This window comes from Phyllobacterium sophorae (assembly GCF_003010965.1).
GTDB classification, from domain to species: Bacteria; Pseudomonadota; Alphaproteobacteria; order Rhizobiales; family Rhizobiaceae; genus Phyllobacterium; species Phyllobacterium sophorae.
This window is the reverse complement of sequence record NZ_PGGM01000015.1, coordinates 112,204-169,874: the sequence shown is the minus strand read 5'-3', so window position 1 is coordinate 169,874 and position 57,671 is coordinate 112,204. Positions and strand designations below refer to the sequence as shown.

57 protein-coding genes, 1 pseudogene and 1 other annotated feature (1 of these 59 running past the window's edge) are annotated in these 57,671 nt (G+C 55.9%); of the genes and pseudogenes, 33 read left to right on the top strand and 25 right to left on the bottom strand.

Annotation, left to right across the window (positions count from 1 at the left end):
- Window positions 1–51: 51 nt before the first annotated feature.
- A complete protein-coding gene (locus tag CU103_RS25645; RefSeq protein ID WP_106666886.1) occupies window positions 52–993 on the bottom strand; it encodes a LysR family transcriptional regulator in 942 nt (313 codons plus the stop codon).
- 241 nt (window positions 994–1,234) lie between these two features.
- Between CU103_RS25645 and CU103_RS25640 the strand changes: the two genes are divergently transcribed.
- Both CU103_RS25640 and CU103_RS25635 read left to right on the top strand, forming a co-directional pair.
- The gene (locus CU103_RS25640; protein ID WP_106666857.1) at window positions 1,235–2,518 is read left to right on the top strand and encodes a methylaspartate ammonia-lyase; all 1,284 of its coding nucleotides are present in this window, start codon (window positions 1,235–1,237) and stop codon (window positions 2,516–2,518) included.
- Window positions 2,515–3,666 (top strand): CaiB/BaiF CoA transferase family protein, encoded by a 1,152-nt coding sequence (locus CU103_RS25635; RefSeq protein ID WP_106666856.1) that lies wholly within the window; start codon window positions 2,515–2,517, stop codon window positions 3,664–3,666. Before CU103_RS25640 ends, CU103_RS25635 begins: the two co-directional genes overlap by 4 nt.
- A gap of 185 nt (window positions 3,667–3,851) precedes the next feature.
- Here CU103_RS25635 and CU103_RS25630 read toward each other — a convergent pair whose 3' ends face one another.
- Together CU103_RS25630 and CU103_RS25620 are read right to left on the bottom strand one after the other, a co-directional pair.
- The gene (locus CU103_RS25630; protein WP_106666855.1) at window positions 3,852–5,372 is read right to left on the bottom strand and encodes a fumarate hydratase; all 1,521 of its coding nucleotides are present in this window, start codon (window positions 5,370–5,372) and stop codon (window positions 3,852–3,854) included.
- Window positions 5,373–5,683: 311 nt separating this feature from the next.
- Window positions 5,684–7,123: an NAD-dependent succinate-semialdehyde dehydrogenase gene (locus CU103_RS25620; RefSeq protein WP_106666853.1), complete on the bottom strand. Its 1,440-nt coding sequence runs from the start codon at window positions 7,121–7,123 to the stop codon at window positions 5,684–5,686.
- 226 nt (window positions 7,124–7,349) lie between these two features.
- Between CU103_RS25620 and CU103_RS25615 the strand changes: the two genes are divergently transcribed.
- From CU103_RS25615 to CU103_RS32585, 17 genes and pseudogenes are all read left to right on the top strand, one after another.
- Window positions 7,350–8,288 (top strand): HpcH/HpaI aldolase/citrate lyase family protein, encoded by a 939-nt coding sequence (locus CU103_RS25615; RefSeq protein ID WP_106666852.1) that lies wholly within the window; start codon window positions 7,350–7,352, stop codon window positions 8,286–8,288.
- Between the two features lie 748 nt (window positions 8,289–9,036).
- Complete coding sequence (locus CU103_RS25610) at window positions 9,037–9,531, top strand: Lrp/AsnC family transcriptional regulator (protein ID WP_106666851.1); 495 nt, start codon at window positions 9,037–9,039, stop codon at window positions 9,529–9,531.
- A 65-nt stretch (window positions 9,532–9,596) separates the two neighbouring features.
- On the top strand, window positions 9,597–9,962 hold the full coding sequence (locus CU103_RS25605; RefSeq protein WP_146147868.1) for a transposase: 366 nt from the start codon (window positions 9,597–9,599) through the stop codon (window positions 9,960–9,962).
- A gap of 449 nt (window positions 9,963–10,411) precedes the next feature.
- Window positions 10,412–11,818, top strand: a complete 1,407-nt coding sequence (locus CU103_RS25600) for an aminotransferase (RefSeq protein WP_106666849.1) — start codon at window positions 10,412–10,414, stop codon at window positions 11,816–11,818.
- 222 nt (window positions 11,819–12,040) lie between these two features.
- Window positions 12,041–13,636 (top strand): isocitrate lyase, encoded by a 1,596-nt coding sequence (locus tag CU103_RS25595; RefSeq protein ID WP_106666848.1) that lies wholly within the window; start codon window positions 12,041–12,043, stop codon window positions 13,634–13,636.
- A gap of 327 nt (window positions 13,637–13,963) precedes the next feature.
- A complete protein-coding gene (gltA, locus tag CU103_RS25590; RefSeq protein ID WP_106666885.1) occupies window positions 13,964–15,241 on the top strand; it encodes a citrate synthase in 1,278 nt (425 codons plus the stop codon).
- A 1,163-nt stretch (window positions 15,242–16,404) separates the two neighbouring features.
- Window positions 16,405–16,587 (top strand): annotated as a pseudogene (locus CU103_RS32290) (IS3 family transposase); the annotation flags it as partial.
- Window positions 16,452–16,568: a sequence feature (AL1L pseudoknot), on the top strand. (Overlaps the previous pseudogene by 117 nt.)
- A gap of 411 nt (window positions 16,588–16,998) precedes the next feature.
- Window positions 16,999–18,606, top strand: a complete 1,608-nt coding sequence (locus CU103_RS25575; protein WP_106666846.1) for an ABC transporter substrate-binding protein — start codon at window positions 16,999–17,001, stop codon at window positions 18,604–18,606.
- Window positions 18,606–19,547 (top strand): ABC transporter permease, encoded by a 942-nt coding sequence (locus CU103_RS25570; RefSeq protein ID WP_106666845.1) that lies wholly within the window; start codon window positions 18,606–18,608, stop codon window positions 19,545–19,547. The genes CU103_RS25575 and CU103_RS25570 overlap by 1 nt, the downstream gene beginning before the upstream one ends.
- A gap of 1 nt (window position 19,548) precedes the next feature.
- Window positions 19,549–20,430 (top strand): ABC transporter permease, encoded by an 882-nt coding sequence (locus CU103_RS25565; protein WP_106666844.1) that lies wholly within the window; start codon window positions 19,549–19,551, stop codon window positions 20,428–20,430.
- Window position 20,431: 1 nt separating this feature from the next.
- The gene (locus tag CU103_RS25560) at window positions 20,432–21,439 is read left to right on the top strand and encodes an ABC transporter ATP-binding protein (protein ID WP_106666843.1); all 1,008 of its coding nucleotides are present in this window, start codon (window positions 20,432–20,434) and stop codon (window positions 21,437–21,439) included.
- Complete coding sequence (locus CU103_RS25555) at window positions 21,436–22,491, top strand: ABC transporter ATP-binding protein (protein ID WP_106666842.1); 1,056 nt, start codon at window positions 21,436–21,438, stop codon at window positions 22,489–22,491. Before CU103_RS25560 ends, CU103_RS25555 begins: the two co-directional genes overlap by 4 nt.
- A gap of 7 nt (window positions 22,492–22,498) precedes the next feature.
- Window positions 22,499–23,902, top strand: a complete 1,404-nt coding sequence (locus CU103_RS25550; RefSeq protein ID WP_106666841.1) for a CapA family protein — start codon at window positions 22,499–22,501, stop codon at window positions 23,900–23,902.
- 169 nt (window positions 23,903–24,071) lie between these two features.
- Window positions 24,072–25,070: a succinylglutamate desuccinylase/aspartoacylase family protein gene (locus tag CU103_RS25545; protein ID WP_106666840.1), complete on the top strand. Its 999-nt coding sequence runs from the start codon at window positions 24,072–24,074 to the stop codon at window positions 25,068–25,070.
- Between the two features lie 875 nt (window positions 25,071–25,945).
- Window positions 25,946–26,215: an antitoxin gene (locus CU103_RS25540; RefSeq protein ID WP_106666839.1), complete on the top strand. Its 270-nt coding sequence runs from the start codon at window positions 25,946–25,948 to the stop codon at window positions 26,213–26,215.
- 11 nt (window positions 26,216–26,226) lie between these two features.
- Window positions 26,227–26,631, top strand: coding sequence for a type II toxin-antitoxin system VapC family toxin (locus tag CU103_RS25535; RefSeq protein ID WP_210203841.1), 405 nt, complete (start codon window positions 26,227–26,229; stop codon window positions 26,629–26,631).
- A gap of 13 nt (window positions 26,632–26,644) precedes the next feature.
- Window positions 26,645–26,767, top strand: a complete 123-nt coding sequence (locus CU103_RS32585; RefSeq protein WP_280954629.1) for a hypothetical protein — start codon at window positions 26,645–26,647, stop codon at window positions 26,765–26,767.
- A gap of 521 nt (window positions 26,768–27,288) precedes the next feature.
- Here CU103_RS32585 and CU103_RS31205 read toward each other — a convergent pair.
- From CU103_RS31205 to CU103_RS25510, 6 genes are all read right to left on the bottom strand, one after another.
- Window positions 27,289–27,453, bottom strand: coding sequence for a hypothetical protein (locus tag CU103_RS31205; RefSeq protein ID WP_170117128.1), 165 nt, complete (start codon window positions 27,451–27,453; stop codon window positions 27,289–27,291).
- Window positions 27,454–27,868: 415 nt separating this feature from the next.
- Window positions 27,869–28,576 (bottom strand): FkbM family methyltransferase, encoded by a 708-nt coding sequence (locus tag CU103_RS25530; protein WP_106666837.1) that lies wholly within the window; start codon window positions 28,574–28,576, stop codon window positions 27,869–27,871.
- Between the two features lie 115 nt (window positions 28,577–28,691).
- Entirely contained in the window at window positions 28,692–30,692 is a 2,001-nt protein-coding gene (locus tag CU103_RS25525; RefSeq protein ID WP_106666836.1) for a putative bifunctional diguanylate cyclase/phosphodiesterase, read from the bottom strand.
- 9 nt (window positions 30,693–30,701) lie between these two features.
- On the bottom strand, window positions 30,702–31,208 hold the full coding sequence (locus CU103_RS25520; RefSeq protein ID WP_106666835.1) for a putative pterin-binding protein: 507 nt from the start codon (window positions 31,206–31,208) through the stop codon (window positions 30,702–30,704).
- 181 nt (window positions 31,209–31,389) lie between these two features.
- Window positions 31,390–31,689 (bottom strand): helix-turn-helix domain-containing protein, encoded by a 300-nt coding sequence (locus tag CU103_RS32915; protein ID WP_106666834.1) that lies wholly within the window; start codon window positions 31,687–31,689, stop codon window positions 31,390–31,392.
- A gap of 197 nt (window positions 31,690–31,886) precedes the next feature.
- The gene (locus tag CU103_RS25510; protein ID WP_106666833.1) at window positions 31,887–32,117 is read right to left on the bottom strand and encodes a hypothetical protein; all 231 of its coding nucleotides are present in this window, start codon (window positions 32,115–32,117) and stop codon (window positions 31,887–31,889) included.
- Window positions 32,118–32,761: 644 nt separating this feature from the next.
- Between CU103_RS25510 and CU103_RS31605 the strand changes: the two genes are divergently transcribed.
- The 7 genes from CU103_RS31605 (at window position 32,762) to CU103_RS25470 (ending at window position 37,064) form a co-directional block, all read left to right on the top strand.
- Entirely contained in the window at window positions 32,762–32,920 is a 159-nt protein-coding gene (locus tag CU103_RS31605) for a hypothetical protein (protein WP_170117127.1), read from the top strand.
- Window positions 32,921–33,245: 325 nt separating this feature from the next.
- Window positions 33,246–34,007, top strand: a complete 762-nt coding sequence (locus tag CU103_RS25500; RefSeq protein ID WP_106666831.1) for a GGDEF domain-containing protein — start codon at window positions 33,246–33,248, stop codon at window positions 34,005–34,007.
- Window positions 34,008–34,617: 610 nt separating this feature from the next.
- Complete coding sequence (locus CU103_RS32580) at window positions 34,618–35,217, top strand: cold-shock protein (protein ID WP_106666884.1); 600 nt, start codon at window positions 34,618–34,620, stop codon at window positions 35,215–35,217.
- Window positions 35,218–35,343: 126 nt separating this feature from the next.
- Window positions 35,344–35,640 (top strand): hypothetical protein, encoded by a 297-nt coding sequence (locus CU103_RS25490; RefSeq protein ID WP_106666830.1) that lies wholly within the window; start codon window positions 35,344–35,346, stop codon window positions 35,638–35,640.
- Entirely contained in the window at window positions 35,630–36,214 is a 585-nt protein-coding gene (locus CU103_RS25485; RefSeq protein WP_106666829.1) for a type II toxin-antitoxin system VapC family toxin, read from the top strand. Before CU103_RS25490 ends, CU103_RS25485 begins: the two co-directional genes overlap by 11 nt.
- A gap of 227 nt (window positions 36,215–36,441) precedes the next feature.
- Complete coding sequence (locus CU103_RS25475; protein WP_106666827.1) at window positions 36,442–36,645, top strand: hypothetical protein; 204 nt, start codon at window positions 36,442–36,444, stop codon at window positions 36,643–36,645.
- 218 nt (window positions 36,646–36,863) lie between these two features.
- A complete protein-coding gene (locus tag CU103_RS25470) occupies window positions 36,864–37,064 on the top strand; it encodes a hypothetical protein (protein ID WP_342588914.1) in 201 nt (66 codons plus the stop codon).
- 328 nt (window positions 37,065–37,392) lie between these two features.
- On the opposite strand, the gene CU103_RS25465 is transcribed toward CU103_RS25470, so the two are convergent.
- The 15 genes from CU103_RS25465 to CU103_RS25390 all read right to left on the bottom strand — a co-directional run bounded on the left by CU103_RS25465 (window position 37,393) and on the right by CU103_RS25390 (window position 53,603).
- Window positions 37,393–40,041, bottom strand: coding sequence for a type IV secretory system conjugative DNA transfer family protein (locus CU103_RS25465; RefSeq protein WP_170117126.1), 2,649 nt, complete (start codon window positions 40,039–40,041; stop codon window positions 37,393–37,395).
- A 13-nt stretch (window positions 40,042–40,054) separates the two neighbouring features.
- Complete coding sequence (gene virB11, locus CU103_RS25460) at window positions 40,055–41,092, bottom strand: P-type DNA transfer ATPase VirB11 (protein ID WP_106666825.1); 1,038 nt, start codon at window positions 41,090–41,092, stop codon at window positions 40,055–40,057.
- A complete protein-coding gene (gene virB10, locus CU103_RS25455) occupies window positions 41,089–42,450 on the bottom strand; it encodes a type IV secretion system protein VirB10 (RefSeq protein WP_106666882.1) in 1,362 nt (453 codons plus the stop codon). Before virB10 ends, virB11 begins: the two co-directional genes overlap by 4 nt.
- 11 nt (window positions 42,451–42,461) lie before the next feature.
- Window positions 42,462–43,301 (bottom strand): TrbG/VirB9 family P-type conjugative transfer protein, encoded by an 840-nt coding sequence (locus CU103_RS25450; RefSeq protein WP_106666824.1) that lies wholly within the window; start codon window positions 43,299–43,301, stop codon window positions 42,462–42,464.
- Entirely contained in the window at window positions 43,298–43,993 is a 696-nt protein-coding gene (locus CU103_RS25445; RefSeq protein ID WP_245449003.1) for a VirB8 family type IV secretion system protein, read from the bottom strand. Before CU103_RS25445 ends, CU103_RS25450 begins: the two co-directional genes overlap by 4 nt.
- A gap of 170 nt (window positions 43,994–44,163) precedes the next feature.
- The gene (locus tag CU103_RS25440; protein WP_106666823.1) at window positions 44,164–45,201 is read right to left on the bottom strand and encodes a TrbL/VirB6 family protein; all 1,038 of its coding nucleotides are present in this window, start codon (window positions 45,199–45,201) and stop codon (window positions 44,164–44,166) included.
- Window positions 45,202–45,445: 244 nt separating this feature from the next.
- Window positions 45,446–46,231, bottom strand: a complete 786-nt coding sequence (locus tag CU103_RS25430; RefSeq protein ID WP_245449002.1) for a conjugal transfer protein — start codon at window positions 46,229–46,231, stop codon at window positions 45,446–45,448.
- A 31-nt stretch (window positions 46,232–46,262) separates the two neighbouring features.
- Complete coding sequence (locus tag CU103_RS25425) at window positions 46,263–47,432, bottom strand: lytic transglycosylase domain-containing protein (protein WP_106666821.1); 1,170 nt, start codon at window positions 47,430–47,432, stop codon at window positions 46,263–46,265.
- Window positions 47,413–49,920, bottom strand: coding sequence for a VirB4 family type IV secretion/conjugal transfer ATPase (locus tag CU103_RS25420; protein WP_106666820.1), 2,508 nt, complete (start codon window positions 49,918–49,920; stop codon window positions 47,413–47,415). Before CU103_RS25420 ends, CU103_RS25425 begins: the two co-directional genes overlap by 20 nt.
- Before the next feature lies 1 nt (window position 49,921).
- Window positions 49,922–50,251 carry a VirB3 family type IV secretion system protein gene (locus tag CU103_RS25415; RefSeq protein WP_106666819.1) on the bottom strand — a complete coding sequence of 110 codons (330 nt, stop codon included), beginning with the start codon at window positions 50,249–50,251 and terminating at the stop codon, window positions 49,922–49,924.
- A gap of 17 nt (window positions 50,252–50,268) precedes the next feature.
- Window positions 50,269–50,592, bottom strand: coding sequence for a TrbC/VirB2 family protein (locus CU103_RS25410; RefSeq protein WP_106666818.1), 324 nt, complete (start codon window positions 50,590–50,592; stop codon window positions 50,269–50,271).
- On the bottom strand, window positions 50,589–51,485 hold the full coding sequence (locus tag CU103_RS25405; RefSeq protein WP_245449001.1) for a lytic transglycosylase domain-containing protein: 897 nt from the start codon (window positions 51,483–51,485) through the stop codon (window positions 50,589–50,591). The genes CU103_RS25410 and CU103_RS25405 overlap by 4 nt, the downstream gene beginning before the upstream one ends.
- A 460-nt stretch (window positions 51,486–51,945) precedes the next feature.
- A complete protein-coding gene (locus tag CU103_RS25400; protein WP_106666816.1) occupies window positions 51,946–52,425 on the bottom strand; it encodes a hypothetical protein in 480 nt (159 codons plus the stop codon).
- Between the two features lie 3 nt (window positions 52,426–52,428).
- On the bottom strand, window positions 52,429–53,334 hold the full coding sequence (locus CU103_RS25395; RefSeq protein WP_106666815.1) for a hypothetical protein: 906 nt from the start codon (window positions 53,332–53,334) through the stop codon (window positions 52,429–52,431).
- Window positions 53,331–53,603, bottom strand: coding sequence for a hypothetical protein (locus CU103_RS25390; RefSeq protein WP_106666814.1), 273 nt, complete (start codon window positions 53,601–53,603; stop codon window positions 53,331–53,333). The genes CU103_RS25395 and CU103_RS25390 overlap by 4 nt, the downstream gene beginning before the upstream one ends.
- A gap of 240 nt (window positions 53,604–53,843) precedes the next feature.
- On the opposite strand from CU103_RS25390, the gene CU103_RS25385 reads away from it, so the two are divergent.
- The gene (locus CU103_RS25385) at window positions 53,844–54,053 is read left to right on the top strand and encodes a cold-shock protein (protein ID WP_106666813.1); all 210 of its coding nucleotides are present in this window, start codon (window positions 53,844–53,846) and stop codon (window positions 54,051–54,053) included.
- Window positions 54,054–54,350: 297 nt separating this feature from the next.
- On the opposite strand, the gene CU103_RS25380 is transcribed toward CU103_RS25385, so the two are convergent.
- Complete coding sequence (locus CU103_RS25380) at window positions 54,351–54,746, bottom strand: hypothetical protein (protein ID WP_106666812.1); 396 nt, start codon at window positions 54,744–54,746, stop codon at window positions 54,351–54,353.
- A gap of 122 nt (window positions 54,747–54,868) precedes the next feature.
- Between CU103_RS25380 and CU103_RS25375 the strand changes: the two genes are divergently transcribed.
- The 6 genes in view from CU103_RS25375 to CU103_RS25350 are tightly spaced (at most 38 nt apart) and all read left to right on the top strand, a layout consistent with a single transcriptional unit that may run on beyond the window.
- A complete protein-coding gene (locus tag CU103_RS25375) occupies window positions 54,869–55,543 on the top strand; it encodes a nuclease (protein WP_146147865.1) in 675 nt (224 codons plus the stop codon).
- Window positions 55,544–55,558: 15 nt separating this feature from the next.
- Window positions 55,559–56,185: a thermonuclease family protein gene (locus tag CU103_RS25370; protein ID WP_245449000.1), complete on the top strand. Its 627-nt coding sequence runs from the start codon at window positions 55,559–55,561 to the stop codon at window positions 56,183–56,185.
- Window positions 56,186–56,205: 20 nt separating this feature from the next.
- Window positions 56,206–56,826 (top strand): nuclease, encoded by a 621-nt coding sequence (locus tag CU103_RS25365; protein ID WP_106666809.1) that lies wholly within the window; start codon window positions 56,206–56,208, stop codon window positions 56,824–56,826.
- Window positions 56,823–57,149 carry a hypothetical protein gene (locus CU103_RS25360; protein ID WP_106666808.1) on the top strand — a complete coding sequence of 109 codons (327 nt, stop codon included), beginning with the start codon at window positions 56,823–56,825 and terminating at the stop codon, window positions 57,147–57,149. Before CU103_RS25365 ends, CU103_RS25360 begins: the two co-directional genes overlap by 4 nt.
- 5 nt (window positions 57,150–57,154) lie before the next feature.
- Window positions 57,155–57,499: a hypothetical protein gene (locus CU103_RS25355; protein ID WP_106666807.1), complete on the top strand. Its 345-nt coding sequence runs from the start codon at window positions 57,155–57,157 to the stop codon at window positions 57,497–57,499.
- Window positions 57,500–57,537: 38 nt separating this feature from the next.
- Window positions 57,538–57,671, top strand: the start of a protein-coding gene (locus CU103_RS25350; protein ID WP_106666806.1) for a hypothetical protein. It continues 400 nt past the right edge of the window; the window shows 134 of its 534 coding nt (coding positions 1–134); it begins with the start codon at window positions 57,538–57,540; its stop codon lies beyond the right edge, outside the window.

The window sequence follows — 57,671 nt, the reverse complement described above, 5'->3', positions numbered from 1 at the left end:
CGATCGGAACCAGCTCTATGGGGCGGTTAGACTGTTGCCGACGAGGCGCCGTTAGTGGTGGAGGGCCGATTCGACTTCGGGCAAGATCGTAGGCCATTTGCCGTTGTGAGCTAAGAGGTCCACGACTTCGCTGATCAGCGCACGCACTGCATTCACTTCGATTGACCGCTCATCTTTTGCGTTAACCGCAAGTACGACGGAGCGTGTAATAACGGGGTCGACAATCCTAACAACCCGAACTTGGCCAAGAGAGACCTCTCGTTGAATAGCCGACGGTGTTAGGATCGAATAAGCTTTTCCGTCCATCACCATGCTGATAATCGTCGAAAGAGAATCGACTTCGAATCGGACATCTAACATGCAGCCGTGCTGAGCCACGACGTCAGCCACCGAGCGACGAACGTTGTTGACGCGCATAGGTACAGCCAGCGGATATGCATGCAGATCGGCTAGCCTTATCGTGTCTTCGAAGGGTGGCTGGTCGGGCGGTGCCACGAGGCAAAATTCTTCTCGGGCCAGCACTGTAGAATTGCCTGGGCTTTCGACCGTTTTGTAGAGAATTGCCAGATTGAAGCGACCGGCGGTCATCCACTCGTCAATCGAGCCGCTCATTCCTTCGACGATCTTGATGGAGACCTTTGGCAGCCTGTCTTTGGCTAACGCGAGGAGCTCTGTCACCATGACGCGAGCTGCTCCAGATGGTATTCCGATGGTAACTTCGCCAGCGGGTGATTTTACCTTGTTCGTCAGATCTTGTTCGGCGAGACTAACCTGGCCCAAGATGATGCGCGCGTGGTTTAGCAGCTTTGCACCAGCGGAAGTCAGCGTTACCCCAGTTCTATCGCGGACCAACAGCTGTGTACCGAAGCCTTCCTCCATCTGACGTACGTGAAGGCTGAGCGCGCTCTGAGCGACATTCAGCTGTGCCGCAGCTTTGGTGAAGCTCCCCGCCTCTGCTACGCCCGCAAAATATTTGAGTTGTCTTAATTCCACGTACAGATCCCCCGGCGGAACCCACAAATGCGTGCCCGCCCCAGATTATTGTTTTGTTTCTCCGGATATTATCTCGAAACGAGATGGTTGGAAAGTGAAGATTATATTGGAGTGTGCGCGGCATCGCGGGGCATACTCCAACGTGAGGACATGAGAAATGCCTTGGCATTGAATTAGGTGCGCAGCCTCCTCGAGGTCGCTGCCCGCCGATAAACTGAGATCAAGAAGTGAGCGCGCGCTTATGGCAACAGCTGCAACAGTAAAAGACGTGATATTCGCACCGGGAACGGGAAGCTTTTTTTATGACGATCAAGCAGCCATCCGCGCTGGTATCGCCACAGATGGTTTCCGCTATGTAGGAACACCACTGACTCCTGGCTTCACGACAATTCGAATGCCATCGCAATCTATCAGCATCGGGCTCGTTCTGTCAGATGGAGCAATTGTCTGGGGCGACATGATGAGCGTGCAGTACTCAGGTGCAAGCGGTCGCGACCCGCTTTTCCAGACGGAATCGATTGGATCGCTTGCAAGATCTGTTATCGTCCCGCGGCTTCTTTCTGTTGACGTGTCCAACTTCCTGGAAGCTTGTGACCGAGCCCTCGCATATCATGAGGGTAAGCGACTTCCGCTAGCGGTTGAATATGGTGTTAGCCAAGCCCTTCTTGCGGCTTCCGCACATGTTACGCGGACAACTCTTGCCGAGGTGATCTGCTCTGAATATTTCCTGCCTTTACCGGATAAACGTATACCGATCTATGCCCAGAGCGGAGACGCTAGAGAGATTAACGTCGACAAGATGATACTTAAATCTGTCGATGTCCTTCCGCACGGTCTGATCAATTCCCGTGAGAAGTTCGGCCCTTCGGGAGAGACTTTTCGGGAGTTTGTCAAGTGGGTTGCAAAACGCACAAGAGAAATTGGAGAGCCGGGATATCATCCCACGCTCCACTTCGACGTCTATGGCTGGATCGGCCTGGAGATCGGAATGGACGCGGGCAAAATAGCGGACTTTATTTGTACGGTTGCAGATGATGTCCCGGGCCACCGACTTCACATAGAATCCCCGGCCGACTTTGGATCGACGGATGCGCAGCTAGACGAGTATGTGAAGATTGTAAATCTTCTGGACGCCCGCAGCTCGAATGCCCGCGTTGTGGTCGACGAACAATGCAACACGCTCGATGACATACGCCTTTTTGCCGAAGCAAAAGCCGCTCACATCGTACAGATCAAGATGCCTGATGTTGGTTCCGTTGCCGACACGGTATGGGGGGTCCTGGCGTGCAAGGAACAAGGAGTAGGTGCATATGTTGGTGGAAGCTGCACCGAAACAGACTTGTCAGCGCGGGTTTCCGCAAACGTCGCAATTGCCACACAAGCTGACATGATGCTCGCAAAACCCGGAATGGGTGTCGATGAAGGCATTTCCATTGTGGGCAACGAACAGAGCAGGCTTCTTGCCATTCTTAACTACCGCCGTGCTCAGAACTCGATTCAGAACGCAAAGGCACAACGCCCATGAACAACGCACTCGAAGGCATCACCGTCGTCGCCGTTGAGCAGGCGGTGGCTGCTCCCTATGTCTCGTCGCGGCTTGCTGACGCTGGCGCGCGGGTCATCAAAGTCGAACGCCCCGAAGGCGATTTTGCAAGAAATTACGACAAACTAGTGCAGGGCCAAAGCGCGTACTTTGTCTGGTTGAACCGCGGCAAAGAATCTATCTGCCTCGATTTGACAGCTGAAGAAGACCGAGCGGTGCTCGATGCAATGATCGCCGAGGCCGACATCTTTATTCAGAATTTGAAGCCTGGCAGCATCAAAAAACTCGGCTTTGGTTCCGAAGATCTTCGAAACCGCTTTCCCCGCCTGATAACCTGCGACATCTCTGGTTTCGGCGACGGCGGAGTGTACTCGCATTTGAAGGCATATGACCTCATTCTACAAGCTGAGACGGGACTTTGCGCGATAACGGGGACAACGCATGGACCGGCGCGTGTTGGCGTGTCAGTTTGTGATATCTCAGCTGGTATGACAGCACTATGCGCAATCCTGCAGGCGCTTTTCGAGCGAGAGCGCACCGGACGAGGCAAAGGTATCGAAGTATCGCTCTTCGATGCCATCGCAGACTGGATGAATGTTCCGGTTCTGCAGTTTGACTATAGTGGCTATCAAACAGTAAGGGCAGGGGTTAATCACCCATCTCTTATGCCGTACGGGGCCTACCGTTGTGCCGACGGAAGGGACGTTATATTCTCCGTCCAAAACGATCGAGAATGGGTGAATTTCTGCGCTGAATTTCTGAAGCGACCCGAACTAACTCGTCGTCCTGGTTTCGCAGACAACATGCAGCGCCTTGGCAACCGGGCTGAACTGGATGAAATCATCGTCGATCGGTTTGCGAAGATGTCAAGCGACAGAGCGATGGCTGAGCTGGAGGCTGCAGGCCTTGCCTATGGTCGACTTAATCAAATCGAGGACCTGTCCAAGCATCCACATCTGCGGCGCCTTCCTTTGGCAACACCGACGGGAGATATAGAAGTGATAGCACCCGCGGCGATATTCGATTCAGTAAAGATGCCGACGTTGCGACCAGTTCCCGCCCTTGGAGCCCATTCTGAGGCGATACGCAATGAGTTCCGACCTTTACCACGACGTAGTGCGCAAGAGTGAGAGAATTGGTTTCCCATCGCGGTGGGGCTGCATTTCGGCCGACGGGGGCGTGTCCGATGATATGTTACCGGGTGACGTGGAAAGTGCTGTAGCGTTCGAGCGCATTCACAGGTGGTCCTATCAACGTTGCTTAGTCGTGCGCACACGAAGACATCTTGCTCCAGCATGCGCGGGCGCGCGGCTGCCTAACGGGTTGCTATGCGGTGGCGCCATTCGGCTGGTCCATCGCGGTGGATAGAGTTACCATCTACGTCGACAGCGACGGTCACCGGCATATCCTGGACTTCGAATTCGTGGATCGCTTCCATGCCTAAGTCCTCGAACGCAAGCACCCGAGCGGATTTTATTGATTTCGAAATCAGGTATGCTGCGCCCCCAACTGCGATCATATACGGAGTGCGATGTTCCACAATAGCATCGATCGCTGCTGGCCCCCGCTCGGCCTTCCCAACCATTGCGTAAAGCCCTGTTGCTTGGAGTACCTTCCTCGTGAACACATCCATTCTGGTGGATGTCGTCGGTCCCGCTGGACCAACAATCTCGTCCCGCACGGCCGGCACAGGCCCAACGTAGTAAATGACGCGTCCTTTCAAGTCTACGGGCAGCGGCATCCCTGCTTCCATAAGATCGGCCATTCGCTTGTGGGCCGCATCGCGCCCTGTCAGCATTTTCCCTGAAAGAAGCAGAATTTCGCCCGCACGCCACTTCGCAGTTTCCACTCTTGTGAGCGTGTTAAGGTTCACCCGTCGGGCACCGATCAACAAAGTGCGATCAACGTCAATCTCTGGCCAGTCGCTCATATCGGGCGGCGTCAGCACGGCTGGGCCGCTGCCATCTAGCGAGAATTTTATGTGACGGTTCGCCGCGCATTGAGGAATCAACGCAATAGGTTTGGATGCCACGTGGGTCGGAAAGGTGACGACTTTCACATCGACTACCGTAGTGAGCCCTCCCAATCCCTGGGCACCAATCCCCAAAGCATTGATACGCTGGTATAGTTCGATGCGAAGCTCCTCTCCCGGACCTGACGGCCCACGACTGAGCAGATCGAACATGTCGATTGGCTCATTCAGCACTTCCTTTGCCATCAACATCGCCTTTTCAGCGCTGCCTCCTACGCCGACCGCAATTAGCCCGGGTGGACACCAACCGCTGCCGAGGGTTGAGACTGTATCCACCACCCAATCTGACACCGAGGCACTCGGATTCAGCTGCGTGAAGCGTGCCTTGTTTTCCGATCCGCCGCCCTTGGCAGCAACAATGAACGTGAGTTCATTTCCCGGGATGAGATCGACATGGACAACCGCAGGGGTATTATCTTGTGTATTTCGTCGAGTCGATAATGGATCTATAACAACCGACGCGCGCAAGGGGTTGTCCGGATCGAGGTAGGCCCTGCGGACGCCTTCGTTGATTAGGTCGGCCAAGCTGTAGGGGCTATCGATCCGAACAGACATGCCGACTTTTGCAAACACGACTACAAGGCCCGTATCTTGGCAGATCGGTCGTCGGCCAAATGCTGCCATGCGCGAGTTCGCCAAAATCTGGGCCATAGCATTTTTTGCTGCCGGACTCTCCTCACGCTCGTAGGCTGCGGAAAGGTAGCGAATGTAGTCGGGCGGGTGATAGTAGGAGATGTACTGAAGTGCCTCAGCAACACTTTTCACAATATCGGCGCCTGCGACGATGGTATCTTGTCTATTCAACTAGGCGACCCCTACAATTCGTAACGTCAACAACGGGGCATGGTGTTGTGCCCCGTACATGTCGGTGCTCCAACGCTCCCGAAGGCAAGCCGTCTGGGAACGTAACCAGTATTGCACACTCTGGGATAATATTGGACTCGGGTCGCTTGAGCCAGCATCCACTGCGATGACGTGCGGGTTCCTCCGGAGGCCTTCTTCGAAAGACGCCTCCGGGAAGCTATATCCCAGTATCGCTGTCGGAGACAGAATCCTGATTTTGGCCATTAAAATCGAACTCCTGGTTCGAACGCCAAGCGGGTGGTCGCCCCCACTCAAGTGATATCTATCGGGCTTGCCGCATTGACGAGCTTGAGGTTCTGAAAGCTCCTCACCCCTTCAACTCCACCTTCGTAACCATAACCGCTCTGCTTTAGGCCGCCGAGCGGAGCATCCGCAGAAACGCCCTTCAGATAATTCACGCTTATCACGCCAGTCGAAAGACTGCTAATCATTCGCCTTTGGACGTCCGGGGATTCTGTGAAGAAGTACGAAGCCAACCCGTACTCGGTTGCGTTTGCTTCTTCGATTGCTTCTTCAATCGTGTCGAAAGGTGCTACGGTCAGAACTGGCCCGAAAGGCTCCTCGCGGAGCACCGTTGATTCAGGATGAACATTGCTCAAGATAGTCGGGGCCCAATAAAAGCCCGGCTGCTCAAGCCGAGTTCCGCCGGTTTCCACTTTAGCTCCGCGGGCAACAGCATCCTTTATTAAGCGCTCCATGGCTTCGATGCGTCTCGCGTTCGCCATCGGTCCCATTGTGGTTGCGGGATCGTTAGGCTTGCCAACCTTGATTTGCTGCGCAGTCTCAACCAGCTTTTCTACGAAGGTTTCATAGACCGGCCGAGCGACAAGAATGCGACTAGGAGCGTTGCAACTCTGCCCCGCGCATTCAAACTTGTAGTCAGAGATCGCAGATGCGGCTTTGGATATATCAGCATCTGCGAAAACAATGACTGGAGAATGCCCACCGAGTTCAAGAACGCAGCGCTGCAGGTTCGCTGCCGCAGTCTTGGCGAGCTGTTTTCCAACAGGCGTTGATCCAGTGAAGGAAAGCACTCGGACTGAAGGCGAGGCGAGCAAGTGTTCTGAAATCATCGGCGGGTTCCCAAAGACGAGATTCACGACGCCGGCTGGAACTCCCGCCTCTTGCAATGCCTCCACCATGTAGACGCCTGCACTCGGCGTCTCTTCTGCAGCCTTCAAAATCACTGGGCAACCTGCTGCAAGTGCAGGCGCTAACTTTCGTGCATTGAGTACCGCTGGATAGTTCCAGGGTGTGAATGCTGCCACAACGCCGGCCGGTTCATATATGAGGGTCCTTTTGTCGTCGATGGGAACAGACGCTGATAACTCCTGCGCGTGCTGGCCATTCCATTCAAATGTTTCGACCGCACGCGCAAATTCGCCCTTTGCTTCGGCTAGCGTCTTGCCCTGTTCTTGGGAAAGTGCCGCCGCTGCGGCTTCAATCTTACCTGCCAAAATGCGAGCAGCACGAACGAGAACGGCACCGCGTTGATGGGAGGGTGTATTCGCCCAAGTCGAAAGGCTAACTTGCGCGGATGTCAGGGCATCATCGAGATCACTCGCGGAGGCGACAGCCACGCGTCCGAACTCCTTCGCGTCGGCAGGATTGATGAGTGAAATATAGGCCCCGTCAGCTCCAGAGCGCCACGTTCCATTGATAAAGAGCTTGTAATTGACGCTGTCGGGCATAACTCACTCCGCCTGTTCTTGATATGGATGCTCGCTATTTGAACGAAAAGAGCGGCCCTCAGTTCGTCCGAGTTCAGCAAGCTGCTCGGCGAATTTCTCTACTTAAGCGTAATTGGTCAAATAGCGTTTGTTGTTCCCTACCATCTGGTTTCCAGATTGTGCGGATGCAGAACCCTTCTATCTAGTCACGAGATGGCTAATGGCGACAATCGATATTTGACGGCAGATGAAGGCGAATAGACAATCAGGGGGATGCTCATGGCAGAGAACAAGGACGCACATGACGATAAATAACACGGGCGAGATCTGCTGGCGCTCACTTCTTTTCGTGCCGGCCAACAATGCACGGTTTGTGGAAAAGGCTCGAACATCTCAGGCCGATGCGATTATTCTCGATCTAGAAGACGCGGTGTTAGCGGAACATAAGGCCGAAGCGCGCTCGGCTGTCCAAGACATTGCGGCGACGCTCTGTACAGAGACAAGGGACGTTCTTGTGCGCATCAATCGCCCGCTGTCTCTAGCCGTCCGGGACATCGAGGCGACAGTTAACGAGCATGTCAAGGCGGTTGTTGTCGCGAAAGCTGCTAGCGCTCAACACTTGATGCTTCTCGCTGAGATACTGGAGGAAAGAGAGTATGCACTGGGCCTTCCAACAGGACAAACAAAGCTGCTGCCTCTGATCGAAACAGCGGAGGCTGTCGGCCGGATGGATGAGATCGCATCCTGCCCTCGGGTTGTGGCGCTTGTATGTGGAGATGAAGACCTCGCGGCCGATCTGGGCTGCAATCCGGACTCGGAAACTCTGGCCGCCGTTAAATTCAAACTCGTCTTAGTGGCAGCGCACCATGGCATAAGGCCTCTCGGCTTGATGGGTTCGATTGCGGAATTTCGTGAGACGGACAGGTACGGCATGTCAGTAAACCGATCCAACGCTGTGGGGCTGAAAGGCACTCTCTGCATCCATCCGAGCCAGGTAGACATAGCGAACAGTGCCTTCACGCCGTCGATGGAGCAGATCGAGTCCGCGAGACGGATTGTCGATGCAGCTGATGCAGCTCGCAGAAGTGGGATTGGCGCTGTTGGGCTGGATGGGAAAATGATTGACGCTCCCGTACTGCGCCGTGCCCAGAACTTGCTTAAGGAAGGACAGCGATTCGTGGGTTGAAAAGAGGGGTGCCAGATGCCTATTTTTTGCCTTGAATCCCGAGCCCAAGCCGACTGTCTTTGCCGTAAGGCAGCCGCCTGCACCAGGGAGTCATGTGCCCGGTTCTCTGTCCCCCCAACATTTGGCGGTGTACCTGCCGATTTCGCCAAAAAACCGTTTCGCGCCAAACAGGCGATCGCGGTCGTAGTGATCTCGTAGTCGCAAACGCATTGCTCGAGACTTAGGATCTAAGTCGGGAACTCTTTGCTAGCCAGTAATCTCTCGAAGCACACGCCGAATGTGAGACTTAACGTCACCTAGCGTTTTCCGAAATGAAGCCTAGAACGACGCCAATACATCCCTGCTCTCGCTCAAGAGAGACCACAACAATCATTGGTATTTGGCGCCCGACTACCTTAGGGACACAGTCGCAGCCTTTGTTTCGATCACGCCTCGGTACGCAAGCGTTTGAGTTTGCTTTGGCAGCTTTGACACAAACCGTGCTGCGGCGATGTCATACCTTCGCTCGCAAAGGCACTCTACCAGATGCCCGCAAAAGAACAGATGGCTTGACCGCAATTAATAACCTGCGCCCCGCTAATCAGTGCCGGCCATCGAAAGCACTGGTCCCGCCCACTCATGGGGAGTGCGCGGCCCAAGTTGCTTCATTAGGTCGGTGTGGGCAGGCAGTCTAATTTTGGCTCAGTAGTATACTAAATGTGAAGAAGTGGCTAACTCACATTCTAGAACGGCTTGAAGCAGGTGGCCAATGATCTCGAAAAAAAGCTCCAATTGTAGACTCGACCCATGGGACCTCCGAATTCTCTCGGAGATCCAGCAAAATGCCCGTATTTCGAAGAGCGAGCTGGCAAAACGCGTACATCTATCGGCGTCGGCCTGTTCTGAGAGGCTACGCGTACTCGAGGAAGAAGGGATCATCGAAGGCTTCTACGCCCGACTCAGTCCAGCTCTTATGGGCGGCATCACATTTGTTATGGTGGAAGTCGTGCTGGATAGACATCGCCTGGAGAATCAAAGACATTTTGAAGCGGCGATCCAGGAGATACCGGAGATCCTCGATTGCTGGGCAATAGGAGGTCGCATTGATTATCTGATGCGAGTTGCGTCTCCATCCGTCTCCGCATACCAGAGTTTCATGGAAAAGCTGCTGGAAGCCGGGCTGGGCATCGAACAATATTTTAGCCTCATCGTCACAAAACCCGTAAAATCTAACTCACCCATTCCCTCGGCTGTGCTTGCTTAGAGCTTTTATGCTCAGGACCTAATTTGGGATGAGATGTGATTCACCGCGCCATGGAAGATGTTGTGATGGGTGAGCTGTTTCTGCTGGCGTCGGATCGCGCCGCAATTTCCGCTGTCACACGGAGTGCCTCGTGTCGACGATCGGCGCGTGGTGAGCGGCATCGTCTACTCAAGCACGGGCCGGCGAAGGGACGAAGCGCCGGAGCGGATCATGATCGACGCCACACATCTGAAAGCGCATTGCACGGCGGCGGGCTGAACTTCAAGCTGCACATCATATACGACAGTGCCGTCAGGTCGCTCGCCATGCTGCTCACCGAGGGACAGATGAGCGATCACAAGGGTGCCAGGCTCATGTGCGCTGCAGTCAGCGAATCCCTCCTCGGCGACCGGGAATACGATTACAACTGGTTCGGGGCCGCGCTCCTCTAAAAGGGGTTCGAGCCATGCCTTCCCCGCTCGCACCGTTCCGCAGATCAGGTCCCATCATGGCCGGCGGCTCCGAAGAAGTTGCAACGTAGAGGAGGCGCGTACTGTTCGATAAACGCGATGGCGCCCCATCACCGGCCTTCGTTTGCGCCCTCTGGCATGGCCTCGAACTCAGGCCGGAAGATCGAGCAGTCCCGGGCTTCCAGTTACGGCCAGCGGACTCACGATCTCTTTTGATGAGATTATCCAACACGGCGCCATCTGGACACGCGGCAGCCTCGGTCTTTTAGCAGTAGAAGCTATTTTTTCGGCACGGCGCGCCGATTCAGTGAAATCGTCGGCCGAGGATGACCATTTCCGCGAAAAAAGAGAGAATTAACTGGTAGGATTACGTCGCACAATGGGCGCTCGACTATTTCGTGGCTGCCCATCGGCGCAACGAGGGAAACGAGATGAGCCTTAGTAATTTGGGAACTGAACAACTCCAGGAAAAAGATCGAAGCTACGTCTTCCATCCATCCACATATCTCGCCAAACACTCGCGGGGCGAAACGCCAAACCGGATCATGGCGGGTGCCGAGGGGGTATACATTTGGGATACCGAAGGTCGGAAAAGTCTTGACGGATTCGGTGGACTTTACTGCGTCAACATGGGATATGGATGCGCAGAAATTGCCGAGGCGATCGCCCAGCAGGCACGGGAACTGCCGTTCGCGCATGTATACGCAGGGCAAGGTACAAAGCCGGTGGCGTTGCTTGCGGAAGCAATCGTCGAGTATTTCGGCCAAAACATGCGCAGGGTTTTTTTCGGCCTCTCTGGGTCTGACGCCAACGAAACTAACATCAAGCTTGTATGGTACTACCATAATATTTTAGGGCTTCCTCAAAAGAAAAAAATTATATCTCGTCTCCGAGGGTATCATGGCTCTGGTCTCGTCACTGGTAGCCTCACTGGCCTTCCGTTCTTCCACGATCATTTTGACCTGCCTCTGGAAATTGTGCGCCATACGACGACCCCCCATTATTATCGGCAAGCCCAAGACGGAGAGAGCGAAGAAGCGTTTTCCAAGCGTTGCGCAGATGAACTGGAAGCATTGATTCTCGCCGAGGGCCCGGAGACGGTTGGCGCCTTTATCGGCGAACCAGTGTTGGGAACTGGTGGTATTATCCCCCCGCCGCAAGGTTATTGGACTGCCATTCAAGCAGTTCTCGACAAATACAACATCCTTCTGATTGCTGACGAAGTCGTTTGCGGCTTCGATCGTACAGGCGAGAAATTCGGCTCTCATCTATATGGCATGCGTCCGGATATTGTGACGGTCGCAAAGGGCCTGAGCTCCGCCTATCTTCCGATCTCAGGCTCAATCATCGGCGAGCGTGTATGGTCAGTGCTCGAACAGGGCACGGAAAAGCATGGCGCGCTCGGACACGGCTGGACTTATTCGGGCCATACCCTTTGCGCAGCCGCGGCGCTCGCGAACCTCGATGTTCTCAAAAAGAAGAATATCCTCGAGCATGTCCGCGACGTCGGACCGTATTGGCAAGAACAGATGAAGGCGAAGCTGGATGGACATCCTATTGTCGGTGAGGTTCGCGGGGTTGGGATATTGTCCGCAGTAGAACTAATGCGCGACCCCAAGCAACGGATTCCATTCGAGCCCAACCTCCAAGTTGGCGTTCGAGCGGCCGCAACTCTGCTCGAGAATGGTGTTATTGGACGCGCAATGCCACATGCGGACACTATCGGCTTTGCTCCGCCTTTGATCATCAAGCGAAATGAGATCGACATAATTGTCGATGCAACTGCTCGGACGGTTGATGCGACTTATAGAAGTCTTAAGGCTGAGGGCGTTCTGTAATTCAGGAGCGCCGATCAGAGGCCAGCACTGCTGAAGGCCGGATGGTAAGTTCCACCGGCCTTGTAGCGTGTACATGAACTAGCGCTCACTTCCGTGGTGGCGAAATTGTCACGGATAAGGATAGCAAGAAGATTTGTACAACATGACACCGCAGCGCCTGCAGCATTTCCCCGGACGGGTTATTGCAATGCACACGCACAATCGACGGCCCCGGAGGATATTATGTCTTATACCGCCCATCTTGAAGAAGCCAAAAGCCTCATTGCGGGGAAAACCAAATGGACAGGATTAACCCCCGATTCTGTCGCCCGGATGCGCCTCCAAAATCGGTTCCGAACCGGGCTGGACATTGCGCGCTACACCGCTTCCATTATGCGCCGCGATATGGCTGCCTACGACAAAGATCCATCCAAATACACGCAGTCCCTAGGTTGCTGGCATGGCTTCATTGCCCAGCAGAAAGTCATTTCGCTGAAGAAGCACTTCGGCACAACGGAGCGTCGTTACCTGTATCTCTCCGGCTGGATGGTTGCAGCGCTCCGGTCGCAATTCGGTCCGCTTCCTGACCAGTCCATGCATGAAAAGACGAGCGTGCCGGCCCTCGTCGAGGAACTTTACGCTTTCCTGCGCCAGGCCGATGCGCGCGAACTCGGCATGCTGTTCAGGGAGATTGACAAGGCGCGAGCCGAAAGCGACACAGCACGGGAGCAGCAGCTGATTCAGGCGATCGATAATCACCAGACGCATGTTATTCCTATCATCGCCGATATCGATGCAGGATTTGGAAATGCCGAAGCGACTTACCTGCTGGCGAAAAAAATGATCGAAGCGGGCGCATGCGCGCTGCAAATCGAGAACCAGGTTTCTGACGAAAAGCAATGCGGTCACCAGGACGGCAAGGTAACCATTCCCCACGAGGAATTCGTCGCCAAGATCCGCGCTTGTCGCTACGCGTTTCTCGAACTCGGCCTCGATGACGGTATCATCGTCGCCCGCAGCGATTCACTCGGTGCAGGCCTCACAAAACAGATCGCCTTCAGCGCGAGTGAAGGTGACATCGGCGACCAGTACAACTCATTCCTGGATTGCGAGGATGTTACCGGTCAACAGCTCTCCAGTGGCGATGTCCTGATCGCGCAAGGTTCAAAGCTACTGCGGCCGAAGCGCCTGCGTTCCAATCTTTACCAGTTCCGTGACGGAACGGGCGCGGACCGCTGCGTCCTCGACTGCATCAATGCGCTCAACAATGGTGCGGACCTGCTATGGATTGAGACCGAGAAGCCCCATGTTGAGCAGATCGCCAGCATGATGGACCGCATTCGGGAGATCATTCCCAATGCGAAGCTTGTCTACAACAACTCGCCTTCCTTCAATTGGACACTGAATTTCCGGCAACAGGTTTTTGATGCCTGGCAAAAGGAAGGAAAGGACGTTTCTGGGTTCGACAGGTCGAAGCTGATGAGCGAACAATACGATGACAGTGATTTGGGCCGCGAAGCCGACGAAAGGATCAGGACCTTCCAGTGCGACGCTTCTCAACGCGCCGGCATTTTCCATCACCTGATCACCTTGCCAACTTATCACACAGCGGCGCTTTCAACGGACAATCTGGCCAAGGAGTACTTCGGCGAGCAGGGTATGCTCGGCTATGTCGCGAATGTTCAGCGGAAGGAGATCCGGCAGGGCATCGCCTGCGTGAAGCACCAGAACATGTCTGGCTCTGACATCGGCGACGATCACAAGGAATATTTCGCAGGTGAGGCGGCGCTTAAGGCTGGTGGAGTCCACAATACCATGAACCAGTTCGCCGTCGCCTGATCTCTTGCAAAACTCACGGGGCAAGGGGCGCGCCGTCTTCTCCCAACAGGACTTCGAGCTCATTCGCGTCGCTATCGGCCAATATCTATAAGTGGTGAAGGACCAGCCGGAAGCGATTAAATACTCGAACCTGTATCACCGGCTGGACCGAATATTGTAGGGCCGGACTGTGCAGGGGCACGCTTTCCGAGCAATGGAGCTTGGAGCAAACGTAGTGCAGAAGGCAGCCCGCCACTCTCATTTGCCAAGACCGATCTATTGGCTCCGGAAGCCCGCGCTATTGCGGACTCCCGGGCTTCTAAGGGGAAAACAATGCTGTATGACAAGATGGCGCATGTCGAAGTCGACGGTCAAAGCGCTGAACTAAAAGTTCGATCGGGTACGATCGGTCCGGACGTAGTCGACATCGGCTCGCTCTACAAACGGACGAAGATGTTCACATACGACCCCGGCTTTACGTCCACGGCGTCGTGCGAATCTAAGATCACCTATATTGACGGCGATAGGGGCGTATTGCTGCACCGGGGCTATCCAATCGAGCAACTCGCGGAACACGGTGACTTCACCGAAGTCTGCTATTTGCTGCTTTACGGCGAATTGCCGAAGCCCCCACAGAAGGAGGAGTTCGCCCACCGGGTCACGCAGCACACCATGGTGCATGAGCAGATGACGAAGTTCTTCTCCGGCTATCGCCGCGACGCTCATCCGATGGCCGTCATGGTCGGCACCGTCGGAGCGCTTTCGGCTTTCTACCATGACTCGACCGACATCACCGATCCGCACCAGCGCATGATCGCCAGCCTGCGCATGATCGCCAAGATGCCAACGATCGGGGCCATGGCCTACAAATATCATATCGGCCAACCCTTCGTTTATCCGAAGAACAACCTTGACTATGCCGCGAACTTCCTGCGGATGTGCTTCACGGTGCCCTGCGAGGAATATGTTGTCAATCCGGTTCTGGCACGCGCCATGGATCGCATCTTCATCCTGCATGCCGACCATGAGCAGAACGCCTCAACCTCGACCGTGCGTCTCGCCGGTTCCTCAGGCGCCAATCCGTTCGCCTGTATCGCGGCCGGCATTGCCTGCCTTTGGGGTCCGGCCCATGGCGGCGCCAATGAAGCCGCGCTCAATATGCTCGTTGAGATCGGCACGGTCGATCGCATTCCGGAATATATCGCCAAGGCCAAGGACAGGAACGATCCGTTCCGCTTGATGGGCTTTGGTCACCGCGTCTACAAGAACTACGATCCCCGCGCGAAGATCATGCAGAAGACGATGTACGAAGTGCTGGAGGCGACCGGCCACACGAGCGATCCGCTAATGAAAGTTGCGCTGGAGCTCGAGAAGGTCGCGCTCAGCGACGAATACTTCATCGAGAAAAAGCTCTATCCGAATGTCGATTTCTACTCAGGGATCACGCTTCGCGCGCTAGGCTTCCCGACGACCATGTTCACGGTTCTCTTCGCGCTTGCCCGCACCGTCGGCTGGGTTGCGCAATGGAACGAAATGATCCAGGATCCGCATCAGCGCATCGGGCGTCCACGCCAGCTCTATGTCGACGCTCCGCTGCGCGACTACGTGCCGATCTCCAATCGCTAAACGTAGACCCATCGGAAGGCCCGTTCATGAATGGGCTTTTTGTTTGGAGATAGCTAATGACGATTTCTGCCGCCTTCTCGCCAGGCGGGCGGCACGGGCCATCGCGGTCCTCATGATGCGGGCAAACGTATTCGACGCCGTATTATCGGGCGAGACCTTCGGCGTTCGTTGGGCCATAAGGCATGAGGGGTGCAAAGGCGGCCTGCCTGTCGGCGCGGGTGATGAATTCAATGAACTTCTGTGCGTTCTGCAGATATACGGCGCGCCCTTCGGGATGGCCCAGCTTCCCAAGCTATCTTGTGCTGGTATGCTGCGCGACGACGGCGTCTTCTTCAACGGACGTGATGTTCCTGGCAGCCGTCTCGCAGAAGCGCCGAACGGCTTCCGGCGAGCACTAATGGCTAAATGGACGGTAAGGTGCAGGGCATCTATGAATTCCGCTGGGACCTGCCGCCGCAGCCAAAGCGACCCCAGAGGCCGTTATTCGGATTTCTTCTGGACCCCAAAATAGCGGAGAGCATTGGGCAGTCAAACGCGATTCGTGAAAATGGCCTGCTATTGCCGACATGCAAACATGGCTCGCCCAACACCGTGCTCGCGTTGCTGCCAAATCATCTCTCGGCGAGGCTCTGGCCTACATCCCCAAATACTAGGACGACGGCCTTCGTATCTCCTGCCCGGCGGCGCCTCGGTGGCTGTCAGGATAACATTTTTATTTTGCACAACCGCGAATTTTTGTACTTGGTCGCAACAATCCCAGTCCCCAGGTCCAGCACCCAATCATTCGGCCTCACGGCTTGAAGACCCATTGACCTCTTTCGCTTCGTAGCGGCCACTTGGAAGCGCCTGCCTGATAATCGGTGAAACCTTATCAGCTGTTAGAGGCACCCGAATTCCATGAACCGTCAATAAATCGAAATTTAACTCCTCTGGTTACTTATTAGGTTGCAGCCGCCAGACGGAGTGAACGCTCGTCTACACCGACTTTCCTTTTTCGACGCATCGTTACGTCTTAGGGCTACGATACGAAACTGAACGTTCGTCTCGCGGGCAGCGGGATCCTCCGTGGCAGCCAGTTCGGCCGCTCGGCGAATACCTTGTATGAATGCGTCAAGAAGGCGGAAGAGCCGGACCCCGCGATGTCGCCGAGAAGGTGAAGGTTTGAGCGGGAGAACCGCGAGCTTCGGGACAACGAGATACTTCAGGCATCCGCTTATTTTGCCCATGCGGAGCTCGACCGCCCATTGAAGCGATGATTTCGTTCATCGATGAATATCGTCAGGTGCTCGGGGTCGAGCCGATCTGCAAGCTCCTGCCGATTGCCTCGTCCACTTACTACGACACCGTAGCCAAGCGCCTGGACGTAGATCGGCTTTCGGCCTGCTCCCATGGCCATGAAGATCGAGATTCGCCGCGTGTTTCAATGAGAACTTCCGGTTCTATGGCGTGCGTAAGTCTGGCGGCAGTTGGGGTAATGTTCAACCTAAAATCATCCGACTCTAGCAGATGCTCAAGAAGCAGCAGATGCGCACGTCCCTCCACGGTGCGCATACGTCATGCAGATTCGGACTGCCGGTATCAATGGCGAGTGGGCCGGCGTTTCTGCTACTGAGTCGCGGCCACTCGGGTTTATCTCAGAACGAGATGGCAACGATACACAAACCGAATTTGACGTAGGCAGCCGTGCGACTGATCATAGCAGCCATCTAGCTGATAAGCGCCGATCAACGGTACGACTGACATAAGGGGAACTAGACATGCCAATCTCTCGACGCAACCTTTTTAAGGCGGGTATCGCCGCCGGAACGGCTTTATCGATCCCGTCGGTTTTGCGGGCACAGACAATGCCGACCGCTGCGCGCACTGTGCGGATGGTGAAGGAAGACCTGCGCGTCTTCGATCCGATCTGGACGGCGACTAACATCACCGCCGACCATGGCATGGCGATTTACGACACGCTGTTCGCGCTCGACTCCAAATTTAAGCCGCAGCCACAAATGGTGGGCAAGTGGGGCGTTTCCGACGACAAGAAGACCTATACGTTCGAGCTCCGGGACGGTCTGGGTTGGCATGATGGCACCCCGGTCACCGCAGCCGATTGTGTCGCCTCGATCCGTCGCTGGGGCCAAGTCGCTCCCGGCGGACAACTGCTCATGGAACAAGCCAGGGATATCTCGAAGAAGGACGACAAAACCTTTACAATCGCGCTCAAGGAGCCGCTCGGGCTTTTGATTGATATCCTGGCGGACCTTACGCCGCCGTGCCTGTTCATCATGCGCGAGAAGGACGCGAGTCTCTCTGCAACCGAGCAGGTGAGCACGCGTATCGGGTCGGGACCGTTCAAGTTCAATGAGGCTCTGCTCAGGCCGGGCGCGAGTTACACTTACGACCGCAATGAACAATACGTGCCGCGCAAAGAGGCACCCGATGGATTCGCCGGCGGGAAGGTCGTCAAGGTCGACCGCGTCGTCTGGGACAACATCTCCGACCAGCAGACTGCATTCGCGGCCTTGCAGGCCGGTGAGATTGAGTTCCTTCAGCATCCGCCCGTCGATTTTTTCTCGGTAATCGAAAGCGATCCCAATCTTGAACTTCCAGTTCTGGACAGGACGGGCAAGGATATGTTGCTGCGCCTAAACTTTCTGCAGAAGCCGTTCGACAATGTGAAGGCGCGTCAGGCGATGCTTCACCTGATCGATCAGGAGGCGTTCATGCGCGTCATGGTCCCCGACCCAAAATACGTCACCACCGTCACTTCGATCTTTGGAGACGAAACGCTCGTGTCCAACGACGAAAACACCGGCTGGTACAAGAAGGGCGGCGACCCGGAAAAGGCCAGGCAACTGTTCAAGGAGGCAGGATATGCCGGCGAGAAAGTCGTCATTCTCCAATCCACGGACTGGGCGGCGAGCAACAATGGCTCGCAGTTCCTGGCGGCCGAACTGCGCAAGATCGGGGTCAATGCCGAGCTTGCGCCGAGCGATTGGGGCGGCCTCACCACGCGCCGGGCGAACAAGGGCCCCGTCGAGAACGGCGGCTGGAACATGTTCATCACGTCGGAAGCCGATTATTCGCTCGGTAATCTGCTCGCTACCCCGCTTCTCCTCGCGAATGGCGACAAGGCTTGGTACGGCTGGCCGAAGAACGACGAATATGAGGCGCTGCGGGCCAAATGGGCAAGTGTCGAAACGCTCGAGGAGCGCAAGGCCTTGGCTCGTAAGATGCAAGGGATCTGGTGGGACTTCGTCGGCGATGTGAGGTTGGGAAAATACATCGAGCCGATCGCGCACCGTAAGACCATCACTGGCCTCATCGGTATGCCGCAGATCGTCCCGATGTGGAACATGCAGAAGACCTCGGCATAATGGCGGCGTACATTTTACGCAGGTTGGTTTCGACCGTCGCCGTCATGGCGATAGTTGGGATCTTCATCTTCCTGCTTCTCAGGCTCGCGCCTGGCGACCCGGCAGCCATTATCGCCGGCAGGTCGGCCACGGAGGAGATAATCGCCGGCATCCGCGAGCAGCTGGGCCTGAACGATCCTATGCCGGTTCAGTTCCTACGTTGGGTGCGGGACATGCTTGGCGGCGATTTCGGCACCTCGATCTTTGCCGGACGACCCGTTCTCGAACTGATCTCGCAGCGGCTTGAACCGACCCTTTCCCTGTCGATCCTGACGATGATACTTGCCGTGACGGTGGGGGTCTCTTTCGGCATCCTTGCCGCGTGGCGAACTGGCGGTATTGTTGATCGCCTCCTTGCGGCGTTCTCGGCACTTGGTTATTCCGTGCCGGTCTTTGTCAGCGGCTATTTTCTCATATACTTCTTCGCCATCAGAACACACTGGCTGCCGGTCCAGGGATATGTACCGATCGACAGTGGCCTCGGGCCTTGGTTTGTGCACCTGATCCTGCCAACCGTGGCCTTAAGTCTTGCCTACATTGCTTTCATCGCCCGGGTCACGCGGGCAAGCATGCTCGAGGTTCTGTCGGAAGACTATATGCGAACGGCCGCCGCCAAAGGCGCTTCGTCCTATGCCATGCTTTTCCACCATGCCTTGAAGAATGCCGGCGTCCCGATCCTGACCGTCATTGGCATAAGCTTCGCCTATCTGATCGGCGGCGTCGTTCTCACGGAAACGGTGTTCAACATACCCGGTATCGGTCGTCTGGTCGTCGATGCGATCAACAACCGCGACTATCCCATCATCCAGAGCGTGCTCATCCTGACTTCGGGTCTGTATGTCCTTGTCAATCTCACGATCGATCTAGCCTATACGCTGATCGATCCCCGCATCCGGTACTGATATGACCCTCCTCTCCGCACCAGTTGAAGCCGTGCCGATGGGTCGGCTGCAGCTATCCTATCTTCCCCGTCTCGCAAGGCGGCACCCCCTGGTCCTGATAGGCGGCGGCCTCCTGGTGCTCCTGATTATTCTGGCGCTGGCCGCCCCGCTTTACGCCGGCGATCCGGTAAACATCGATCCGTTCAAGCGTCTCGAGCCGCCGTCCGCCGAAATGTGGTTCGGGAGCGACAATCTGGGCCGGGACGTGTTCGCGCGAACCATCTTCGGCGCCCGCATCTCTCTCATGGTCGGGCTGATATCGGCGGCGTGCGCGGCTTTTGCCGGGCTTCTGATCGGTGTCATCGCCGGCTACAGCCGCAGCTTCGACAATGTCGTCATGCGGGTCATGGACGGCCTGATGTCGATCCCGACGATTCTGCTTGCGATTGCGCTCATTTCTCTGACAGGCCCCGGCATCGGCATCCTCATCGTCGCCATTGCGATCCCCGAGACGCCAGCGGTGGCGCGGCTGGTTCGCTCGGTGGTTCTCAGCGTTCGGGAGCGTCCTTATGTGGAGGCCGCCCTCTGCGGCGGTGCGCGCCTGCCGAGGGTGCTGTGGCGCCATATTCTCCCCAGCACCATTCCGGCGCTGATGGTGCAGGGCGCTACTGTTTGCGCCAGTGCGATCATGACGGAGGCGGGGCTGAGCTTCCTTGGCGTAGGCGTGCCGCCGGAGATCCCCAGTTGGGGCAACATGATTTCGAGTTCTCGACTGTATCTTGCCATTGCGCCGTTGACGATATTCGCCCCCGGCATCTGCCTTGCCGTCACGGTCCTTGCCGTCAACCTATTCGGGGATGGTCTGCGCGACATGTTCGATCCTCGCACGAGGCGGAGGCGCTGACATGCTAATGCAAAAATCTACAGAGAATGGCGTGCTTCTCGACGTGCGAGATCTGGAAACCCACTTTTTCGGCGAAGAAAGTGTCACCCGTGCCCTGGGCGGCATCAGCTTTCAAGTGAAGAAAGGTGAGACGCTCGGCGTCGTCGGCGAATCGGGCTGCGGGAAGAGCGTCACTGCCCTCTCGATCCTTCGCCTGCTGCCGAAGCTGACGGCAAGGACCGTCGGCGGCGAAGTCCGCTTTCACGGACGCGACCTGCTTGCTCTGTCCGATCGGGAGATGAGACGGATCCGCGGCGACCATATCGCCATGATCTTCCAGGACCCGATGACGAGCCTGAACCCGGTCTATACGGTCGGTCGCCAGATCGCCGAGGCGGTGCAGATCCATAGCGACGCGTCCCGCTCGGTGGCCATGGCAAAAGCCGAAGAGATGCTTCGCCTGGTACGTATTGCAGATCCTGATCGTCGCGTTCACAACTATCCCCATGAGATGTCTGGCGGGATGCGCCAGCGCGCCATGATCGCCATGGCCCTTGCCTGTTCACCGGAACTGTTGATTGCCGACGAGCCAACCACTGCGTTGGACGTCACCATCCAGGCGCAGATACTCCGGCTCATCGTTGACCTGAAGGAGCGCACGGGAACGTCCGTGATGTTCATCACGCATGATCTGGGCGTTGTAGCAGAGACGTGCCAGCGGGTCATTGTCATGTATGCTGGCCGCATCGTGGAGCAAGCGCAGGTAAATGATCTGTTCGCGCGCCCCGCGCACCCCTACACCCAGGGCCTCATGCGCTCGGTTCCCGATCGCCGGCAAGGTCGTCAGCGGCGGCTTCCGGAAATTCCTGGCATTGTGCCAAGCCTGCGCGAACCCATTGTGGGGTGTAGCTTTGCGCCTCGCTGCCCGTTCGCAATAGATATTTGCCGCGAGAAGACACCCATCCTACGTGATGTCAAGCCGGGCCACGCTGCGGCTTGTTGGCGCTCAGAAGAGGTTATAGGCGCATGAGCGGTCCATTGCTTACAGTTGAAAATCTGACCAAGCATTATCCGCTCGGTGCGGGGTTCTTGAAGAAGCCTTTTTCTGTGGTGAAAGCGGTCGAGGACGTATCCTTCTCCGTCGAGGCAGGCGAGACGCTGTGCATCGTTGGCGAATCCGGCTGTGGCAAGTCCACCGTTGCACGACTCTTGATGCGGCTCGTCGAACCGACGGGTGGGCGCGTGCTGATTGACGGGACCGACATCGCGGACCTCAAGAAGCAAGCGCTCCGCGCGTTTCGCCGCCGGATGCAGATGGTCTTTCAGGATCCTTACTCGTCGCTAAATCCGCGCCTCACCGCGGGACAGATCATCACCGAACCCGTCGAGAATTTTGAGCGCCTTAGCCGGAAGCCGCGCAATGCGCTTGCCGCGGACCTCCTCCAGAAGGTTGGCATGTCGCCCGAGATGATGCATCGGCTCCCGTCCGAATTGTCGGGCGGCCAGCGCCAGCGGCTCGGCATTGCACGCGCGCTATCACTCAAGCCCGCGCTCATCATCGCCGACGAAGCGGTGTCAGCCCTTGACGTATCCGTGCAGGCCCAGATTTTGAATCTGCTTGTGGATCTCCAGCAGCAGATGGGCATCGCCTTCGTCTTCATCTCGCATGATCTCGGCGTCGTGGAGCACATCGCGCATCGCGTTGCCGTCATGTACCTGGGACGGATCGTGGAACTCGCCCCGAGCGAGGCGCTGTTCGCGAAACCCGTCCATCCCTACACCGAGGCGCTGATCGCAGCAGCACCCGTGCCGGATCCGACGCGGGTTCGGCTGGAAGCGCCCGTAGAGGGCGAGGCGCCAAGTCCCATCAACCCGCCGAGCGGGTGCGCGTTCCACCCGCGCTGCCCGCTCGCGGTCGAGCGTTGCCGCATCGACGTGCCCCCCTTGGTGCCGATGGCTGACGGCCGCGTCGTGGCCTGTCACGTGCGCGCTCCGGCCAGGGAAATTCCGGTCCAGCCGGATGTGGCTGCGAATATCTCGGCCACGCCAGTTTCGGCGGTTAGTAAGCAGTCGATCTATTGAGGAAGCTATGGAAGAAAATTCAAACGATAACGGTTCTCATTCAGCCCGGCGGGCTGATGGCTACGATACGGGCGGTTCGATCGAAACGAATGTTGCGGACGGCTTCACGATGGTCGCAGTCGGCGACCTCATCGTGGCCCGGGCGCTGATGAAAGGCGGACATCTCGGCTTAGACGCCGTTGCCGAGATCCTTCGCAACGGCGATGCCACCTTCGGCAACATGGAAACGCTCATCTTCGATATCCGGTCGTTCAAGGGAAGCCCACAGGCCGAGCATGGCGGTGCGTATCACATCAGTCTTCCAGAGGTCGGACCTGATCTGAAGGAGATGGGCTTCAACATTATGGGGCGTACAAACAACCATACACTTGACTGGGGCCTCGAAGGGATGCGCGAGACCGGTCGTATCCTCGATGAAAGCGAAATCATCCATGCGGGTGCCGGTGAGAGCCACGCAGAAGCCGGCGCCGCCCGCTTTTTGGAGACGGAACGCGGTCGGGTGGCGCTGGTATCATTTACTACGTCCTTTACCCCGATGTCCCGTGCGTGCGATCCCGCCGGCGAGGCTCCGGGCAGGCCTGGACTCTATGCTCTTCGTTTGGCAGAGAGCATCGTAGTGCCCAAGGAGATGCTCGAAAATTTGCGGCAAGTGCGGGATTCGCTGCCCAATCCAAGTCCCGAATACAAGGACCTGAACCGGCTGGGGCTCGCTGGGGTGAATTTCAAATCTGGTGACAAGGCCGGCTATAGCTACGAGCCCGATGCGGGGGATGTCGCGGATATTCTGCGGAACGTTCGCCGTGGCAAGCAATTTTCCGACTTCTGCATCGTCACCAACCATAGTCACGAGCCAGGGAACTGGAGCCAGGAACCGGCGGATTACGAGCAGTCCTTTGCGCGCAAGATGATCGACGCGGGAGCCGATGCCTATATTGGACACGGGCCGCACCAGTTGCGAGGCATTGAGATCTACAAGGGCCGACCGATCCTCTATAGTCTTGGGAATTTTTTCTACGACGACCTGCGGACGCCCGTGGGTGCTGACATGTTCGCCCTCTACGGCAAGGACCCACGAACCGACACGGATGCCGAAGTGACTGTCGACGAAGAGACGAAAGGATACCCCAGGGCGGACGGCTTTGCGGGAGCGCTCGCCGCACCGATTTTCTACGAAAGCGTCATCAGCGTCAGCCGATTTGAGCAGAACCAACTTGCAGAATTGCGGCTCTATCCAGTTGAGCTCGGCTACGCGAAGAGGTTTGCCAACCGTGGCATCCCGCGGCTGGTCACCGGGCCGCAAGCAAAGGCCATTCTGGAGCGACTTCAAAAGCTCTCGGAGCCGTTTGGGACTGAAATTGCCATCGAGAACGACATTGGAGTGATAAGGCGGAAGCCCGGCTCAAGGGCGTGAATTAGCTGCTTTATCCTAGAAAGTCGCGAAGCAATTTCGACTCGGGCGTCGCGACATTTTAGTGACCCAACGTCCATGAACCGTTGGCGTAGGTTATCACGTCCCTGCGCAAGTTGCACGGAACGTGCCGATGATAGTTTCGCACACTCTATAGCAAGGTATCTGAATAATGAGAGAAGCACCACACCTTACGTTTGATCTCGACAAGCCCGGTCTGAGCAAAGGGCATCTTGTTGTCCCAAAAGGCACCGATTGCGGCGCTCTTTCGCTCCCAGTCTTCAGCCTCAACAAAGGGGAGGGACCGCAGCTTCTGATCACCGGCGGATGTCATGGCGATGAATTGGAGGGGCCGATTGTTGCGCGACGGCTTATTGAGTGGCTGCCCGAAGCGCAAACCTGTGGAAGGATCATCGTCGTACCGGTGCTCAATCCACCGGCTGTGCAAGCATGCAGCCGCAATACGCCGGTTGATGGGTTGAATCTTAATCGAGTGTTTCCGGGCCGCGCCGACGGGTCACTAACCGAACGAATTGCGGATGCAGTTTCGCGCCTGTTGTTGCCAATGGCCGACACCATATTCGATCTGCACAGCTTCGGACCAGGGTGGGATTTCCCACCAGCGAGCACGACGCATCCCATTGCTGATCCTAATCTCATGGGGAAGACTCTCCGAATGGCAGAGGCGTTCAAATTTCCGATGACGTTGGTCTGGGAACATCCAGGTTCGCCTGGAATGTTCGATACCTTGGCCCAAAACCAGGGCAAGGTATTCGTTTGTCCCGAACTTGGCGGCGGAACGGTTGGCGCCGAAGCTCTCGCGATCTACGAAGCTGGAGTACGCAACGCACTCATCGCGCTCGGGCTCGTCAAGGGAGAGGCCGAGTATCCGACGTTCCTTCAAGCAAAGTCCACCCAGACCCTTGAAACGCGGCGCTCGACCGACGAGATGAAAGCGCCTGCGCGGGGCATTTTCGAACCTCGCTGCTCGGTGTTGGATGAAGTGAGGCAAGGAGATCTCATAGGCATCCTGCATCCGATGGATTCACTATCGGCTGATGGCATTGATATCCGCGCGCCTGAAACATCCATCGTCTACGCCATTCGATCCGGCGCGTATGTCGACGTCGGCGAAGGAGTAGCACTCTTTGCGCACCCCCTTATTCGCTGAAAATCACGTGCGCATGAACGCTATTGGACGAGATGAACAGGAAAAGGAGACAAGACGGCGGGGTCCTTTGAGCATAACGACGCAGCATAGGGCTCCCCCTTTCGCACTCGTTATCGGGGTGAGGCTTCAAGTGTACGTGTAACACCCGCTGTCGGTGATCGTCTGCGCTGATGACGCGCTGGCTGTTGGGTTGTGTCGCAGCGCAAATGGGCAACGCAGGAATTCGGCGTGGAATGAGGCGTTCCTCTAAGGTGATCAAAGAGGATCCCTCGGACACGGTAGAGTGATGAATCGTGGCAAGTATCGCCAGTCGAACCCGATGGCCAGTTCCGAAGACCTTTTCAGAAATGCTTGGTCACTCGCCGGACCGGCTGGGCACACTACCGGCTACCGTGGCGCCTCGATGGCGTGGAGATGCCAGAAAGACGTCATTGAGCTGCAACTCCCCAGTTCTCGAGGGCACGAATGCTCTACTACGATAACTTTTTGGGTACCCTCCCAACGAGCGGGAGGGACCCACCGCATGACCCGCACGCCTCGCCGACATACTGTCCCGCGCATGACGAGCGCGCCTTTCACGTTCTACCGGAAAAGCAACAATCGAAACTGCTCCTTATCGAAATATGCCACACCGGCATGAAGGCAGTTTGAACTCAAAAAGCAACGCATCCCAAATGAACGGTGGGTTCCATAAGAACTCTTATGTGATTTGTGATGTTATAACAATACTAATCAGTGCTCAGTGCTCAGTGCTCAGTGCCCCGCCTTGCCTGCTGCCGCACAGATACGTTGTCGCGCCAGTATAAGCTCCTCGGCTTGAAATTTGGGTCCCACAGGAGTATATACGCCTGCATAGACTAAATATGGAGGTGCACATGGCCGAAGCCCGTATCGCAAAGCTCTTCAAGAATGGCGCGAGCCAGGCCGTGCGCCTGCCTGCCGAGTTTCGCTTCGAAGGCGAAGAGGTCTATGTGACCCGTGACGAGCGTACTGGCGATGTCGTTCTGTCTTCGCGGCCGGGTGCGAGGGGCTGGGCTGATTTCTTCGAGCTGATGCAGACCATCGACGTACCGGAGGATTTCATGGCTGAACGACCGATGAACGTTCCCCCAGTCGAGCGGAACCTCTTCGGTGATGCCGACTGACCATGCTGCACATGCTAGACACAGACACGGCCAATTATATCATCAAGGGCCGGTCACCGGCGATCTCTGAAAAGCTTGCTTTTATTCCCCCGAGCAATATCTGCGTATCGGTCGTTACCCGTGCCGAGCTGCTCTACGGCTTGAAGCGGTTGGCGCCGGACCATCGGCTGCATCTTGGCGTCCGGCAGTTCCTGCGCATTGTCCGTGTGCTGGCTTGGGATTCTGAGGCCGCAGATCACTATGCCGATATCAGGCACAAGTTAATCTCCACCGGCCAACCCATTGGTGAGTTGGACATGATGATCGCGGCGCATTCCATATCGGCTGGGGCTATTCTCGTGACCAACAATACACGACACTATGAGCGCATCGGTGGATCGCTTGTACTGGCCAACTGGGCGAGCCCGGAGAACTGAAGGGGGCGGACGCATGCCGACATGGCCGAAAGACAGGCTGCACAAGCATGGTTCGGACCTGCCGATGGAAGAGCGCGTCCGGCGCTACCAGCACAATGTTTGCCCGCCCGCAATCCGGCTGCGCCGTGCCGACTGATGCCTATCCCGACACGCTAGATGCAGCCGCGATCGCGCGGGGCGCACCAGACGGCGATCGCAACAAGGTTGTTGATCATTGCCCTTCCTCCACCTCCGGGCGCCCGAGTTGTCGATCTCGATGGCGTGGGCGCCGGTCATGCCGATATTGAAACTGCGGTCCAGACATGGTGAAAAAAATCCGGAGGTTGGTCAGGACATCATGTAGGTCGGCCGGGGGCGCTGTGTCAGCATTGCGTGTTTACCATAGCCCTACTGGCGCTGCGCGCATTCGGGTGAGGATCCTCTCGCGTTATGAAGCGAACTCTTGGCCGGCTTCGCGCCAACACAAGACATTGCGGCAATCGCAAAAGCCTTTATTCTGCGGCATTGCAAACGTCGATTGCAAAACTGGTGCTATAATCAGGGATCTTTGCGACTGGAGATCGGAATCGCCGCATAGGCTTTAATCAGCTTGGGGATTTGCGACGCTTGGCTCGAGGCGGAGGGATCTCGTTACCGTTGCCATGTGGCGATGGCTATTCAGATATCTCCTTTCTTCAGCATTCGGCGTACACGCATTTCAACCGCGATAGCAACATCCTCTCGTCTGGCCAGCGCCAGGTTGTCGACCACGACTGCGATCGCCGCCAGAACCTCGTCCCGATGCCAGCCGCTATCACACGCGTTGCCGACGAGTTCCATCAATTCGTGCTCAATTGCCCTTTGACAAGCGCTAAAACGATCGGCGTGTTTTCTTGGTATTCCTGGTCTACGGATCACCATTTTTGGGCCCCATCTTACAGCAACGTAGGCTGCATTCTCTTGGTGTAACATCTTTAGACTGGCCGTTGACCAACCCCAGCACGGCGTCCCCTCGAGGACCCAGCACTAATTGAGGCGCGGACAGGTCGCCAGTCGAGCCATCGCCTACCGCGATTAAAGTAGCCTGGACTTAGCGGCTGATTTCTTGTCCTTCCGTTACTTTCCGCCCCAAGCGGGTGGGCCAGCGGCAGAAGGATCGGCATGGCCAGATAATGGTTATGGTAGCGCGCGCCTGTGAAAATGTCTGACATCTTGAGACTCACTCCTCGCGCCGTCGAACCAAGGGAAGCCACATACGTCATTCCGTCACTTCGAAAGCCCCCGGCTCGTATGCTCGCACGCCCTGTTCTTTGGCGAAGAGGACACAGTGGCCATAGGAGCCACGGGGATCGTAGGCGAAGCCTTTCACTGCCAAGGCCTGCGTAATCTCACGAATGCCTGACAAACCGTAGAGGTGATCGTGCAGTTCAAGGAAGATCCGCTCGACGCCAGGAAGCTCAGATCGAATAAGTAAATCTCGTTCTGCGCCCTCAATGTCCATGACCAGAACGCTGATGGCATGATCCGCAATAAACTCATCGATGTTGGTCGACACCAGCGATATTTCGCGCTGGAAAGGGCCTTGGCTTATGTCCATGGACGACATCCAGAGATCCTCGCGAACATAGAACGGCAAGATGCAGGGTTCGCCTGCCGTCAATATTCCCTGATACAAGAAGACGTTGCCAAGGTCGTTAGCACTGATCACACGATGTGCAAGTGCTGCTGTGGATGGGTTTGCTTCGAATGACCACACGCGGACGCCCGGTACCTTTGCGATAAGCGACGTGATGATGCCGATCCCTGTCCCCAGTTCCAGCACGCGGTCATTCGGCCGCACGGCCTTGAAGACCCATTTGGCCTCTTTTGCTTCGTACCTGCCACTTGTAAGCGCCTGCCAGATAACCGGTGAAACCTCATCAGGTGTTAGAGGTACCTTGATTCCGTGAACCGTCAGTAATTCCAAACCAAACTCCTTTGGGTTGCAGCTGCCCGACGAAGTGAACGATCGTCTGGACCGACTTTCGCTTGTCAAGGCATCGCTATGTTTAAAGACGACGCTGCGCAACTAATGGAACATCTTACCCGCTGCCAGATGCCGCCTGGGCATCGACCAGACGCTCGTACTCAATCAAGCCATCGCTATCGACCTCTTGGCGAAGATGCTCCAACCGCGCTGCAGGTACGGGCATGCCCATCAAGTAGCCTTGAACCTGCTCGCATCCAACCTCTTTGACGCATGCGAATTGTTCTTCGGTCTCGATGCCTTCAGCGATCGTGGTCATCCCCAGGCTTCGCCCGACCCCTGTCACCAGTTCGACAATGGCGAAGGCATCTGCGCGGGTTGTAACGTCGCGGATGAACGAACGGTCGATTTTGATCTTGTCGAAAGGGAAACTCCTGAGGCTGCCAAGGGACGAGTATCCAGTGCCAAAGTCGTCCATCGCAATCTGGATGCCAACTGCCTTCAGTTTCTTCAAAGTATCGAGCGTCTGTTCATTCTTGTCCAGGAGCACAGATTCGGTGATCTCCAGCTCAAGTCGGTTCGGATCGAGACCACTTTGAGTGAGTATGGTAACGACACTCTGGATGAGATTTCGGCTGCGGAACTGTACAGGCGACAGATTGACCGCAACTTTGAGCGACCTTGGCCAGCGGGTTGCCTCCAGGCAAGCCGTTCTCAAGACCCACTCGCCCAGTTCATGAATCAGCCCGATATTTTCGGCCACCGGAATGAATTCGGAAGGGGGGACTTGGCCGCGTATCGGATGAAACCACCGCAGGAGGGCTTCGTAGCCACAAATGTCGCGTGTAATCGTGTTCACTTGCGGTTGGTAGAATAGTTCCAGCTCTCCATTGCGCAGGGCCTGCTTGAGATCAGCCTCGAAAGACTTTTTCTCCGTCAATCTCGTTTGCATCTGGGACTGGAAAACACACGCATTGCCGGAGCCGAGAGACTTTGCTTCGTAAAGCGCCAGGTCCGCGTGCTTGAACAGTTCATCTGCGTCGGGTTCCGCTTCCGATATGGCAACGCCGACGCAAGTACCAATCTTGATCTCCCGTTCACTGACTTGGTAGGGAAAACTAATTTCATTCATCACGTGGCGAGCGAAATCAAAAGCCTGCTTGTCGGTCAGACCCGCGCTCAGGATCGCGAACTCATCGCCGCCCAACCGGCAGATGAGGTCACCTTCCCGACTGAGTTTTCTAAGGCGACTTGCAACGGCCTGGAGAAGACCGTCACCGACGTCATGACCCAGCGTATCGTTCACATCCTTGAATCCATCGAGATCAAGGAGAAAAATCATGGCAGTTGGTCCACCAGCGATCGCTGTTTTCAACCGCGCTTCCAGATCCGTGCGAAACAAAATACGATTGGGGAGCCCGGTGAGCGCGTCATGGTGGGCAACATGTTTCAGACGATAGTTCTGAAGTGTCAATTCCGCCGACGCTTCGCGAAGATTATGCGTCAGTTCCTTCATCTTGCGGTGAGCACCGTCAAGGAGACTGTTGTGGCGCAGGAGCAGAACCACCAGCCCCACCCCGCAGAGAATGAGCCCACCTGCAAGCCCGGTATAGATCAGATGGAGCTGTCTCAATTCTTCCTGGGCAGCGTCGATCAACCCCACATCGAACTCAACGGCAGTGGATGCAAGCGCAGTCATGGATGCATCGAGAGCGGACATCGATTGCAGCATGGTCTTGATGCCTTGGGAATCCAGGCTGTCCAGACGCTGATCCAGCATGTCTAGAACATCACCAAGCTTCACAAGCAGCTCGCGTCGCTGGGGATCCAGCTCAACAAAAGCGCCCAGATTGCCCTGCTTCAACAGTCCCACTCGGCCGATCATAATATCGAGACGGAGGCGGACCTCATCGCGATCGACATCATCCATGCCCAAGGCATAGGCAGCCAGGCGATGTTCGAGTCTCATATATTCCGAGACTGTCTGACCAACGGCCCAGGAGTCGTTATAGCGGGCAAACTTCTGCAGCGCCGTTTGCCGCTCGGCAATGACATAGGCGATGTAGGCCGTCGCCACGACAAAGCAACAGATAATGATTCCGAGTAACCGTTTCACACCGTGTCTCTACTCGATTATCAGTTTAGCCACCTGCCAGGCAGATCGTGTGTAATAAGTCTGGCTTTGGAGCTGTGGGTCGCTGTCGTAAGGATAGACAATGAACAATGGTCCTTTATCACGGACAGGCATGTAATTCCCATCGCGTTTCAGGGCGAGCACGACCTTGAATTTCTTAAAGTCATCCAGAGGAATGGTGGTCACGTAGTCGTTGAGTGCAACTGCCGTCACTTTCGTTCCTGTAGCCCCCACCAGTTCCATGAGCTTGTCGAGAGGCACGCCCTCGAAGCGTACGCGCGCGTCGTACCATGGGGTTGCCGTTTCGACGGTCTGCAAACCGATTTGTTCCAGCATCGCACGGTCGAATTCTGCCGCGGAGCCATTGTTCGTATTTTCGATTTTCCCGGATACAACCAGTATCGCCTTCCCTTCCGGCTTCGCAAGTGACCCGGCGAATGCATTTGAAATCGTGATGATCGACAACGCGATATAGACCAAAAGGCGGATAAAGTTCATTGCATACCTCCGTTATTATTTAGGTTGATAGAGCAAAAACTGAACCGGCATCCAGTTTGAAAATTAGCTCACCCGGCTCAGCGCAAATTAATGAGTTTACGACCCTAGTTAGTAGTTTCGTTCGGTCTGCCGAGGGCGGAGACTGCCGCCCCACGCCATCGAAAATTGATTTGCTTGCGTTCTAGGGGGCAATTCGTCTGCACCGTAGTTTCAGTTGATGATTGACTGCCGTTCTCAGTTTACCTGTCTCGAAGTAGCGGCCGATAAAATCCATAGGCCCCGAATTGAGCGCTTGGCAAATAACGATCAGTGTCGAGACCGCTATACGATTCTTGCCATTTTCGTACTTTTGAATCTGCACGTATGAAACGCCAATTGCGGCTCCAAGTTCTTGCTGGGTCATGCCAGAGCGTAACCTGAGCTCCCGGAGTCTTTCGCCGATTTCCTTATTGAGGTCTTCCGAATTTGGTCTGCAAGCCAACGCGGCCCTCCTTGCATTCGTGCTCTACTGTCAAGTGAACCGATATCATTCATTCCGCATGTCGAACCAAATCCAAAAGGCAATCGCGACAATCAATACTAAAACAATCAGATATGGCCAAACCGATGCGAAATACAGCGTCTCGTCAAACCCAGGCCCGTCGTTATCTGGTCGCATATCGCTCTCTATTCGTATGGTCAGGCGTGGTGGTTCTCGCTGCATTCCAGTCGGCTCAAGAAACTCTTGAGAATTTCGACATGTTGTCCCGGGAACATTTCCGACAAATGATGCGTATAATTTCGAAGTCGATCTTCGAATTCATTTGCCTTTAATGTGCCTGATTGCTCAAGACTCTTTACCAGCACCATCAGTGAAATGAGATATGCGTTGGAAAATGCCGCAAGGGCATCGCTAACGTCGTTGTTCATATTTCGGCCTTTGCAAGTAAGACAATGCATGGTTCTGCCAAAGCACCATTCCACACAATCTCATTCATGTTAGTCAGGCCCAATCGGCCTGAGTTCTTCCGTCTGTCGCCTTAGTGCTTTGGGGTGTTCCTCCAGGTGCGCGCTGATCGGAATCAGCCTAAGCTGTTCGACCCACCACGTCTGGCCGCTCCTCCGTCGAGAACGTCACCGAATCAGCACAACGAAACGATAGCGGACAGTGATCGAGCCAGCTTGGGCTACAACGCACGTCGACTTGGGCAGTGAAGAACTAAGGCATTGACGGGCGCTCGTGTTGTCCACTAGCAATAGATGATCCTCATGCAAATGATGGAGCGCAAACCGCGCCATTTGGTTGCGATCGCACTCGCTACACGTGTGATCTGGGCGACGATGAGGGAACGCGAACCCGCGGACGTGTTTGGGTGCAGAACGCCAATAACATTACTGTCCGACTGCCCTGCCCTGCCCGCCGTAGCAATTGAGTTAGACCCCACAATCCCGGAAACGAAAATCATCGACAATCGATCTGCCATATATTTTTTCACCCTTGGCCGGATTACGAGCTCGCCTCGGTCTCAATCCCTACGGTAGCCAAGGTCGATTGGCGGCTGCGTGAATGGACGATGAATATTTCGAACGGGCTGAGAATACTGTCGGGATTGACGACGATGTGGGTGCGTTCGCCGGACCTCGCTAAAGGTGAACTGAGCGAGGCATTTGGATTGGCAATCGCGATCATCGAGAACTTCGGGAATACTGTTGGACGGCACGATGCACGCTGACAACTGGACCCGACCGAGCTCGGTGATGGAATAATGGCGCTTGTTAAGGCCGCGGATAATCCGTCAACCCTGAGTTGACAGGAGCTGTCGAAGAACTAGAAGCCGCAGTTTTCGAACCGCTATTGGAAGAAGACTGGTCAGGGTAAAAAATCTAGTGACAATCCGCTCTCGGCCACACACGACGAGTATGCTTGGCTGTACCAGAGCCCAGGTCGCCTGTTGCGAATATTTACAATAAAAATAGAATGGGGACTGCTTTCGTGCGGTAGATGTGTACTTTCAATTCAATATACCTATTGTCCATCCATTGTGGTGGAGGACTACGATGAAATATTACAATCTTCTCGAGTTGAAATTTGATGGTATGGCGCCAATCAAGCAAATTGTTCTTTTGCTTGTGCTTGGGAGCATATTGGCAAATGTTCTCGCGGTGGTCTTCTTCCATCTCGGCGGATATGACCGTGCGGACAAAACGGTCTATTTGACAACCCTGATCGTACTTGTAGTCGGCGGTCCCTTGGGGGCATTTCTAATTGGGCAGAACTACAAGCTGAAAGTAATGGCAGAGGAACTTGAAACGGCGTTTCGCAAGGATGGTATGACCGGACTTACGACACGCCATGAATTCCATCTCCGCGCCGAGCGTCTGATCCGAAATAGCAATCCTGCATTGAGTGCCGGGGCCGTTCTTTACATTGACGCCGATCGTTTCAAGACCATTAATGACAAATTCGGTCACGTGATTGGCGATGGCGTGCTCCTGGAACTTGGCACAATGATCCGGGAGACACTGGGCAGGCGCGATGTGGGAGCGCGCTTTGGCGGAAAAGAATTCGCGATATTCCTCACCGACGCGGACTTTGGACAGGCGGCCTGGATGGCGGAGAAGATATTGCTGGGAGCCCGGAGAATCTCCCGCAATGTTCAGGACAAGGAGTTATCCATGACCGTGAGCATCGGCGTCTCGTTTCACGAGCCCGGCCAGACACTTGAACACCTTTTGGCAACAGCTGATGATTGTCTCTTGCAGGCCAAGGAACAAGGCCGCAACCGCGTCGTCTTTGCGAAAATCAAATCGCACGCGTGAGCCCTGTTTGCACCTTGACCACCACTGCCATTGCTACTTCCTATAAGAATATCCTGAAGACCGGCTCATTCCTCAAAAAACGCCATGAGGCGCCGAATGGTCGCACGTCGCATCGCCACGCGTTGGCGCTGACCCCCCGATATTTTAACCATAAGATTGGCTGCAAACTGGAGATGATGTCAGACTGGCTTCGGCGGTGGAACAATTTGGAACCGTCGGCCTTGTCCTCGTATACCATCAAACAAAATCAAATGATTGCTTCTCGGTTTGAACCAATCTGTTAACGTTGGAACGAGGGCTTCACAGACTGGTCCCTGCGGTTACCTCATCGCCTTTTCGGCCAGGAAACGCGCTATTTCGGTTTGCAGTGAATCCATGCCCCCCTTGCCAAGGCCGTCAGAATAGCCGCTGGGACTATCTATAATGCGGTTAATCGGTGCCGGCTGCGTACCGTCTCAACATTGAGCGAACTGAGGGGAAGGATGCAGCGCCAGACCTCATTGCGAAAGCAAGACATGCGCCATAATTGCATTTGACACCACCGCGTCGTCCGATAAGGATATTATCCTAACGGAAGCGCAGTGTGCCCTTCATGCCAATCGAGACGATCATGGGCAAATATCGAGACCATCGCGAGCCACGCCGGCATCGGCATGACGATAACCTCATTTCCTTTTTGGAACGGACGTCCGAACCAAGCTATTTTCAGCGCCCGTCGACTAGGACCGCAGACCCTGTCGACGCGGAGGTGATCTGGTTCAACGCCAGCAAGGGTTTTGGCTTCGTCAAACTCTCGGATGGCACGGAGGCCTATCTGCACGTCCGACAGTTGGAGGCAGCCGGAAGCCGCGGTGTTTCCGAGGAGACGCGTCTCAAGGTCACGGTCGAAGAAAGTCCACGAGGCCATCAGGTCGTGCAAGTTCTGGAAATCGACCACCAGATCGCTAAAACTCCGGCACATACGCACCGCGCGGGAGAATCCCCTGCCGAGACAGGTGACCAGCTGGAGAGCGCGGGCACGGTTAAATGGTACAATCCCGAAAAGGGCTTCGGCTTCATTGCTCCCGATAACGGTGAGAAGGACGTATTCGTCCATGCCACAGCGCTGACCCGCTCAGGGCTCAGCGTGTTGGTGGAGGGACAGAAGGTTTTAGTCGAATGCGGGCAGGGCAAGAAGGGCCCGGAAGTCCGGAGCATTCGCCTGGGCTAGACGCCAACGCGTGGGCCAGGCCCCGAAATTGCCCCTCATACAAGAAAAAGCCAGCTGCCAGCCTAAAGATGCGCCTTGCTTTCATGTTGAACGGTATCTATGTTATGTTCAACACAGGAGGCTATCATGGGTGCCCAAATCCGTTCCGCTGCAGAAAGCGAGGCAAAGGTTGCGTTGACCCGCAACAAGCTGGTGCTTGAGCAAGCGCGGGCGGTTGGCCTTCTCGGCACCACGAAAAATACCCGTTTGTCGGGGCGTGTGCCATCGGAGTTGGTCGAAGCCGCGAAGAAGCGAGCTCACGTCACTTCCGACACCGAGCTGTTGGAACTGGCCCTGTCGCGGTTGGCACTGGAGGACGATTTTGGCGCCCGCCTCGTCGGCCGGAAAGGCAGCATTCCAACGGACATCGATCTTGGGGTTTGATCTCTTCGAGACCCTCCGATCACTGAAGCCCCAGAAACGCTGGGGAACGCTCGAGCGTCGGGCCGATGATGATTTGCCTTGGGTAGATGACGAGCCAACCATTGGTGGTCCATTGTTTCTGGACACCAGCGTCTATCTGGATGTGCTGCAGGGGCGATCGCCGGCGCAAGTGGATGCGCTTCTAACGTATCGGCTATGCCACCATTCGGCTGTGTGTCTCTCTGAGCTGACCCACGCCTTTGGCCGCCTGGATCCGAAACATGCTTCAACGAAGTCGGTCCTGGAAACAGTCCAGGCGACGGTAGAGGACATACCGGAGCACAGGCTTCATGCCCCGGACTCAGCTACCTGGGGGCACGCCGGCGTCCTCGCCGGGTTGCTCTTTCGCTTGAGCAACGTGCCAAAGGGTGAGGGTCACGAGCGCCGGTTTGTCAATGATGCTCTGATTTTCCTGCAGGCGCGGCAATTGGGTGCGAGTGTGCTTACCGGAAACATCCGGGATTTCGACTATCTTTCCCAGATCTTTCCAACGGGGCGCGTCATTCTGTACCGCTCTCCTGCAGCGTCACGATGAGGCGGAAGGCAAGACACGAGCTTCAATTCAATGATGGTGAAGATTGGCGATGTGCCGACGCATATCATCAGGTTGAGCTCCACGAAGAGCCTGCAAAAAGCAGGGCGAACCGCGAGTGAGCTTGCCATCGCGCGTGTTTTCGTGGTGCTTACGGGGACACATATGTTTTTGAGCCGCATCCTGAGAATGACCCGCTTGCCGCGTGAAAAAACCCAATGGAGAAAGAAATGGACAAAAGCGAGCTCCTAGCCAGGCTTAAGGTCAGACGGTCTATCGCAATAACCGCGATGTTAAAGAGCGGAGAGAATGACAAATCGCTTGTTGCACTCAGTGCAATACAGGGATCGATCAGCGCCATCGAAGCACACATGGCGGAAAAGGCGGAACCTGCCGGGTCGCCTTGGAACGATCCGCACTTCAAGCTGGCTTAGCGACCAGCCTAAGATGGAGCTACGCCGGGGCTCGGCTGTCGGGGTTTACAGCCTTATTAAGGTCGCATGGAACCTTCTCGCCGCAAGTACAGTTTGCGCCGTAGGGCCAAAGCGTTAGAAATGTCTGGCAGCCGACGGCAGAGAGAGGACTTGTCATCGCTACTTCTTGACCCCTTAGTCCTGTCGGAAATAGTTGGGAGCAGGCCACGTGAGAAATCATGACAGTAATTGAAGGCTGGGAAGTTTTCACCGAGGAGGAGGCAATCAATGCGGCGATCGACAAGTATCGCAAAGATCCGCTGACGTCGGTAGCCTATTGTGCGTTTGCGGCGGATGATGGTCGAAAACCACCCGAGTATCGGTTTTGGTTTGATCTGTTTTTGAAGCTCGAAAAAACAGGCTCATCAGGGGTGGCGTAAGCCGATTGTCGTCCTCACGGGCGGACTCTTCCAATTAGGTTATCTATAGAACGGCGGCGCTCTCGGATGTTGGCCAAAGCCAAGTCCCGTTGCGGATGGGAGATCAGGCCTACGTCGGAGGCGCGGGAACCGGCTTCAATGAGCGGAGGGGAGGACTCTACCCAAGCAGCTCGAATTGATACCGACATCAAAACCGGCAATAGCGACCAAGCGCAAGGGCGCTGTATTCGTGCTTTCTGATCGCGGAATTGAATTTCGTGTCTGCGGGATGACAAGCGGCGCCACGCATAAGGACTTGTACGAAATTCAGGTGTGGCCGAGGCGGATGTCACTCGCTTTTCTGCCTTGGCCAGTCTTCCTCCTGCAATGGATCGGAAACTGCCATCTCGAGTTCTTCGAAGGCTTCTTTCGGCTCTGTTTTGATGGATTGCCTGGCAGCGTTGACAAGGGCCATGATTCCGGCATTGATTTCGAGGGGGTCTGCATTGTCGGTTTGGATCGTGCCATCCAGAAGACCATCCGGCAATTCCCAATGATCATGGTTGCCGATCCCGAACCCCTCACGGAGTTCTTCTGCGGTAATGATGGGCGAACCCACCATAGTGTTGTCGACCACGACAACATTCTCGGCGCGCTCGAAATATTTCTCATTCAGGGTCTTTTCGCGAACTCCCTCCCAAGCCTCTCCTCGCAGCGCCTTCATATCAACGAGATCGGTTTTCATTTCTTTGTCGGGCTGATTGTCTTTGCGATCCCGGCCTTCACCATCGCCTATTAGTGCCGCCGCTAAATCGACACCGGCTTCCCGCAAGGGATTAAGTCCAAGACGTTGTCGCAGACCATCCAGCGTGGAAACATATATAGTTGATCCGTCCTTGTTGAACCTTGCGCCCTCATCGATGCCATCAGTTTCGATGATTTCCATTTTCGGCCGAGGCGGGTTCTTGCACTTCGTGTAAGCACCGAAGCGCAGGTCGTCACTGCCTTCGACCTTAAGCACCTTGAATATCGGCGCCCCGGCAACATGCAGGATCGATTCCTCCGGTTTCAGCATCATCAGATCGGAAACCGAGAGGAGATCCTTTTGCACCGGCATCATCGAAGCCTGTCGATCGCGGCGGCCATGCCGGTATGTGTAAGATGAGGTTGGCAGCCATTCCGTGGTCTTGCCGGCGATGGAAGAAATGTATTGGGCGTCCCGCGGGTTCTGAAAATTCATGTAGAGCTTGATCGTCGATGATCCGGCTATGATCTCGCGGCCGGTTTTCTCATACAGGCGTTCGAGCTGCGCACTGTCCTGCAAGATCGAGACAAATCGGATGCCGTATTTTCGCATCAGCGGCGCCTGCGTCAGGATCGTGTCCAACCGGCCGGCATTGCCAAATTCATCAAGCATAACCATCACATCATGCTGGTTGTCGCGCAATGGTCCTTGCTTGATAAAAATGTCCATCGTGGTTTCAATGAGCAGAGAAATGAACCGCTCAAAAATACGCACAGACTGAAGGTCGACATCGAGGAAGATTGCCATCTTGCGATTGCGGATATCCTTCAGCGGTATCGTTGTCGCCGACAGCATTGCCTCGAGGTTTCTGTTCTGGAGAACGTCGATCTTGGCGCCAATCTCGGCCGCAATGCCCTCGCCCAGCTTATCATGACGGCCGCGGAATTTGTCGAGCTGCATGCGCGTCGCATCGCTCAGCGTATGTTCGTATTTTTCCATCAGCTGGGTGATCGCCTCGCGCTCGTCCGGCATCGAGCCGAGGATCCGTTGCAATTCGCCCAGTGTCTTGCGCGTGTCAGGACATTCGATGATGAACGCCATCAATGCGGTCAGCAGAATTCGGGCGCTTTCCTCCCAAAAATCCGAAGCATCCGAGCGAACCCGCTCCGGCATGATCATCAAGGAGAGCTTCTGCAGATCCGTTATGCGTTGAATGGGATCCGAGCTGATAAAGTCAAACGGATTAAAGCCATCGGTTTCGTTTTTGCCCGGCGCAATCACATGGACACTATAACCATCCGCCGAAAGCCACCCGGCCATGTCCTTGAAAAGCTCGCCGCCGAAGTCGAGGACGAACATCGATCCGCCAAACCGCATCATGGATGGTATAACAAGGCTACGTGACTTGCCTTGACCTGGCGAGCCGATCACCAGCACATGCTTGTCACTGTCATCGACCAGCAACAAACCCTGCCTGGTTCCGAGAACCACGCCGCGCTTTTTGCGCAGCCCGAAATCGGCTGCATCCGTCAATGTGCCCAGTCGCGCCCCACCATAAACCATCCGGCCGCGCTTCTGGATTGCCAGGCCCACAGGAAACCCGATGCCGGCAATTGCGGCCAGAAATGCCAGAACGCCGGCACGCCGGATCTTGCCTGGAGCCTTGACCACAGCGCCGGACGGATCGATCAACCCGAACGGGGTCGTTGCCATTGCAAGTGGCTTTTCGAAATAGAGTTTTGCAAGATCCGTTCGCTTTTCAAATTCGGTCGCCACCACGTAAAAGACGACGGAATAGACCACGACGGCTGAGACGCTAAGAAACTGACCCATGATGACGATACCCACCAGTCGGCGGGTCGATCGGATATGCAGCAGGTACAGGATGTGACGCGAGAAGGCCCGGCCGCCCTTGAGCATCCACAATACCAGGACGGTGAACATGAGCGGGGCAGCGAGCACCAGGGCGAGGATGAAAATCCCGGCGGTATCGCGCCGTCCAATCAGCCCCCAGGTGGATTTCACCACGTCTGCAAAGGGAGCTACCAGCGCGTAATCAAAATAGGACCCTGTGCCGAATGAGGTGACGTATATGTCATAGAGGAAAAGGAATAAGACCAACCACACGGCGAAGGCGGTCAGCAAGGCAAATGGAAATGTCAGCCAGGATTGCCGCCGGATGCGGCCCCATCGTGCCGGTAAATCAAGCTCCGTGAAAAACCGCTGCCGAAAGCTCAGCATAGCAGTCGACATGCGACCGTCTCGCTTAACGGTGTTTGCGCTTTCCATTTTGATCAACCTCATCGGCGAAAAAGATTTCACTCAGGCCCCGACCGCCATGTTCATCGCCTTTTTTCAGCTGCACCACGATTGGGACGATGGACTTGATGTAACTGATGATGTCAGCCCGATCCATGCGGACACCGCTATTCAGCACCAGTGTCGAAAGCCGGTCAAAGGCATGGCGCGGCGAGTTGGCGTGGATCGTTGTCATCGATCCCGGATGACCGGTGTTGATGGCATTGAGGAAGTCAAAAGCTTCCTCGCCTCTGAGCTCGCCCATGAAAATCCGGTCCGGGCGCAGACGCAATGCAGCCGCAAGCAGCGAAGTCATGCTGACCTTGGCGCGCCCCTGGTCCCCTTTCGATGCGGTCAGGGACACAACATTTTCCTGCATTGGTTCAAGTTCGGGCGCATCCTGCATCATGACGAACCGTTCGTTGCTCGGGATCGCCGTCAACATGGCATTGAGGAATGTGGTTTTACCGGTGGACGTGCCCCCACTGACAATCATGCTTCTATGACTGCGTGCTGCGATTTCAAGGAACTGACGGATTTCGCCCGCCTGTAGCAAGCGCGACAACTCGATATCGACCTCGTCAATGAAATCGTCGCCGGCAACGCGTGTCCGCTTGAAGGCGCCGGCAGCGCCGTAATCCTCGAGAGTCATGCGCCGAAGCACCTGCTTGCGGATGGAAAAACAATGGCCGGTTACGGACGTCGGATTAAGGACATATTGAATGCGCTCGCCGTCCGGCAATGTGGCCGACAAAAGCGGGTTTTCCTCATTCACCACCTGGCTTGAATGCGCGGCCGTGCGCTCCGCCATCAGCGCGATCGCCGCGCTGTCCAAGCCTTCGACAGTGTGTTTTTCCATCTCGAGCGTTCCCGATCGTTCGATCCAGACTTCGTTCGGTTTCTGGCACGAGATTTCCACGACTTTGCCGTCCTCCAGGAATTCTCGAATGGGCGCCAGGGCTTCTTCCAGAAAATACCGTGCCGGATTGTTAAGATTGGCATTCATTTTCTGATGCGTGCCTTCCGCAGCCGTTCGAATTCCTGCCGCACGGGATCCGGGTAAAGATCGGAAAAATCGAGATCGCGGGTAACAAACACGTTGATCTCCGCCCCTTGATCGACGTGAATTGTCGGCTGGATGCTGTTGCTATCCTTGAACGCTTCGGCCGCCATTTGCTGGATACCGGCCGCGACAGTTTCTGCAGCGATCTGCTTTGGATTCTCGCCCGACGAATTATTGCTGGAGGGAACCGAAATCACATTGCCGGTCGAGGAATCGATGACCGTGACGTTTTGATTACCGTTGTCGTCACCGAGCGCCGCCACGTACTGTGCGAAGCCGCCAACCATCGTCAACAGGGCTGGCGGACCGAACCGCTCCCAGTATTTTCGATCAACCTTGCCGGTCAACCCCGAACGCCCCAACGCGTCCGTACCGTAAGAACCGAGTTGCACCGACACACCATCGGCGCGGATCATGCGCGTCCACACGATGAAAATGCGTTCCTGACCGCGCGTGACGCCTGTCTTGTAATCGCCGACAAGCGAGGATCCGGCCGGAATCAGGATGCGCCGCCCATCGAACGAATAAACATCCTGCCGAACGATTGCCTTCACCATGCCGGCGAGATCGGAATTGATGGCTGTTTCCAGGGTTCCGCGGATCATCGACCCTTGCGGGATCCACGCGTCCGGACGTTTATTTTTGTTCGCCACAGAGGTTTCAAAACCGGCGCCGCCCATTTGCGACAAGAAGGCGCGATCAGCATCGGCTACCCGGCCGCCACCACTGCCATTCCCACTGCCACCTGCTCCGTCTTCGCCTTCCATCCCGCTGCCGTCCCCAGCAACCCCGTTGCCGCCACCGGCCATTGCCGCAGCATTGGTACCGGCATTACCGGCATCGATGACCACGACGTTGGAACGAATGCGCTCAAGCAACTTGCGCTGGCGTTCGAGCTCGATGCATTTCGGATGTGTTGCCTTGTCAGTGGCGTTTTCCTCGCAATCCGGCTCGCGCACTTCTACCGGCGCGGCCTCAAGCACGGGAGCTTGTTCTGCCGGTGGCGGCGGTGGCGGCGGAGGGGGTGCGGTCGGTACAGTCACGGTGGGAATTTCCGGGGGCGGAGGCGGCACGAATGCCTGCTGCTGAGGTGAGCGAACCGGCACGAATTCCTCCCCTTGCGGGGGCTCCGACGGTTCGACCTGTGCCCCGTCGTCTATGAACAGAAAATAGCCAATCAATCCGAATCCGAGCACCGCAAGGACAAGGGCCAACATCCGGCCGCCACCAACGGACGATTTCCTAACCGCAACTCCCGGTCCAGTGCCGGTCTCCAACGACTGGTAATTTGGATCGCTCATCGGCCCACCCATCACCTGACACTTTGATTAGAGGATGATTGAAAGGGCGTTCCTGCTCCAATGCGCCGTGGCGCGACAGCGCCCTCAATCGGCGCAGGCACATCAGCCGGTGCCGTGCGCAAATTGAACAGGCAGGTTTCCGTCTCGGTTCCATACCGAAGCGTCCACTGACGGGAGACAGTGTCGACCACGATGTAATCGCCTTCACGCCTGTAATTGATCAGGCTTTCCCGCCGTTTCCCGTCCACGGTAAAAATGGCAGGGACATCTCCGGTGAATTTCATAAAAGTCTTGATACCGTCATCAAAGACCCAGGTCGGCTTGGCACCGTCGCCGCCCTTGAAACCGTAATCGAAATTCACCTTGTCGCGGCGAATGTTCCTCAGGTTGGGGCTCTTCGTCGCCTCCTCGGCCTGACGCCACATTTCCGCCGTGCCACGTAATCCCGCTTCCTCGGGATAGGTGAATTTTACCTTGTAGGTCTGTTCCCGCTTCGACTTCGTCGTATTGACCTGCAACTCAAAGGAGTAGGTGCGTTTCGATGTAATGACCGACATATTGGTCGGCGCATCTTTTTCGATCGGTTTCAGGGTCAATGCCTTCCTGTTGGCGGCAACGACGATCTGCCATGAGATCGTGTCACCCGCTGTAACCGTCAGAATTTCCTCATCGGCACCAAAGAGGATCGTGGTGATCAGGCCATATGTCCCCGTAACGACCACCACCTGTTCGGCTGAATAGGGAACGTTGCGAACGCGCGGATCGGAGCGCCCGGGTTGAGCGACCAGTTCAGCGGATGCCGTAGATAGTTTCAAAGCCAGTATAAAACATGCAAGTCCAGCTCGTTTCATTGACCAAGCCCACCCGGCATGCTTTCAGGCACTTTCACATAGTCGGTAACAACAAATCCGAGCGGATTGAACAATCTCACGCGATTCGACGCCGGCAACTGCAATTGCCTGTAACGGATCGTTGCCGACCACCGATTGACAACACTGCCGCCCTTGACCCGTTCCCTGGTTTCGAAGCGTACATTCATGGTGTTTGCGTTCAGGGGATTGACCGAAAGGATTTCCGGCCGGATCTCACCATCGGTCCCGATCATGGCGACAGGTCCGCGCGGATTGGAAGGGTTCATGAGCTCTTCGTAGGCTTTAAAGGCTGCGCCATTCGGATCTGACCACAGCCCTACCATGTCGTAATTATCGGCTACATAACGCGGATCATAGGTCTCGCGTCGCAAGACATAATTGCCGACAAAGGAGGCACGGACGGCTTGCTGTTGCGTCACCTTATCGTTGTCCTGATCAAGGGTCGTTACCGTCTCCATGTAGCCGGTGTTCTTGTCGACAATGAGCGGCACCACTTCCGATTTCACCAGCGGGAACATCTGCGAAATGGTGAAAGCCATGATGCCCGCTAAAGCCCAGCCCGCGATCGCCACGCCGAGCAGAATGACGGCGATCATTCCTTTCAGGCGACCATTGCGCGACTGCCACGTTTCGCCTTCCCGATAGATTGCCTCTAAATCATTGCTCGCCACACGAACCCCCGAATTTCCCACAGATCCCGCACGAACAGCAGTAGAGTGGAATCCACAATCGCGTAAAAAATCACACTCTAGTTGCTAACGCGAAACGGCTAGAAAGGCCAGAAAAACTTGCATCGCCACGGTCGTTCTTGGCTAACGCTACGGATTAGCGAGAACACACCCTATCCATTTCCTCCCCGGATCCGCGCAGTCAGCTGCCGGGAAAAGGCACTTGCTCCTCGCGCCCCGCGTGCGACACCCCTCCCCATCGTTGTTGCTCCGGACGCCATGGAAGCGCCTCCCGTTTTTACTGCCGAGGCGGTGGCGACTGCTCCTCTGGCAACCTCCATGGCGCCACCGCCACCCATCCCGCCAATGCCAAGTGCAGTGCCAAAGGCAAACGTCTGTGCAAAATCCGGGACCCTGTAGACAAAAAACCCGATCAGCAGCAGATAGCAGGCCAAAGCGACAACCTTGGCGACAACTCCGGTGTTATCATAATCCCCGCTGCCAATTGCCCCCATGATCTGATCGAGGAACGAGAATGACAGCCCCAGGATGACGTAGGTGAAGAGCAGCATGAAAAAGCCGAAAGCCAGACCCTTCAGCCACGATTCAAAGACAAATCTGGTTTGAGAAAAAAAGTAAGCCATGATGGCGAAAGGCCCGATGGCCAGCATGATTGCGGTAATGAATTTCCCAAACAACGTAACGCCGGTCAAAATGAGCAAAAGAGGGATCAATCCGATCAGCATAACCGACATCGCCAACAGGCCGATGATGTTTGGTGAGACCCATGAATCATTTGCGCGCATAATCTCGGATGCGAAATTGTAGCTCTTCACCGCTACATTTTTGACGAGACCGGCCATCCCATTGTTTGCAATGTCGATGCCACCCATTTTCGATGCGATAGCCGCTCCGATCTGCTCCGGCCCTTTGATAAGCACTTCACCGATAAGATCGTTAAAATCTGGCCACGACATGATCAGCGAATAGGCAAATACGACCTTCAAAGCGGTAACGGCTGCATCCTGGATGCTGCCGCGTGTATAGCCGAGTGCAACGCCCAGGAAATAAAGCGAAACAAACAATGTAAAAAGCAACGTGATCAGTTGGCGATTTTCCGCAAGCACGCCCCAGGCACGACCGATACTTTCGCCGTTGACCCTATCAAAAAAGGTCATCGCATCCCCGTAGAATGTAACGAGCAGTTCCATGATTGAGCACCAAATCGGCTAAAAGGTCAGAATTGATTGACGGACCGCATCGGGCCGCAGCCATCCCCGGCGGCCAACTTCTCCTGCACCTCAAACATCGGCGCCGATGGTTGCTTTTGGGTTTCATGGTAGGCAGTTGCCCGGACTGGATTTTCATCCGCCGAGCACTTCGCCAATTTGTCCTTATGCGCCGCGCAGGATGAAATCCCTACGCAGCCCACGATCAGAATAATCGCTCTTTTCATTATTGACTTTGCTGCTCCTGAAATGCCTTCAGCTGTGATCCGACATCATTGCCTTGCGGCCATCTGCCTGAGCCGGAGGCACTGATCGGAGCAAGTGCCTTGTTCCGCTCTGACATTGCAGCAACGCCCGCGCGCTGTTGTTCCGATAGCAAATGAACCTGATTATTCAAGGATCCCACCGCTTCATTCGTGGTCTGATTTCCCTGCAAAACCATTTGCGTGTTTTGCTCAAGCGCGCCTTTCAGGTCTTGAGCCCGCCCGATCTGCTCGGTCGCGCCTTGGAATGAATTCGTCCGCTGCTTTGCCGACGAATTCATGGCGTCCGTCAACGCCGTCATCGTCGTCAGCGTCTGGACAGCCTGGTCATAGCTCTTGCTGTTGGCCGTCGCCCCGCCCCTGAACTGATCGACAAGTGATTTGATCAAATTGAGTCCATTGATCAGCTGCGCGGCATTGTTCTGGAACACGCCGCCAATGCCACCGAATGACGCCTGGTTCCCTTGCCGGATGGATGCAAAATCCGGAGCCTGGCCAATCGAGAACCCGTGACCGGTTGCGAGATTCGAGAATTGCGATGCATCCTGTGTGCGATCACCTGTAATCGCCTGCAGGGTTCTCGTCGTGTTGTCCTTGACGATCGAGGTGTCCGACTGAATCTGCCGGGACAGCTCCTTGATCTGCATTGACTGCTTGATGTTTGCCGCGTCAGTCACGGGAACCTGCGCATGTCCTGTCGTTCCCATCAGGGCGACGATAGCCAAGGCACTCAAAATACGTCTCATCATGCTATCCTTTTCACAATGAAAAATAATTCTCTCAATCCTGCGGCCTCGTTTCGACGATCGCGACCAACCCGCCGGTATCGCCGTGCTGCACGTCAAAAGTCGCAACGCCGTTGTTCGCCTGTGCCTGACTTTGCAACTGTGCCAGCCATTCGCGCACCTGGTCGTTCGTCATGGCCGTCGGCATGGCGTAACAACGCGTTGATCCAAGACTAAGCACACCCGACGGGCACTGGATTTCGAGGGGAGTCATGGCGCCGAAACCGGGGTTTTGGCCGCCACTACCCGCACCCTTGACGCTGTTCGACATGCTGCGCACACCTTCAAGTGACGCCTGATTGTATTTTTGGTTTGCCTCGAGCGATTTCCTGACCAGATCATTGATGACCTGCCCGCGCGCCCGTTGGGCTTCAGTGTTACGATCCCATGCCTTTTTCAACTGTTCGCCGCACCCGCCAAAACCGTTGCCGACAACGGTCTGGGCTATTTCTGACCCGCCTGGTCCGAGATCACCATCCTTTGCCTTGAACGACTTAAAATTCGCCGAGACTTTCTGCACGTAATCCTGCGTTTCCGGAATATTCGGGATCCGCCCTTCCCGCAGCGATTGCCGGTTCGAGCCGGCATTGTATGCGGCTGCCGTGAGGTCCAGGCGTCCGCCGAACTTGTTCAAATTCTGCTTCAGATATCGTATGCCCCCACGAATATTGCCCTCGGTATTATAGGGGTTAACGCCCAATTCCTGGGCAGTACCGGGCATCAATTGCATGACGCCGATCGCACCGACGGGAGAGCGGGCATTCTGGTTGAACCGCGATTCCTGTTGCGCGAGCGCCAGCGCAAAATTCGGATCAACGGCTTCTTCCTGTGCGATCCTTTTCACCATGTCGGCTACTTCCTGCCGGCTTTGCGGTACGTTCGAATTGCCGGTAACAGTGGAATCGCCGCCCATGCCGGCATCAGAACAGGCGTCAGGCGAACCCGATCCCTGGCCCGGCGCGAAACTGTCCGTCACACCGCCGGAACCGCCTCTGAGCTTGCGCATGTCCTCGGTGTAGCGGTTGTACCAATTCTTCGTCTGTTGCTGAATGTTCTCGCGAACACCGTCAATGACCGGCACCTGCGCATAGCCCGCCTGCGTCGCAAGAATTGCAACGGAACAGACCATGAAGGACACAGTCTGCTTAAAGCCCGCGGCGTTCATGGTCGCCCCCTTGGTTCTCCGCCCAGCCGCAAAACCTGGCCAGCCAATTTTTCGGATCATCCCCATACATTTCGCGCAGCCCTTCGCATTCCCTGACGGTCGATTCCCGGCCGCTCAAGACCTTCACGAAATCCATCATGTGCGACATGTCGAGCCGCGCGATCACCGAATCCTTTGCATGCTTGATCAGCATGAACCGGCTCGCCGGATCAGCATTCTTGACCCATTCGAATTCCGCCTGGGACAACCCGAAATGCTTGCGATAGGAATTGGCGTCGGCCTTCGAATTGCCGAAGAAAATGTTGGTCGATGTCTGCTCGATGATCGTGCGCCCGACCTTGGAGTCCACCACGTCCGAGGCCGATTGCGTTCCAAAGATCACAAGGCCGTTGCGCTTACGGATCGTCTTGAAGTAGTCCTTCATGAAATCAATGAACACTTCATCGTCGAGCAGCCGCCACGCTTCGTCCATCAGGTTGATGACGGGCGAGCCGTCATAGATCTCGTCGAGCCGATGGAACATATACAGAAGCGCCGCCGTCCGCACCGTCGGCTCTTCCAGAATGCGGGTCATGTCGAAGCCGGTGCAGCTCGATGACAGATCCATGTCATCGGTTTCATTGTCGAACAGCCAGGCGTTCGGGCCACTGCCAATCCACTTGTCGAGCCGCACCGACAGACCGCGATCCGTACGGTCGCGCCCCTCAAAAAGTGTCTTCAACGATGACAGCCGCCGCATCGCCACATCGCGGGTTTTCATAATGGTCTTAAGAGAGCTTTCAATAATGCTCTCTTCCTGTGCCGTCAGGTTCGTCCCGTTCTCAGGCTTGAGCATGTAGCTTAACAACCGCATGAGGAATGACCGGTTTTGCGGCGTATTCGGCAACATCAAGGGGTTCCAGCCCGACTGCGCACCGGGATCGAGTGTCATGTAGTTGCCGCCCACGGCACGCACCATCGGATCGAGACCGCGATCCTTGTCGAACACGACCGTCTTCAGCTTGCGGTCAACCCGGTGCGCCTGAAGGATCAGGAACCCCATGACCACGGTCTTACCCGAGCCTGTTGGGCCGAAAACCGTCGTATGTCCGACGTCGCGCTCATGGAAATTGAAGAAAAATGGCGTTCCCGAGGTGGTCTCGAAAATCGTGATCGCAGATCCCCAATGGTTGCCGTCAGGACGACCATAGGGATAGGCGTGGAACGAGGAAAAGCCGGCGAAATTCAGGGTCGAAATCACCGCGCGGCGCGCGATATAGTCGTGATTGCCCGGCAACTGCGCCCAATAGCACGGTTCGCAATTGAAATCTTCGCGGATATAGGAGGCGCCGATCGACCCCAACTGCGCGCCGACTTCCGCCACAGCCTCATCGAGCTTGGGAACAGATCGTCCAATTGGCATCACTGTCAGATGATGTTCGGCAAAGGCGACCTCCTTGCGCGCCAGCTGGTCGCGCGCAATCATCAGATCCTCCTGCACGGTCGAACCGGCTTCGTCCGCTTTCGATAACTGCCGATCCAGCCGATCGATTCGGCCACGAGCCACCACATCGTCAAGGAACGACAGGGACTGCGTGACGATCATTTCATGGGGAAGCTTCAGAACATAATCCAGCATGCCCGCACCCGTTTCCGGAGGATATTCTTTCAACGATACGATCGCGCCGAACCGCTCATCGTCGCCCGAGTGGCCCTCAAGGTGGATGGTGCGATTGCCAATGGAGGTGCGTTGTGCCGGCAAAAGCTGGTCAACGGAGAGTGCGCCAAGCCGTATTGGCCGCACGCGGCCACCATTCAGCAGCGTATGGAAAAATTCCGATTGTTCGGAGAACCAATAGCGTTTGGTTTCCTCCGGCGAACCCTGTTCCGGCACGACATCGCGGTAGAGATGCCTGCCATCCCCAAGGATGACCTCATACCGCTGGACGTCTCGCAGAACTTTGGGGCCATAGGCATCAAGTGCCTTCACAAGTGCGGTCGTCGCCTCGACCAGCTTGTCGCGCATCATGCGCATGGAGCGCTCCTGCGATCCTTTGCCGGTTGAGAAAACCCGGGACCGCGCCGATCCTTGTCTGAACATCGGGCGAATGACGAGCGTCACGTAGATGTCGTTGACGAACATCTCATTGCGCGAGATATGGCGCTGATAGACCTCATCCATCCGGGTTATGAACGGATCAGAAAAGTCCGCGGCAAGCGACGGCTTCACCTTGTGGCGGATCACATGGGTGTAAATCGAAAAACTGCCGATCGACGCGATCGAGCGGAACGCCGTGTTCCGGTTTTTCTGCAACAGATTGATAGTGTCAATGTCGGCGGTTTCGAACGAAAAGCCATTCAACTTGATTGTTGAAACGAGACAGCCATTCTTGGTCCTGACGATCCCGTTCTCGATCGGACGCAGATAAGGCACATGCGTAGAAATCGACTTGTCCGCAAAGACCTGCCAGCCCTTCACCAATGATGATTTCAACGCCAACGAGACCATATCATCCCCCGTATGTCCGCACACCGCCGCCAATCTCGCGGCCGACCGGATTGATCCCGCAGGCAGACTGTTTGAACAGAATATCGAAAAACCACAGGTCACCCTTCACGCAGAGGACGTACAGAATCGAGTGAAAAATTGCCAATGCTGCCGGCAGCCACAGGATCGACCCCATGACGAGGTAGATCATCATCGCGGCAAAGCCTTCCACGCACACGTAAAGATACGGCACACCGAGGATGGTCGGCGGCCGTGTCAAAGCGAGGATGATGGGGAACGTCGCTATGTGCTCGTCCCCCTCTTCAGTTTCATTGTAGTAGCGGTCCGCCATTCCCCCGCCCTTCTCTCTTAGTTGCCCGCAAGGAAGTCGACGAGTTCCGCAGCAGCGAACATGCCGGCAAGTGCACCGCCCACCCGAAGCAAAGCACCCCAGGACCAAAATCCAAAAGCAGCGGCAAGGAACATGCCGATGAAGGCCATGGCGCCGACCGAACGACCGAACTTTCCGGTGAAGAACTGGACCAGTCTGTCCGCTGCGCTTTCCAGCTTTTGCAGGCTCTGGGCTGCCGCAGGATCGATGTGCGAGAGGAACAGAATTCCAAGGCAGATCATCAGCATAAAACTGTGTACGAGCGTCCTTCTGAACGCCATGGATCCAAGAACCGCTTTCATTGTCTTTCCTTTTCGATACGCACCGGCCCTGACGGGTCAGATCTTGCTTCCACAATTTCCTCGACATCACGCTTCTCACCTTCGCTGGCCGAGTAGACCAGCATTGACGATGAAGCCCGCGTCACTTTTCCTGTCTTCGGCTTTAGCGGGACGCTCGCAGCTTTGCCCGCCGACGCAAAAGCCTTGTCGTTTCTTGAAGCACCGGCAACGCTCGGAGGGGTATATGAATTGGTGTAGAGGCCGACGACCCTGGTCACGTAGTCCGCCGTCTCCCGGATCAACGGGAGCGATGCGCGGACATCGACTTGCGGCTCTCCGGCGTTGTAGGCACTGGCGATCAGAACCGGATTCCGATACTTGCGGGTCAGCGCCTTCAGGAAGCGCGCACCCGCCCGAATGTTCTGTGCTGGATCCGTCAAATCATGCACGCCGAATGCCTGGCCGGTCGCGGGCATCACCTGCATCAGCCCGATTGCACCGGCAGGACTGACGGCAACCGGATCAAACCCGGCATTCTCCACATGCATAATGGACAGCATCAGATTGACATCGACGCCCTCTTGCCGCGCGATATCCTCGACCATCTGCGCATATGCTTCGGGAACGCCCTCCAGCAAATCCGACCGTGGGCGGTGTTCCACCCTTTCTGGCACGACAGAGGCGATTAGCGCGGGATCAATCGAGGGAGATGCACTATTCGCAGTCAATTGTGGCTGAGGGCCAAAGCCAAACACGGTCATGTTCGACCGAATTGCCATTTCCTTCCGGCTTTCGGGTCCCGTCATGTCGCTCGGGCCTGCCGACAGGCCGGTGTTGGCCGGATCCGACACCGCGGCAACCCTGACGGCGGTTGCGGTATCTGCGGGAGGCCCAAAACGCTCTGCTATGGGCAAGGAAAGCGCCTCTGGGCGCGCTATAGCCGCTCCCATTGGCGCAAAACTCGGAGCGGCTTGGGGTCCTCGCGGATCTTCAACTTGCGGGCCCGACGGCACTGGTCGCGTAATCGGGGCAGTCGCAGCTGAATGAGCAATCCGCACGATGGCCTGACCGTTAGAGCCGGCGACGCCGACCAATAACACTGGTGCGAAAATGCTGGCGATATGTCCCTGCCGAATCAATCCACTCACCGATCGTAGCGTTGCTCAGTGTTGAGCTGGCGTGCCTTTGCCAATTCATGTTGGACATCAAAAAATCACACTCTAATTTAAAAAACAAACAAAAAACGACTCGATAGTTAGAATATCTGTTCTCGGAAGTTAAAATAACCAAACTAGAAGACGACAATATCCAGGGCGAAGTGGTTGCTTCTGATGCATCGAGCGCCGGCGATGACCCGCATTCGCTATTCAACGCTTAACCATCGACGCGGCTCCAGGGATCTTTTTTCCATCGGTAGTCCAATTGCTGGAGGTCGCCTAGATGCTTTGCGAGCCTGACGGCGGTTCCGCCCTTGACCAACACGGTTCCAGCCGACAAACCGCCGCTGATCTTTGAAATCTCGCAATTATAGTTTGGCAATGGAGGAACAGCCCGCTGCACCGGTGCGCAGCCAAGAACCTGATACTGATACCCGGCCGGCGGCCCGTTGCTCGAGCGCCCCCGCATCTGGACCGGTCCGAATGACACCGGACCATATTGTGTCAGCAACATCAGACGGCATTCGCTGAAACCGGGATACACCTTGCAGTTTCGCAGCTGCAAATACGTATAGGGTTCAGGCGGCCGCATTCTGTCGACCGGTTGCGACGCGCATCCGGCCAAAACCGCGAGAGCCGCAATCGCACCGCCAAAAGTGCCACCTCGTCCTTTCACTGTCGCCTTGCAAGTTCTCATAAATCAGTTCCCCGAACACAAATCAGCCACTTCACGCCTGATGTCAGCGCAGACAGCTCCGTCATCGTCGATCGTGTATCCCGCTACTCTCAGGCCACGGATCACCAGCAGCGTCGCGACGCGCGAGACAATAGAGAACGACGAAATCTCGGTTACCTCGGACACCACGTAGCCCATGACGCCCAGGCATGACACGGCATCATCGATCGTCGCATAGGCGCCATCGGAGAATCCGAGCGCCATGATTTCCTTGCCATCATCGCTCTTGATCAAAATGGCGTAATCGTTGGCGGCGATGTTATGATGCAGATCCACAGTGAAAACTTCACCCACCTCATCCGAGGCCTGCAAACGTGCCAGCGAGAAATACCCTTCTCGCGTCCGCTTGCGCCGCGGCGCAGTCGTATCGTCCAGCAAACTCACCAGAACGGCATCTTCAATCATCAGAAAACTGCCAACCTCCTGCAGTTCGTCTTTCGAAGCCCGATCCGAAAACCGCTCCATCAAAGCCAGGTCAAAAGCCTCATCCGGAACAATAGCGTCGCAATGTTCGCAATGGTGTTTTAGGGCACCATGCGCCCCTCGAAGGAATCTCGATGACGACTGTTCGATAAAGCCAGTCATGCGTGGGTCGAGGCCTTTTGCCGACCGCACCAGAGCAAACTTGCCGAGCGGCCACCAGTCGCTGGCTTCGCGCCCCTCATAGCGCGCAGTAAAGTAGCTCTCCGGTCCGACGAAAAGCCCGACACCACGCGTATCGGCCTGACAAGCTTCGCAAAATCCCGATGCGCTGACCCGGTACCAAATGTTCGTCCGTACCGACGCGCGAAATCCGTGGCCGATCGCGTCAATCGCCTTGTGGGCGGCACTGTCTCTCGATCGACCGTCTGTCGAATGCGCTGCCGTCACGGTTTGGCACCGATAGGCGGATGCACCGATAATCGGCCACGTTCCATGCGACGCGAAGCGTGACGGCTGATGACTATCATGCGCTCGGTCACGAGCAGGAGCGCCGCCAGAACATCGCCGTTGCCGGCATTCAGCCATGCTTCGGCGGCTTCCCGAACGTCCTCGTCAATTCCATCGGCATGGATCTGCCAGGTCGCACCGGATGCTGCCCGGGCTTCTAGCGATTGAAGCGCCTCCGATTTGACCTCCTCTTTGGGTGGTTTCTCCATGAATCACCTTGCGGTCGGGCACCGCAACGAGCGCCACTCAAGACAATAAACAAACTCTAGTTACATTTCTTGGATAGCAAACGCCAGAAAAAAGTTAACTAATGCGTGGTGACACCAATGTTGTCGGTCCCAGCCGACGCGAGCAGAAAGCGGACAGGCTTTTCTGAAGTAGCAGCGCCGCGGCTTGATCCTTTGTCCCGCACTCGATACGTTGTGGTTTCCAGAAAAGAGGATGCGAAGATGGCTACCGGCACCGTTAAATGGTTCAACGCCACCAAGGGTTTTGGATTTATCCAGCCTGACAGCGGTGGTACTGATGTGTTTGTACATATTTCAGCCGTGGAGCGCGCTGGATTGCGTGGGCTCAACGATGGACAGAAAGTCAGCTACGAAGTGGTTCAGGATAAAAAGTCAGGCAAGATGTCGGCTGATCAACTGAGCGTGGACTAGAATTCACCTTGATATTGACCAAGCGGAGAGCCCGGGCGAGAGTCCGTCTTTTTGGACGTCCGACCGCGAGGCTTGCCCTAAGCTCAATCCCGTCGACTCTGAGTTTCGTAGCAGGAAGCTGGCAGATGCAGGTGCCGTCGCGTCGAACTTGCAAAATTGACGCGACGGCATCACACGGGCCTTTCAATCTACTTTGGCTTCGCCCATCGGCGGAAGCCACCGTGGAAACGTCAGGAACAAAACAACTCGAGCCCAGCACGCTCCACGCGCCCAGGCAGGTGCGGGACACTAACATGCTCAATGAGCGCTAGCCTTATAGCCGTTACGCTGAGCGCCTTGATCCTGTATTACTTTGCGCTGACGCTCCCCATCTCTTTGACGCCGCAGCTCGGCATCAAGGCGCTGTCCTGGTGTCTTTGGCCCAGACATCATCATAGCAAGAACGATAAAGCCGAAGAAAAGCGGGACAGCCAGAACGGGCGGCATTAACCAGTGCAAGAATTCAGCAAGTGCCGTGTTGGGGTACAGGCTTGCCAAAACCACGCAGCCCATGCCGAACAGTGCGATGATACCAAAGAGTGTGAAGGCACAGCGGACGACGAGCACCAGCCCCTGCGCGGCGCTGCGCATCAGATAAAATGTGCCGATGAGAAGAATCAACAGCCCTGCTAAAACAATCTTGATCTGCCTCATTTTTCCGTTCTCGCGACTATTTAAAATCAGACTAGAGTGTGATAATAGAATACATCTAGAGATTGATTTTTCTTGGAATATAGCTGTTTGCGACAGAAAATGTAAGGTCATCGATGCATAGAATGCGATCCCACTTGATCACTTTCGCTGCGATGACGCTCGCGGTTTCCGGCACAGCAATGGGCCAGGAAAACCCGTCAGGCCAGATAACAGCTGTCGAGAAATTCGTATCCTATTATAGCGTCGCCTACAGCCAGGGACAGGACCGAATCCCGCGAACACCATCGCCACTTACCGTCGATCTTGCGCGCAAGGATCTCGCACTCGAAACCATCAGACCGCAAAGCGCCCTCACCGGAAATGCCTTTCTTGCCGAAGACGGCACGATCGTCAAATTGGTCGGTGCACAAGGATGTCTATCAACGCAATCATTGGCATCCAACATCAGCTGCGCGCGGTTCTCCATCATCGGGCTGTCCGGTGCGTTGGGTGTCGCCATCCAAGGCGCTGAAGATGCGTTCCCTTGTCACGTGTTTGCCAAAAGCAACACGCCGTCACCAATCAAGTTTGCTGAATGCTTCTTTGAAAAGCGCAACGGCGAGGTGGTCAGTCTGTCTGGCTATCTCGTGCTTGCAGGCACAGCCTTTGCCGCCAGAGATGGGGCGGGAAAACCCCTCATCGCCGACAATGCCTCGTTCGAGGCCGCGGCCAAACAAGCCAGGTCCGGTATCTGGTCCAACACCCTGTTCACTCATCCCTATGGTGAGCGATATCGAAACAATCCGATCAACCCTTAGATGCGCATAAGCACCATGATCTTTGCTTTAACATTAACTGGCTCCGCAGTCTTCGCCGTGAACACCGGACTGCTTGATCTGGACCAATACAATATTTCCTTGGCACCACCAGTTACGATGGTACAGGCGCAGACAACACCAGTACCGACCAAACAAGCCGCCCCGACTGGTTCGCACTTTATGCGCTTTCCGGATGATGCATCATTTGAAACCGGAGATACATGGGTGTCAAAAGGCAAGCGCTACCGATTATATGGTCTGCAATCATGCATTCGCGGGACTCAGGTGACGATTTCACAGGGCGTAAAGCGGGATTGTGGCGAACTCAACCTCATCATGGCTCAAGCGCTGATCAGAGACACGAAGCCTGTCTGTACGAGCATAAGGTCACTTGATGAGCGCAACGATGTCGTCGTTTGTCAGACCACGACGGGCAATCGCGGCTATGATCTTGCCACCTATATGATCGCCCAAGGATGGGGTTTTGCGGCAGTGGCGGGCAATGGGACGTTTGTCGTACCTGCGTATCGAACTGCCGAAGAAACGGCCGGCGAAACGCGATCCGGATTGTGGGTCTATTCGGATATGCCTCACCCCATGAGCATCCTTTACCCGCAAAAGTCGACGGCAGGTCATAAATGACGGGATTTGGGAAAGCGATTATGTTGGCGGCCCTGTTGGCCGGAGCTCATCAGTCAGCCGTGGCGCAAGAATCGGGCAAAGGCAAGCCTTTGCCCGAGCAGCTATACGGTCGCGTCCGCGTGATTGATGGGAAATCGCTCGCCTTTACCGAACAGAAGGAAACAGTTCGCCTGGCAGGATATGAAGCGCCGGAAATCGAGCAGACTGCCACAAGTGATGGTATCGAGTGGCCGGTCGGGCAGGTTTCCAGATCATGGCTGATACTGCGCACGCTGCGCCGTGATGTTAATTGTGCGCCCCTGATACGTGCCGGCAATGACGTTATCATTGCGCATTGCTTTGTCGGCGATGTCAATCTCGCCGCATCAGCGATTTCCGATGGCATCGGGTATGCCTACAATTACCCGAATGAACCGCAGGTGCCCGCGTATTTCGACCTTGAACGCAAAGCGCGTGGCCTGGGTTTCGGCGTGTGGTCGGCTCAAGGGCTGTTGCCGCCGTGGCGGTATCGCTATGAAAAAGCGAATCCAGTGCACTCGCTCGGCGATGTCGGAATAACGCTGGCTCCCCTCCCCTTACCTCCTGTCTTGCGCAGTGTTGCAGGGCAGGAAAAGACATTACGCCAAGAGGACATACGATGAGAAACCGCCCTGCCATTTCAACGGCCGCCCTCGCTGCACTTTTCTTGTCGGTCGTCGCGACAGCATCCGGCCAAACGTTGCAACAGCCCGCGCAGCCGCCACAAAAACTCGATCCCGGAGAATGTGGTGCTGCTGGTCGGGGCTGTGCGAGCGACCGCGAGAAGGAGTACATGCACCTCGGATACAAGCTGTTGCCGCAGTCTTCATCATCGGCGATCGCGACGTACGCACACGCGTGCGCCACCAAACCGGAATGGCGCAATGACTGCGAGAAAAACGCGACGCTGATCCTCCAGCGGCTTGGTCTGACAACGGAGGACTAACCGAAATGACCCGCGCACAAACATTGTCCATCCTCACCGTCGTCGCCTTGGGTATTGGCTTCGGCGCCGGTTATGGCGTCCACAGCATGACAGTTGAACCTGTCGCTGCAGTTCCGCAACTGGATGTGCCGACAGACGAACAAGCTACCGCAGCAATGCGCAAAGTTTCAGTTGCGGAGACCGGTAAGATCCTCTGGCCCAAGGCGATCGTGAAGCTGGGACAATGCAATCGGTCCACAAATGCGGCTGGCGTCGTCTGCATTGCCGAGTTCAATGGCGGCAATGGCGGTCAAATTACAACGAAGCAACTGCAGTTTGCCAGGATCAAAAATGAATGGGTCGCGCCATGAAGGCCTGCCTCAAAATCTAACGGAGATAGGACACCCGCATGAAGTCACATTCTTTTGCTGCCGCCGCCTTGGCAACCGTCGTCTCATTCGCTCCGCTGGAAGCAAGCGCCGATGACGCACCTTGGGGATGTCAGGTTCTCTTGTGTGCCGCATCGGCAAATCCATCGTGGCA

Bases quoted from the DNA above. Each gene is read 5' to 3' on its own strand.
- CU103_RS25640 (WP_106666857.1), top strand. From the start codon at position 1,235: ATGGCAACAGCTGCAACAGTAAAAGACGTGATATTCGCACCGGGAACG.
- CU103_RS25635 (WP_106666856.1), top strand. From the start codon at position 2,515: ATGAACAACGCACTCGAAGGCATCACCGTCGTCGCCGTTGAGCAGGCG.
- CU103_RS25620 (WP_106666853.1), bottom strand. From the start codon at position 7,123: ATGCCCGACAGCGTCAATTACAAGCTCTTTATCAATGGAACGTGGCGC.
- CU103_RS25615 (WP_106666852.1), top strand. From the start codon at position 7,350: ATGAAGGCGAATAGACAATCAGGGGGATGCTCATGGCAGAGAACAAGG.
- CU103_RS25610 (WP_106666851.1), top strand. From the start codon at position 9,037: ATGATCTCGAAAAAAAGCTCCAATTGTAGACTCGACCCATGGGACCTC.
- CU103_RS25605 (WP_146147868.1), top strand. From the start codon at position 9,597: ATGGGTGAGCTGTTTCTGCTGGCGTCGGATCGCGCCGCAATTTCCGCT.
- CU103_RS25600 (WP_106666849.1), top strand. From the start codon at position 10,412: ATGAGCCTTAGTAATTTGGGAACTGAACAACTCCAGGAAAAAGATCGA.
- CU103_RS25595 (WP_106666848.1), top strand. From the start codon at position 12,041: ATGTCTTATACCGCCCATCTTGAAGAAGCCAAAAGCCTCATTGCGGGG.
- gltA (WP_106666885.1), top strand. From the start codon at position 13,964: ATGGCGCATGTCGAAGTCGACGGTCAAAGCGCTGAACTAAAAGTTCGA.
- CU103_RS25575 (WP_106666846.1), top strand. From the start codon at position 16,999: ATGCCAATCTCTCGACGCAACCTTTTTAAGGCGGGTATCGCCGCCGGA.
- CU103_RS25570 (WP_106666845.1), top strand. From the start codon at position 18,606: ATGGCGGCGTACATTTTACGCAGGTTGGTTTCGACCGTCGCCGTCATG.
- CU103_RS25565 (WP_106666844.1), top strand. From the start codon at position 19,549: ATGACCCTCCTCTCCGCACCAGTTGAAGCCGTGCCGATGGGTCGGCTG.
- CU103_RS25560 (WP_106666843.1), top strand. From the start codon at position 20,432: ATGCTAATGCAAAAATCTACAGAGAATGGCGTGCTTCTCGACGTGCGA.
- CU103_RS25555 (WP_106666842.1), top strand. From the start codon at position 21,436: ATGAGCGGTCCATTGCTTACAGTTGAAAATCTGACCAAGCATTATCCG.
- CU103_RS25550 (WP_106666841.1), top strand. From the start codon at position 22,499: ATGGAAGAAAATTCAAACGATAACGGTTCTCATTCAGCCCGGCGGGCT.
- CU103_RS25545 (WP_106666840.1), top strand. From the start codon at position 24,072: ATGAGAGAAGCACCACACCTTACGTTTGATCTCGACAAGCCCGGTCTG.
- CU103_RS25540 (WP_106666839.1), top strand. From the start codon at position 25,946: ATGGCCGAAGCCCGTATCGCAAAGCTCTTCAAGAATGGCGCGAGCCAG.
- CU103_RS25535 (WP_210203841.1), top strand. From the start codon at position 26,227: ATGCTAGACACAGACACGGCCAATTATATCATCAAGGGCCGGTCACCG.
- CU103_RS32585 (WP_280954629.1), top strand. From the start codon at position 26,645: ATGCCGACATGGCCGAAAGACAGGCTGCACAAGCATGGTTCGGACCTG.
- CU103_RS25520 (WP_106666835.1), bottom strand. From the start codon at position 31,208: ATGAACTTTATCCGCCTTTTGGTCTATATCGCGTTGTCGATCATCACG.
- CU103_RS25510 (WP_106666833.1), bottom strand. From the start codon at position 32,117: ATGAACAACGACGTTAGCGATGCCCTTGCGGCATTTTCCAACGCATAT.
- CU103_RS31605 (WP_170117127.1), top strand. From the start codon at position 32,762: ATGAATATTTCGAACGGGCTGAGAATACTGTCGGGATTGACGACGATG.
- CU103_RS25500 (WP_106666831.1), top strand. From the start codon at position 33,246: ATGAAATATTACAATCTTCTCGAGTTGAAATTTGATGGTATGGCGCCA.
- CU103_RS32580 (WP_106666884.1), top strand. From the start codon at position 34,618: ATGGGCAAATATCGAGACCATCGCGAGCCACGCCGGCATCGGCATGAC.
- CU103_RS25490 (WP_106666830.1), top strand. From the start codon at position 35,344: ATGGGTGCCCAAATCCGTTCCGCTGCAGAAAGCGAGGCAAAGGTTGCG.
- CU103_RS25475 (WP_106666827.1), top strand. From the start codon at position 36,442: ATGGACAAAAGCGAGCTCCTAGCCAGGCTTAAGGTCAGACGGTCTATC.
- CU103_RS25470 (WP_342588914.1), top strand. From the start codon at position 36,864: ATGACAGTAATTGAAGGCTGGGAAGTTTTCACCGAGGAGGAGGCAATC.
- CU103_RS25465 (WP_170117126.1), bottom strand. From the start codon at position 40,041: ATGTCGACTGCTATGCTGAGCTTTCGGCAGCGGTTTTTCACGGAGCTT.
- virB11 (WP_106666825.1), bottom strand. From the start codon at position 41,092: ATGAATGCCAATCTTAACAATCCGGCACGGTATTTTCTGGAAGAAGCC.
- virB10 (WP_106666882.1), bottom strand. From the start codon at position 42,450: ATGAGCGATCCAAATTACCAGTCGTTGGAGACCGGCACTGGACCGGGA.
- CU103_RS25450 (WP_106666824.1), bottom strand. From the start codon at position 43,301: ATGAAACGAGCTGGACTTGCATGTTTTATACTGGCTTTGAAACTATCT.
- CU103_RS25440 (WP_106666823.1), bottom strand. From the start codon at position 45,201: ATGGAACTGCTCGTTACATTCTACGGGGATGCGATGACCTTTTTTGAT.
- CU103_RS25430 (WP_245449002.1), bottom strand. From the start codon at position 46,231: ATGATGAGACGTATTTTGAGTGCCTTGGCTATCGTCGCCCTGATGGGA.
- CU103_RS25425 (WP_106666821.1), bottom strand. From the start codon at position 47,432: ATGAACGCCGCGGGCTTTAAGCAGACTGTGTCCTTCATGGTCTGTTCC.
- CU103_RS25420 (WP_106666820.1), bottom strand. From the start codon at position 49,920: ATGGTCTCGTTGGCGTTGAAATCATCATTGGTGAAGGGCTGGCAGGTC.
- CU103_RS25415 (WP_106666819.1), bottom strand. From the start codon at position 50,251: ATGGCGGACCGCTACTACAATGAAACTGAAGAGGGGGACGAGCACATA.
- CU103_RS25410 (WP_106666818.1), bottom strand. From the start codon at position 50,592: ATGAAAGCGGTTCTTGGATCCATGGCGTTCAGAAGGACGCTCGTACAC.
- CU103_RS25400 (WP_106666816.1), bottom strand. From the start codon at position 52,425: ATGAGAACTTGCAAGGCGACAGTGAAAGGACGAGGTGGCACTTTTGGC.
- CU103_RS25390 (WP_106666814.1), bottom strand. From the start codon at position 53,603: ATGGAGAAACCACCCAAAGAGGAGGTCAAATCGGAGGCGCTTCAATCG.
- CU103_RS25385 (WP_106666813.1), top strand. From the start codon at position 53,844: ATGGCTACCGGCACCGTTAAATGGTTCAACGCCACCAAGGGTTTTGGA.
- CU103_RS25380 (WP_106666812.1), bottom strand. From the start codon at position 54,746: ATGAGGCAGATCAAGATTGTTTTAGCAGGGCTGTTGATTCTTCTCATC.
- CU103_RS25375 (WP_146147865.1), top strand. From the start codon at position 54,869: ATGCGATCCCACTTGATCACTTTCGCTGCGATGACGCTCGCGGTTTCC.
- CU103_RS25370 (WP_245449000.1), top strand. From the start codon at position 55,559: ATGATCTTTGCTTTAACATTAACTGGCTCCGCAGTCTTCGCCGTGAAC.
- CU103_RS25365 (WP_106666809.1), top strand. From the start codon at position 56,206: ATGTTGGCGGCCCTGTTGGCCGGAGCTCATCAGTCAGCCGTGGCGCAA.
- CU103_RS25360 (WP_106666808.1), top strand. From the start codon at position 56,823: ATGAGAAACCGCCCTGCCATTTCAACGGCCGCCCTCGCTGCACTTTTC.
- CU103_RS25355 (WP_106666807.1), top strand. From the start codon at position 57,155: ATGACCCGCGCACAAACATTGTCCATCCTCACCGTCGTCGCCTTGGGT.